This window comes from Ruminococcus sp. (genome assembly GCF_024684275.1).
Genome location: NZ_JAIKXF010000096.1, coordinates 1 through 57,671, shown reverse-complemented (window position 1 = coordinate 57,671; position 57,671 = coordinate 1). Strand labels below are relative to the sequence as shown.

General features: G+C 47.9%; 55 protein-coding genes (1 of these 55 running past the window's edge). 49 read left to right on the top strand and 6 right to left on the bottom strand.

The window, feature by feature from the left end; translation table 11 throughout:
* The 12 genes from K5677_RS11100 to K5677_RS11045 form a co-directional block, all read left to right on the top strand.
* A protein-coding gene (locus K5677_RS11100) for a hypothetical protein (protein WP_296727971.1) crosses the window boundary here: on the top strand, window positions 1–1,174 show its 3' portion. 161 nt of this gene lie to the left of the window's left edge; the window shows 1,174 of its 1,335 coding nt (coding positions 162–1,335); the start codon falls outside the window, past its left edge; it ends in the stop codon at window positions 1,172–1,174.
* A gap of 22 nt (window positions 1,175–1,196) precedes the next feature.
* Complete coding sequence (locus K5677_RS11095) at window positions 1,197–1,898, top strand: response regulator transcription factor (protein WP_296727969.1); 702 nt, start codon at window positions 1,197–1,199, stop codon at window positions 1,896–1,898.
* Complete coding sequence (locus K5677_RS11090; RefSeq protein ID WP_296727968.1) at window positions 1,898–3,301, top strand: HAMP domain-containing sensor histidine kinase; 1,404 nt, start codon at window positions 1,898–1,900, stop codon at window positions 3,299–3,301. The genes K5677_RS11095 and K5677_RS11090 overlap by 1 nt, the downstream gene beginning before the upstream one ends.
* Window positions 3,302–3,323: 22 nt before the next feature.
* Window positions 3,324–4,352: a DUF1385 domain-containing protein gene (locus tag K5677_RS11085; RefSeq protein WP_296727965.1), complete on the top strand. Its 1,029-nt coding sequence runs from the start codon at window positions 3,324–3,326 to the stop codon at window positions 4,350–4,352.
* Window positions 4,346–5,212, top strand: a complete 867-nt coding sequence (gene prmC / locus K5677_RS11080) for a peptide chain release factor N(5)-glutamine methyltransferase (protein WP_296727963.1) — start codon at window positions 4,346–4,348, stop codon at window positions 5,210–5,212. The genes K5677_RS11085 and prmC overlap by 7 nt, the downstream gene beginning before the upstream one ends.
* 175 nt (window positions 5,213–5,387) lie before the next feature.
* Complete coding sequence (locus tag K5677_RS11075) at window positions 5,388–5,516, top strand: metallophosphoesterase (RefSeq protein ID WP_296727962.1); 129 nt, start codon at window positions 5,388–5,390, stop codon at window positions 5,514–5,516.
* 156 nt (window positions 5,517–5,672) lie between these two features.
* Window positions 5,673–5,996, top strand: coding sequence for a hypothetical protein (locus tag K5677_RS11070; RefSeq protein WP_296727959.1), 324 nt, complete (start codon window positions 5,673–5,675; stop codon window positions 5,994–5,996).
* 132 nt (window positions 5,997–6,128) lie between these two features.
* Window positions 6,129–7,313 (top strand): recombinase RecA, encoded by a 1,185-nt coding sequence (gene recA, locus K5677_RS11065; RefSeq protein WP_296727955.1) that lies wholly within the window; start codon window positions 6,129–6,131, stop codon window positions 7,311–7,313.
* Window positions 7,313–7,954 carry a RecX family transcriptional regulator gene (locus tag K5677_RS11060; RefSeq protein ID WP_296727951.1) on the top strand — a complete coding sequence of 214 codons (642 nt, stop codon included), beginning with the start codon at window positions 7,313–7,315 and terminating at the stop codon, window positions 7,952–7,954. The genes recA and K5677_RS11060 overlap by 1 nt, the downstream gene beginning before the upstream one ends.
* A gap of 1 nt (window position 7,955) precedes the next feature.
* A complete protein-coding gene (gene rimO, locus K5677_RS11055) occupies window positions 7,956–9,287 on the top strand; it encodes a 30S ribosomal protein S12 methylthiotransferase RimO (protein WP_296727950.1) in 1,332 nt (443 codons plus the stop codon).
* Window positions 9,284–9,868, top strand: a complete 585-nt coding sequence (pgsA, locus tag K5677_RS11050; protein ID WP_296727947.1) for a CDP-diacylglycerol--glycerol-3-phosphate 3-phosphatidyltransferase — start codon at window positions 9,284–9,286, stop codon at window positions 9,866–9,868. The genes rimO and pgsA overlap by 4 nt, the downstream gene beginning before the upstream one ends.
* A 19-nt stretch (window positions 9,869–9,887) precedes the next feature.
* Window positions 9,888–10,274 carry a metal-dependent transcriptional regulator gene (locus K5677_RS11045; RefSeq protein ID WP_296727945.1) on the top strand — a complete coding sequence of 129 codons (387 nt, stop codon included), beginning with the start codon at window positions 9,888–9,890 and terminating at the stop codon, window positions 10,272–10,274.
* 161 nt (window positions 10,275–10,435) lie between these two features.
* On the opposite strand, the gene htpG is transcribed toward K5677_RS11045, so the two are convergent.
* Window positions 10,436–12,337, bottom strand: coding sequence for a molecular chaperone HtpG (gene htpG, locus K5677_RS11040; protein ID WP_296727942.1), 1,902 nt, complete (start codon window positions 12,335–12,337; stop codon window positions 10,436–10,438).
* Window positions 12,338–12,814: 477 nt separating this feature from the next.
* On the opposite strand from htpG, the gene K5677_RS11035 reads away from it, so the two are divergent.
* The 16 genes from K5677_RS11035 to K5677_RS10960 all read left to right on the top strand — a co-directional run bounded on the left by K5677_RS11035 (window position 12,815) and on the right by K5677_RS10960 (window position 29,086).
* On the top strand, window positions 12,815–13,192 hold the full coding sequence (locus K5677_RS11035) for a hypothetical protein (RefSeq protein WP_072299921.1): 378 nt from the start codon (window positions 12,815–12,817) through the stop codon (window positions 13,190–13,192).
* A gap of 66 nt (window positions 13,193–13,258) precedes the next feature.
* Complete coding sequence (locus K5677_RS11030; protein ID WP_296727939.1) at window positions 13,259–13,630, top strand: four helix bundle protein; 372 nt, start codon at window positions 13,259–13,261, stop codon at window positions 13,628–13,630.
* Between the two features lie 54 nt (window positions 13,631–13,684).
* Window positions 13,685–15,106 (top strand): cysteine--tRNA ligase, encoded by a 1,422-nt coding sequence (cysS, locus tag K5677_RS11025; RefSeq protein WP_296727936.1) that lies wholly within the window; start codon window positions 13,685–13,687, stop codon window positions 15,104–15,106.
* A 185-nt stretch (window positions 15,107–15,291) separates the two neighbouring features.
* Window positions 15,292–16,077 carry an MBL fold metallo-hydrolase gene (locus tag K5677_RS11020; RefSeq protein WP_296727935.1) on the top strand — a complete coding sequence of 262 codons (786 nt, stop codon included), beginning with the start codon at window positions 15,292–15,294 and terminating at the stop codon, window positions 16,075–16,077.
* Window positions 16,074–16,550 carry a 23S rRNA (pseudouridine(1915)-N(3))-methyltransferase RlmH gene (gene rlmH, locus K5677_RS11015; protein ID WP_366849351.1) on the top strand — a complete coding sequence of 159 codons (477 nt, stop codon included), beginning with the start codon at window positions 16,074–16,076 and terminating at the stop codon, window positions 16,548–16,550. The genes K5677_RS11020 and rlmH overlap by 4 nt, the downstream gene beginning before the upstream one ends.
* 221 nt (window positions 16,551–16,771) lie before the next feature.
* On the top strand, window positions 16,772–17,548 hold the full coding sequence (locus K5677_RS11010) for an ABC transporter permease (RefSeq protein WP_296727931.1): 777 nt from the start codon (window positions 16,772–16,774) through the stop codon (window positions 17,546–17,548).
* A complete protein-coding gene (locus K5677_RS11005) occupies window positions 17,548–18,774 on the top strand; it encodes an ABC transporter ATP-binding protein (RefSeq protein ID WP_296727929.1) in 1,227 nt (408 codons plus the stop codon). Before K5677_RS11010 ends, K5677_RS11005 begins: the two co-directional genes overlap by 1 nt.
* Before the next feature lie 3 nt (window positions 18,775–18,777).
* A complete protein-coding gene (locus K5677_RS11000; protein WP_296727926.1) occupies window positions 18,778–19,794 on the top strand; it encodes a class I SAM-dependent methyltransferase in 1,017 nt (338 codons plus the stop codon).
* Between the two features lie 3 nt (window positions 19,795–19,797).
* Window positions 19,798–20,253, top strand: a complete 456-nt coding sequence (locus tag K5677_RS10995; protein WP_296727925.1) for a hypothetical protein — start codon at window positions 19,798–19,800, stop codon at window positions 20,251–20,253.
* A complete protein-coding gene (locus tag K5677_RS10990; protein WP_296727922.1) occupies window positions 20,253–21,335 on the top strand; it encodes a glycosyltransferase in 1,083 nt (360 codons plus the stop codon). Before K5677_RS10995 ends, K5677_RS10990 begins: the two co-directional genes overlap by 1 nt.
* Before the next feature lie 13 nt (window positions 21,336–21,348).
* Window positions 21,349–22,554 (top strand): glycosyltransferase family 4 protein, encoded by a 1,206-nt coding sequence (locus tag K5677_RS10985; protein WP_296727919.1) that lies wholly within the window; start codon window positions 21,349–21,351, stop codon window positions 22,552–22,554.
* Window positions 22,551–23,735 (top strand): glycosyltransferase family 4 protein, encoded by a 1,185-nt coding sequence (locus K5677_RS10980; protein WP_296727917.1) that lies wholly within the window; start codon window positions 22,551–22,553, stop codon window positions 23,733–23,735. The genes K5677_RS10985 and K5677_RS10980 overlap by 4 nt, the downstream gene beginning before the upstream one ends.
* Before the next feature lie 9 nt (window positions 23,736–23,744).
* Window positions 23,745–26,213, top strand: coding sequence for a hypothetical protein (locus K5677_RS10975; RefSeq protein ID WP_296727915.1), 2,469 nt, complete (start codon window positions 23,745–23,747; stop codon window positions 26,211–26,213).
* Window positions 26,214–26,230: 17 nt separating this feature from the next.
* A complete protein-coding gene (locus tag K5677_RS10970) occupies window positions 26,231–27,205 on the top strand; it encodes a glycosyltransferase family 2 protein (RefSeq protein ID WP_296727912.1) in 975 nt (324 codons plus the stop codon).
* Window positions 27,189–28,166, top strand: a complete 978-nt coding sequence (locus tag K5677_RS10965; protein ID WP_296727910.1) for a glycosyltransferase — start codon at window positions 27,189–27,191, stop codon at window positions 28,164–28,166. The genes K5677_RS10970 and K5677_RS10965 overlap by 17 nt, the downstream gene beginning before the upstream one ends.
* Entirely contained in the window at window positions 28,163–29,086 is a 924-nt protein-coding gene (locus K5677_RS10960; RefSeq protein WP_296727906.1) for a lysylphosphatidylglycerol synthase domain-containing protein, read from the top strand. Before K5677_RS10965 ends, K5677_RS10960 begins: the two co-directional genes overlap by 4 nt.
* Before the next feature lie 85 nt (window positions 29,087–29,171).
* Here K5677_RS10960 and K5677_RS10955 read toward each other — a convergent pair whose 3' ends face one another.
* From K5677_RS10955 to K5677_RS10945, 3 genes are all read right to left on the bottom strand, one after another.
* Window positions 29,172–29,402 carry a hypothetical protein gene (locus K5677_RS10955; protein ID WP_296727903.1) on the bottom strand — a complete coding sequence of 77 codons (231 nt, stop codon included), beginning with the start codon at window positions 29,400–29,402 and terminating at the stop codon, window positions 29,172–29,174.
* A 62-nt stretch (window positions 29,403–29,464) separates the two neighbouring features.
* Window positions 29,465–31,840, bottom strand: a complete 2,376-nt coding sequence (locus K5677_RS10950; protein WP_296727900.1) for a homocysteine S-methyltransferase family protein — start codon at window positions 31,838–31,840, stop codon at window positions 29,465–29,467.
* A 13-nt stretch (window positions 31,841–31,853) separates the two neighbouring features.
* Complete coding sequence (locus tag K5677_RS10945; protein ID WP_296727898.1) at window positions 31,854–32,969, bottom strand: bifunctional chorismate mutase/prephenate dehydratase; 1,116 nt, start codon at window positions 32,967–32,969, stop codon at window positions 31,854–31,856.
* Window positions 32,970–33,191: 222 nt separating this feature from the next.
* On the opposite strand from K5677_RS10945, the gene ruvC reads away from it, so the two are divergent.
* The 19 genes from ruvC to K5677_RS10850 all read left to right on the top strand — a co-directional run bounded on the left by ruvC (window position 33,192) and on the right by K5677_RS10850 (window position 52,946).
* Window positions 33,192–33,677 (top strand): crossover junction endodeoxyribonuclease RuvC, encoded by a 486-nt coding sequence (ruvC, locus tag K5677_RS10940; protein ID WP_296727895.1) that lies wholly within the window; start codon window positions 33,192–33,194, stop codon window positions 33,675–33,677.
* Window positions 33,678–33,713: 36 nt separating this feature from the next.
* Window positions 33,714–34,337 (top strand): Holliday junction branch migration protein RuvA, encoded by a 624-nt coding sequence (gene ruvA, locus K5677_RS10935; RefSeq protein ID WP_296727892.1) that lies wholly within the window; start codon window positions 33,714–33,716, stop codon window positions 34,335–34,337.
* Between the two features lie 27 nt (window positions 34,338–34,364).
* A complete protein-coding gene (locus K5677_RS10930; protein WP_296727889.1) occupies window positions 34,365–35,099 on the top strand; it encodes an enhanced serine sensitivity protein SseB C-terminal domain-containing protein in 735 nt (244 codons plus the stop codon).
* Window positions 35,100–35,114: 15 nt separating this feature from the next.
* Entirely contained in the window at window positions 35,115–36,173 is a 1,059-nt protein-coding gene (gene ruvB, locus K5677_RS10925; RefSeq protein ID WP_296727886.1) for a Holliday junction branch migration DNA helicase RuvB, read from the top strand.
* 31 nt (window positions 36,174–36,204) lie between these two features.
* Complete coding sequence (locus tag K5677_RS10920; protein WP_296727883.1) at window positions 36,205–36,732, top strand: hypothetical protein; 528 nt, start codon at window positions 36,205–36,207, stop codon at window positions 36,730–36,732.
* A 65-nt stretch (window positions 36,733–36,797) separates the two neighbouring features.
* Window positions 36,798–38,156: a phosphoglucosamine mutase gene (gene glmM, locus K5677_RS10915; protein WP_296727880.1), complete on the top strand. Its 1,359-nt coding sequence runs from the start codon at window positions 36,798–36,800 to the stop codon at window positions 38,154–38,156.
* 28 nt (window positions 38,157–38,184) lie between these two features.
* Window positions 38,185–39,048, top strand: coding sequence for a class I SAM-dependent methyltransferase (locus tag K5677_RS10910; RefSeq protein WP_296727878.1), 864 nt, complete (start codon window positions 38,185–38,187; stop codon window positions 39,046–39,048).
* A gap of 145 nt (window positions 39,049–39,193) precedes the next feature.
* Entirely contained in the window at window positions 39,194–39,397 is a 204-nt protein-coding gene (locus K5677_RS10905; protein WP_296727876.1) for a DUF6440 family protein, read from the top strand.
* Window positions 39,398–39,406: 9 nt separating this feature from the next.
* The gene (locus K5677_RS10900) at window positions 39,407–40,249 is read left to right on the top strand and encodes a hypothetical protein (RefSeq protein WP_296727873.1); all 843 of its coding nucleotides are present in this window, start codon (window positions 39,407–39,409) and stop codon (window positions 40,247–40,249) included.
* Window positions 40,250–40,264: 15 nt separating this feature from the next.
* Window positions 40,265–41,116, top strand: coding sequence for an energy-coupling factor transporter ATPase (locus K5677_RS10895; protein ID WP_296727868.1), 852 nt, complete (start codon window positions 40,265–40,267; stop codon window positions 41,114–41,116).
* 39 nt (window positions 41,117–41,155) lie between these two features.
* Window positions 41,156–42,019, top strand: coding sequence for an energy-coupling factor transporter ATPase (locus tag K5677_RS10890; RefSeq protein ID WP_296727866.1), 864 nt, complete (start codon window positions 41,156–41,158; stop codon window positions 42,017–42,019).
* The gene (locus K5677_RS10885) at window positions 42,019–42,822 is read left to right on the top strand and encodes an energy-coupling factor transporter transmembrane component T (RefSeq protein WP_296727864.1); all 804 of its coding nucleotides are present in this window, start codon (window positions 42,019–42,021) and stop codon (window positions 42,820–42,822) included. Before K5677_RS10890 ends, K5677_RS10885 begins: the two co-directional genes overlap by 1 nt.
* 23 nt (window positions 42,823–42,845) lie before the next feature.
* The gene (locus K5677_RS10880) at window positions 42,846–45,752 is read left to right on the top strand and encodes a YfhO family protein (protein WP_296727861.1); all 2,907 of its coding nucleotides are present in this window, start codon (window positions 42,846–42,848) and stop codon (window positions 45,750–45,752) included.
* Window positions 45,712–46,473, top strand: a complete 762-nt coding sequence (gene truA, locus K5677_RS10875; protein ID WP_296727858.1) for a tRNA pseudouridine(38-40) synthase TruA — start codon at window positions 45,712–45,714, stop codon at window positions 46,471–46,473. The genes K5677_RS10880 and truA overlap by 41 nt, the downstream gene beginning before the upstream one ends.
* A gap of 39 nt (window positions 46,474–46,512) precedes the next feature.
* Entirely contained in the window at window positions 46,513–47,676 is a 1,164-nt protein-coding gene (locus K5677_RS10870) for a DUF5711 family protein (RefSeq protein WP_296728029.1), read from the top strand.
* A 65-nt stretch (window positions 47,677–47,741) separates the two neighbouring features.
* Window positions 47,742–48,638 (top strand): CvpA family protein, encoded by an 897-nt coding sequence (locus K5677_RS10865; RefSeq protein WP_296727855.1) that lies wholly within the window; start codon window positions 47,742–47,744, stop codon window positions 48,636–48,638.
* A gap of 65 nt (window positions 48,639–48,703) precedes the next feature.
* Entirely contained in the window at window positions 48,704–51,064 is a 2,361-nt protein-coding gene (locus tag K5677_RS10860) for an ATP-dependent Clp protease ATP-binding subunit (protein ID WP_296727852.1), read from the top strand.
* Window positions 51,054–51,758, top strand: coding sequence for a cohesin domain-containing protein (locus K5677_RS10855; RefSeq protein ID WP_296727850.1), 705 nt, complete (start codon window positions 51,054–51,056; stop codon window positions 51,756–51,758). Before K5677_RS10860 ends, K5677_RS10855 begins: the two co-directional genes overlap by 11 nt.
* 60 nt (window positions 51,759–51,818) lie before the next feature.
* Window positions 51,819–52,946 (top strand): DUF4317 domain-containing protein, encoded by a 1,128-nt coding sequence (locus tag K5677_RS10850; RefSeq protein ID WP_296727847.1) that lies wholly within the window; start codon window positions 51,819–51,821, stop codon window positions 52,944–52,946.
* 115 nt (window positions 52,947–53,061) lie between these two features.
* Here the strand turns inward: K5677_RS10850 and K5677_RS10845 are convergent, their stop codons facing one another.
* On the bottom strand, window positions 53,062–53,475 hold the full coding sequence (locus K5677_RS10845) for an NUDIX domain-containing protein (RefSeq protein WP_296727845.1): 414 nt from the start codon (window positions 53,473–53,475) through the stop codon (window positions 53,062–53,064).
* Window positions 53,476–53,911: 436 nt separating this feature from the next.
* Between K5677_RS10845 and K5677_RS10840 the strand changes: the two genes are divergently transcribed.
* Window positions 53,912–55,456: an SPOCS domain-containing protein gene (locus K5677_RS10840; RefSeq protein WP_296727842.1), complete on the top strand. Its 1,545-nt coding sequence runs from the start codon at window positions 53,912–53,914 to the stop codon at window positions 55,454–55,456.
* 123 nt (window positions 55,457–55,579) lie between these two features.
* Window positions 55,580–57,055, top strand: a complete 1,476-nt coding sequence (gene spoIVA / locus K5677_RS10835; protein WP_296727839.1) for a stage IV sporulation protein A — start codon at window positions 55,580–55,582, stop codon at window positions 57,053–57,055.
* A 237-nt stretch (window positions 57,056–57,292) separates the two neighbouring features.
* Here the strand turns inward: spoIVA and K5677_RS10830 are convergent, their stop codons facing one another.
* The gene (locus K5677_RS10830; protein WP_296727836.1) at window positions 57,293–57,544 is read right to left on the bottom strand and encodes a hypothetical protein; all 252 of its coding nucleotides are present in this window, start codon (window positions 57,542–57,544) and stop codon (window positions 57,293–57,295) included.
* Window positions 57,545–57,671: the final 127 nt, after the last annotated feature.

The following is a 57,671-nucleotide window of genomic DNA, read 5'->3' as shown; positions in this document are numbered from 1 at the left end:
TATAAGCCTTAAATACCCAAAGTCCGGCAAGTATCTATCGGCGTTCATAATCGAGGATATTGACGGCGACGGCGGCAACGAGGCTCTTGTGTTCTACGAGAGGAACAACCATGCAGCCGACGAGAATCCACTGCATATAAATGTCCTCGACAAAAAAGAGAACGGCGAATGGACCTCTGCCTATGATATCCCTGCCGCAGGCAGCGAGATAGAGGAGGTCAAAATATCAAAGCTTGGCTCAAATGACCGCGTGAATATCATCATCGGAACCAGTATGATAAACCGTACAGAAAAGAATGTTTCGATATATACCTATACCGACGGCAGATTACAGGAGCCGCCTACGTTCTCAAAGTCAAAGTCCTATGCCTTTTTCGACGTGGCAGACCTTGACCTTGACGGACAGTATGAGCTTTTCAGATTAATGGGAGCTACAGGCGAAAATGAGGCTATGGCTGAGGCTTTCAAGCTTGACGACGGCGGTACATACCACAGGTCCTTCCTTGAACTCAGCGATAATTTCAATGATTTTGACATCAGCTACGGCAAGGTGGGCAATTCCGAAATGGGCATATATATCGACGCTCAGGCAGGTGCAGGCTATGTTCAGACCGAGGTCCTTTACATGAAGGACGGCGCCCTGCACAAGGTATTCAGCACCCCCGAGAGTTCTGCGGAAACTATCCGCCCCTCAGGCTGCGGAAGCTTTGATGTTGACGGTGACGGCAGCATAGAGATACCCGTACAGGTAACAGCTCCGGGCTACGGGGATTCTCCCGAGAGCGAGCAGCTCAGACTGACTGAGTGGAAGCAGGTTAAAGGCGTCGATAAGCTGGAAACGCTCTATACCTCATATTACAGCGTAAATGACGGTTATATTTTCCTTTTTCCAGAAAAATGGGTGGGGAAGGTCACTGTAAAGCGCGATGTGGTCAATGACGAGATAGTTTTCTGCGCTTTCAAGGACGGAAACATGGGCAGAGAGCTGCTGCATATCTTCTGCGCAGAGGACGTACCCTCACGGGAGGACAGAATATCAGGCGGCTATATGCTCATGCATACAAAGGGCGATTCGGCTTACCTTGCCCGTATACCGCAGAATGCGGATACAGATGACGACGGACTTTCCATAACCTCGGGCGACGCGGCTGTGGGATTCAGATACAGAGACTGATACACCAAAGGAGTGAACACTGATGAAACGTATACTTATATGCGAGGACGAGGATACTATCCGCGAATTCGTTGTCATAAACCTCAAACGTGCAGGCTATGATGTGGTAGATGTAAACTGCGGAGAGGCTGCTCTGAAGACCTTTGAAGCTGAGCACGGCAATTTCGATATCGTCCTGCTTGACATTATGATGCCCGGAATAGACGGCTTTACGGTCTGCAAGAAGATACGTGAAAAGAGCTCGACTATCGGTATTATCATGCTTACTGCAAGAACTCAGGAAATGGACAAGGTAAGCGGTCTTATGATAGGCGCTGACGACTATATCACCAAGCCATTCTCACCGTCTGAGCTCACCGCACGTGTTGATGCTATATACCGCCGTGTATGTATGAGCTTCATCAAGACTGAGAAGCAGTCAGTCATCGAGAGCGGACCTTTCGTACTCAATTTAAAGAGCAGGACCGTTACTAAATACGGAGAGCCCATAGAGCTGACTCAGGTGGAGTATCAGATACTGGAATTCTTTATGAACAATAAGAACACCGCACTCGACCGTGCAAGCATACTCAATCATATATGGGGCGAGAGCTACTACGGCGACGATAAGATAGTCGATGTAAATATCAGACGTATCCGCATGAAGATAGAGGAGGAGCCCTCAAACCCGAAGTATATAATTACTATCTGGGGCTACGGATATAAGTGGAATGATGCACAGTAATGGCTAAAAAAAGTATCACAAAGCGCTGGATATTCAACAACTTAGGTGTTGTTGTGCTGTCGCTGCTTGTAATAGATATGGCGATAATCTATGCGATACAAAACTATTTCTACAGCTCTGCAAGGCAGTATCTTGTGTCAAAGCTCAACGCCGTAACGAGTGTGCTTAGTATGCATTCTCAGGACAGCTCTGCAAATTTCTCGGCAGAAATGAGAAAAATGCTTGAGACCTTCAATGAGAAGGACAAGATAGAGCTCATGGCTATAAACTCAAAGGGCAGAGTAGTTCTGACCTCATCGGGATTCTCTCCCGACGCCGACGATATTCTGCCTGACTATGAGGAGGCTCTTGAAAAGAACGAGGGCTATGACGTTTACAGGCTGGGCGGCGGCGAAAAGGTGCTTGCAGTATCCGTTCCCATAACCTCTATGAGCAACGAGTACAGCGCAGTCCGTATGGTAACGTCACTGACAGAGATAGACAACACCATAAAGAGCTATTCAGCTATGGTGACTATGGTCTGTGTGACTATCATACTGATAATCGTCATAACAGGTCTGTATTTCGCAGGCTCTATCGTCAGACCTATAAGACAGATAAGCGGTATCGCCCGTAAATTCGCAATGGGCGACTTTACCACACGTATAGAGAACGACAGCGACGACGAGATAGGCGAACTTTGTACCGCCATAAACAATATGGCTGACGAGCTTTCCGCTACTGAGGCTATGAAGAATGAGTTCATATCATCGGTATCCCATGAGCTGAGAACTCCTCTCACCGCTATAAAGGGCTGGGCGGAGACTCTTATGATAGACGGCGGCGGAAGTCCCGATACCATGAAAAAGGGCGTCGGCGTCATCGTCAATGAAACTGAGAGACTTTCGCAGATGGTAGAGGAGCTTCTTGACTTCTCACGTATGCAGAGCGGTCATTTTACACTGCAAAATGCGAATATGGACATACTCGCCGAGCTCGGTGACGCTGTGCTCATATACAGCGACAAGGCAAGACGCGATAATCAGGAGATAATCTACGACGAGCCCGATATGCTCCCCTTTGTATTCGGTGATAAAAACCGAATAAGACAGGTATTCATCAATGTTATCGACAATGCGCTGAAATATTCATCAGCAGGTGATACCGTAACTATAAGAGCATACGAAAAGGGCGGAAATATCATAGTTTCCGTAAAGGATACGGGCTGCGGCATCAAAAGCTCAGACCTTGCAAAGGTCAAGACAAAATTCTATAAGGCAAACCACACCCGCCGCGGTTCGGGTATCGGACTTGCCGTTGCAGACGAGATAATCAGTATGCACGGCGGCTCACTTGATATTGACAGTGAGGGCGAGGGAATGGGTACGACTGTTACCATAACTCTTCCTGCGGTAAAGCAGTGAAGACGATCTATAAGGTGAAAGTATGGGAAAGAACAATACAACACAGGAAAAATTCAAATCAAAAATAGGCGGACAGGCTCTTATTGAGGGCATAATGATGCTGGGACCGAATATGGGCGCAATGGCTTGCAGGCTCCCCGACGGCACTATAGACCTTGAAACATGGGACGAGAACAACGGCAAGAACGCCCCGTGGTATAAAAAGGTACCGCTGGTAAGAGGCTGTACAAGCTTTGTGACTTCTCTTGTCAAGGGATATAAGTATATGATGAAGTCTGCGGAAAAGCAGATACCCGAGGACGAGGAAGAGGACGGCAAGGAAAAGAAAAAGCCGGCAGAGGCAGAGAAAGCTGCTGAAACAGCCGGGGCAAAGGCAGAAAGCGCTGCCGAGGGCACAGCTGCAAAGGAAAAGTCTGAGAAAAAAGAGGATTCGGTATACGATATAGTAATGTATATCGGAATACTCATAGGTATCGTTATGGCTTTCGGACTCTTTATATTCCTCCCAAAATGGATAGTGGGACTTATCCCTGCAATCAAGGAGCACCGCTTCCTGCGCTCTCTCCTTGAGGGAATAGTGAAAATAGTCATCTTCGTTCTGTATATGTATATTATCAGCCTTATGAAGGATATAAAGCGTCAGTTCATGTATCACGGCGCAGAGCACAAGACCATTGCCTGCCATGAGGCGGAGCTTCCCCTCACAGTGGATAACATCCGCAAGCAGACACGCTTCCATAAGCGCTGCGGTACGAGCTTTATATTCATAGTTCTCATAGTCAGCATTTTCGTGATGTGCTTTGTGCCATTTACTGTAACATGGCAGAGAATCATTGCCTCACTGGTGCTGCTTCCGCTGGTTGTCGGTATATCCTATGAGTGCATACGCCTTGCAGGAAATAACGACAACGCATTTACACGCATACTTTCCGCTCCCGGACTTGCTATGCAGCGCATAACCACCAAAGAGCCTGATGACAGCATGATAGAGATAGCAATTGCTGCCCTTACTCCATGTATCCCAAAGGATAAGGAGGAGGACAGGTGGTAAGCCGAAAGGAGCTTTTTGCTCGGTGCAGGGCGCTTATTGCCATGCGTGACGATGATACTGCCGATTTCGATACAAACTGTATCTTTCAGGATATGCTGGGAGAAAAAAATCCCATGTTTGCTCCTCAGTTCCCCGTGCCCGATGACAAGGTGCAGGAGATACTCTCACTTGCGCAGAGGCGCTCGGAGGGCTATCCCTTGCAGTATCTTCTGGGACAGTGGGAATTCTGGGGCTGCAACTTCAAAATAGGCGAGGGAGTACTTATTCCGCGCCCCGATACGGAAACTCTTGTGGAGCAGGTGCTTGACATCTGCCGCAGAGAGAAAATGACAACACCAAAGATAGCCGATCTTTGCAGCGGCAGCGGCTGTATCGCAGCTGCCCTGAAAAAGGAGCTCCCCAATGCGGATATCTATGCTGTGGAGCTGTCAGATAAGGCTCTGACATATCTGCGGCAGAATATGGAGCTTAACGGCTGCGATGTTCATATAATACAGGGTGACGTGCTGGACAGCAGCACCGCGGAAAAGGTCACGGAGCTTGATATACTGGTCAGCAATCCGCCATATCTTACAGCTCGGGATATGAGCGAGCTGCAAATAGAGGTACAGCATGAGCCTGCGTCAGCCCTTTTCGGCGGCGAGGACGGTCTGGATTTCTACAGAGCCATGACGAAGCTGTGGAAAAGCTCCATAAAGCAGGGCGGCTTCATAGCCTATGAATTTGGCATGGGACAGCATGATGACGTAAAGGCTGTACTCGAAGAAAACGGTTTCACTGACGTTGAATTGCGCCGTGACGGCGGCGGAATAATCAGGACAGCAGCCGCTGTAAATCAAAATTTGCAATGCAAATTTTGATTAAGTTTAGAGTTGAGAGTGAAGAGTTGAGAGTTGATGTGTTCGCTCCGCTCACATAATTTAAATAATATCGCCGTAGGCGATACTATAACTTTCAACTCTCAATTCTCAACTCTCAACTAATGTATTTTAATAGACATACGGTGAATCTATAAAAATATAGAAAGGATAAGCCATGAAAATAGCGGTGTTTTCAGATGTTCACGGAAATCTCAAAGCCCTTGAAGCAGTTCTTGAACAGATAAAAGCAGCCAAACCTGATAAAACAGTGTTTTTAGGTGATATTTTTCAGCGCGGTAATTAGGAGTTTGAATGCCTTGAGCTGCTGAGAGCAAGTGATATAGTTTGTTTAAAGGGCAACTGCGAGCTTTATGCACAGCACGGAGTCGATGTTGATCCCGATGTTGAGCATCTCAGGGCTTATTACGACGGAGTGAGGGAAAAGCTTACCGCAGAGCAAATGGATCTTATCAGTAAAATGCCCCTGTTTTATGAAATAGAAAGCAGCGGACATAAGATCCATTTTTCACATTTCCTGTTTGCGGATATTGAAAAGCCGTATCCTTTTTTACCGCTGTCAAGCCTGAAGGACGGCTCCTTTGACAAGGCTTGCAAAAGCCGTGACGTAAAAAAATACGACCTTGCTGTTATCGGTCACTGTCATGAGAATTTTGTGAATGGAAATGTTGTTTCCGTTTCGGCTTCGGGACTTGATGGCGCTTCATGGCTCCTTATCGAAGTCAATGAGGATTCAGTCGACTTTGAGCACATAAGCCTTTGTTGAGTTGAGAGTTGAGAGTGAAGAGTTGAGAGTTGATATTTTCGCTCTGCTCACATTAAATAAAATTAGGAATTCCGAATTATATTCAGGAAATTTAAAGGTTAATATACTATAATATATACGGAGGAAATACCAATGGCAAAGAAGGAACTTGCTAAAAAGCCAACAGTTGTGAGAGTTACCACTAAGGAGGACAAAAAAACTGCCCTTGACGGTGCTCTCAAGCAGATAGAAAAGAAATACGGCGCAGGTGCTGTAATGCGCCTCGGACAGACAAAAACTCTCAATGTTGACGCTATCCCCACAGGCTCAATGACTCTGGATATGGCGCTGGGTATAGGCGGTGTGCCGAGAGGACGTATCGTTGAGATATACGGTCCCGAGAGCTCAGGTAAGACTACTGTTGCGCTTTCAATAGTCGCACAGGCTCAGAAGGCAGGCGGCGAGGCTGCATTCATCGACGTTGAACACGCTCTCGATCCTGTTTATGCACAGGCTTTAGGCGTAAATATCAATGACCTTCTGGTATCGCAGCCTGACAGCGGTGAGCAGGCTCTGGAGATCGCAGAGGCTCTTATCCGCTCGGGGGCTATCGATGTAATAGTCCTCGACTCTATCGCAGCTATGACTACCCGTGCCGAGATAGACGGCGAAATGGGTGATCTTCACGTTGGTCAGCTGGCAAGGCTCATGTCACAGGCTATGAGAAAGCTGACTGCTGCTATATCAAAATCCAACTGCGTGGCTATCTTCATCAACCAGATACGTGAGAAGATAGGCGTTATGTACGGAAACCCCGAGACTACTCCGGGCGGACGTGCTCTCAAGTTCTATTCCTCTGTCCGTATCGAGGTAAGAAAGGGCGAGGTCATCAAGTCGGGAACTGACATCATAGGTGCAAATACAAGGTGCAAGATAGTTAAGAACAAGGTAGCTCCGCCATTCAAGGAGTGTCAGTTTGACCTGATGTACGGTACGGGTATCTCCCGTACAGGCGAGGTGCTTGACCTTGCGGTAGACCTTGATATCATCAAAAAGGGCGGCTCGTGGTTCAGCTACAAGGATCAGAAGCTGGGACAGGGACGCGATAACGTCAAGGAGCTTCTCCAGAATGACGAAGCCCTCATGAAGGAGATAGAGGAGCAGATACTGGCTCATAAGGACGAGCTGAATGCCGCTCCTGCAAAGAAGAGCAAGCCTGCCGAAAAAGCAGCCGCTTCCGAAGACAGCTCAGCCGAGGGAGGCGCTCCCGAGACCGACGAAGATGTTCTTGCAAGCTTCGACGAGGATTTTGAGGAATTTACTCCTGCTGAGGAATAATGAAAATAACCTCATTAAGCAAATACAAGGGCTCGACCTATGAGGCTGAGCTTGATGACGGGCGAAAGCTCTATCTCCATGCGGATATAATCACCGATTTCGGCATACACGCAGGCATGGAGACAGACCGCGATACCCTGAAAAAAATCGTCTATGCCTCAAACTTCCGCAGAGCCTATCAGCGGGCGCTTTACCTGCTGGACTACAGGGATTACACATATTCGGAAATGTTCAAAAAGCTGGTGGAGAACTACAAGAGCGAGGCTCTCTGCACCGCGGTGATGAAAAGGCTCACTGAGCACGGCTTCATCGACGATGAGCGCTATGCCGAGCGTATGGCGCGAAAGCTGGTGGAGATAAAGCATTTCGGCTTCCGGCGCTGCAAGCGTGAGATAATGCTGAAGGGCGTTGACCAATTTATCGCTGAGGACGCCCTTGCGCCCTACAGCGAGGTGTTCGGCGAGAATCTTATGGAGCTTCTCCGCACAAAGCATTCCCGATATTTAACAGATATTGAGGACAGAAAATCAATAGAAAAGGTCAAGAACGCTCTGGTGCGGTACGGCTACGATTTTTCGGAGATAAACCGCGCTGTCAAGGAGTATTTCGAGAGTTCGGCTGACCTTGAGGAGGAAAACTGACATGGCTATCAAGGTGGGCATGGTATCACTTGGCTGTTCAAAAAATCTTGTGGACTCTGAGCGTATGCTCAGCAAGCTTAAAAATCACGGCTATCAGCTGGTAACAGAGCCCGGACTTGCCGATGTGGCGGTAGTAAATACCTGCGGCTTTATAAAGGCTGCAAAGGAGGAGGCTATCGACACTATCCTTGAGCTTGGAAAGCTCAAGGAGGAGGGCACACTAAAGAAAATAATCATTACAGGCTGTCTCGTTGAGAGATACAAGGAGGAGACTGCGGAGCAGTTTCCCGAGGCTGACGCTGTTATCGGAATAGGCGATACAAAGGATATTGTGGATATTCTCGACCACGTTCTCGCAGATGAGCGCGTGGTGCGCTTTGCTCCGAAGCTTGACGCCGAGCTTTGCGGCGAGAGGATAATTTCCACTCTTCCGTTTTTCACATATCTCAAGGTCGCAGAGGGCTGCTCAAACTGCTGTACCTACTGCGCTATACCAATGATAAGAGGAAAATTCCGCAGCGTTCCTATGGAAAAGCTTCTTGAAGAAGCCCGTTTCCTCGCAGACAACGGCGTTACCGAGCTGGTGGTCATCGCGCAGGATACCGCACTTTACGGCAAGGACCTCTACGGTGAGCCAAAGCTGGCGGAGCTTCTCACAGAGCTCTGCAAAATAGACGGTCTCCGCTGGATACGTACCCTCTACTGCTACCCCGAGCGCATAACCGACGAGCTTCTTGACGTTATCGCCCGTGAGGACAAGATAGTGAAGTATCTGGAGATACCAATACAGCACTGTAACGGCGATATACTGAAGCGAATGAACCGCTGGGGCGATACAGAAAAGCTGGAGGCACTTTTCGCTCATATCCGCGAAAGAGTACCGAATGTGATACTGCGCACTACTCTTATCACAGGCTTCCCGGGAGAGACCGAGGAGCAGTTCGAGGAGCTGGCTGAGTTCGTCAAGAGAGTACGCTTCGACAGACTGGGCTGCTTTGCTTATTCCCGTGAGGAGGGCACAAAGGCTTATGACTTCCCCGACCAGATAGACGAGGAAACTGCTGCTCACCGTGCTGATATAATCATGGAGCAGCAAATGCTCATAAGCAGCGAGAACAACGAAAGTCTCATGGGTGCAGAGCTTACCGCAGTAGTCGAGGGCTTTGACAAGTTCGGAGAGTGCTGGTTCGGAAGAACGCCCCTTGACGCCCCCGATATTGACGGAAAGGTTTTCTTTACGTCGGATAAGCCCCTTGCCATCGGCGATTATGTTAAGATAAGGATCACCGATACACTTGATTACGATCTGATAGGAGAGGTGATAAGTCAATGAACCTGCCAAATAAGCTGACTCTGCTGAGAGTCGTTCTTATTCCGTTTTTTCTGCTGTTTATGTATATAAATGTGCCATTCCACTACGGGATCGCGCTGGTGATATTTGCGGCAGCCTCAATTACCGATGCTCTTGACGGAAAAATAGCAAGATCACGCAATCTTGTTACGAATTTCGGAAAATTCCTCGATCCGCTGGCAGACAAGGTACTGGTAATAGCGGCTCTCACGGTATTTGTAGAGCTTTCCGAGGTGAATATGGGAGCTATCCCTCTAATAATAATCACCGCAAGAGAGTTCATGGTTTCGGGACTGAGACTTCTTGCTGCAAACAGCGGCGTTGTGGTCGCAGCAGGCATCTGGGGCAAGCTTAAAACAGCATTTACTATGGTGGCTATCATAGCTATACTGTTCTGGCTGTGTCTATGCTTTGATCTTGGCATAGATTTCCCCGAGGTATTCACAAATGCGGTGAATAATATTCTTGTGCCTGTACTTGTATGGATATCGACCTTACTCACTGTTATATCAGGCGGAGTATATCTCAAGGGCTACTGGCACCTCATAGACTCTGACAAATGATCCATGAAAGGAGTATAAAATGCAGCATTGTGCAGGTCAGATACGTTATCTGGCAGCAATAAAAGAGCTCACCGAGAGAGACGGGCAGGTGCGCTGTGTTAATATATCCCGTCATTTAGGCGTTTCACGTCCCAGTGTCAGCAAAATGCTGAGATGTCTGGCTAACTGTGGATACGTCTATGAAGACTTCTGCAACAGCGTGGTGCTCACTCCCGAGGGTGAAGCCGCAGTAAACGAGCTGTTTTCCTCTTTTGATGAAGTTTATACCTTTTTCCATAGATTTCTGAAGCTCCCTAAGGAGCAGGCTCATGAGCAGGCACTGACCTTTATCACGGATTTTCCGCAGGAGACCTGTGCGAGACTGAAAATGATCGTAAGGCGCACTATAAAAAAGCAGGATAAATAAAAAAACGGTACACGAGAGTGTACCGTTTTTTAGCCGTTAGCCATTAGCCCCTATACATGGCTGATCGCAATTGTTTCGCCGAAGGCGACTCAATAACTCTCAATTCTCAACTTTCAACTCTAAACTAAAAACCCGAAAGCATTGCTTTCGGGTTTTTGTATTTACATCAATTCACAAATGAGATTCGAGAACTCTACAGGATCCTCTATGCTCATGCCCTCGATAAGCAGTGCCTGATCGTAGAGAAGCTTTGCATACTTGCCAAGCTTGTCCTTGTCGCCGCTTGTGCTGAGTGACTGGAGCTTTCCGAATATCTCATGGTCGGGATTTATCTCAAGAACGCGCTGTGCCTTTATCTTCTGATCAGTCGGCATTGAGTTGAGTACCTTTTCCATTTCGAGAGATATTTCGCCTTCGCTGGTAAGGCATACAGGGTGGGATTTAAGTCTCTGAGAGAGAGCTACCTTTGTTACCTTGCCGCTGAGAGCCTCCTGCATATCCTTGAGCAGGTCTGCGCTCTCCTCCTCCTTAGCCTTGAGCTCCTCCTTCTTTTCGGGAGTTTCAAGACCGAGGTCGTCAGCGGATACTGACTTGAACTCCTTATCCTTGTATTTCATGAGAGCCTTTAATGCGAATTCGTCGATATTATCGGTGAGATAGAGTATCTCAAAGCCGTTGTCCTTTACAAGCTCTGTCTGTGGGAGCTGCTCGATACGGGCTGCGCTCTCGCCTGTAGCGTAGTAGATGTACTTCTGATCCTCACGCATACCTGTTACATATTCGTCGAGAGTTACAAGCTTATGCTCGTTTGATGAGGTGAACATGAGAAGGTCCTGTAATTTATCCTTGTTCATGCCAAAGTCGCTGTATACGCCGTATTTGAGCTGTAAGCCGAATGCCTTCCAGAATTCCTCGTACTTCTCACGTTCGTTCTTGAGCATTTTCTTGAGCTCGTTGCTGATTGTCTTTTCAATACTCTTTGCTATCGCTTTGAGCTGTCTGTCGTGCTGGAGCATCTCACGGGAGATATTCAGCGATAAGTCCTCGCTGTCAACAAGTCCCTTTACGAAGCTGAAATAGTCAGGGAGCAGGTCTGCGCACTTGTCCATGATGAGGACGCCGTTTGAGTAGAGCTGCAAGCCCTTTTCGTACTCCTTTGAGTAGTAGTCGAATGGAGCCTTTGACGGGATATAGAGAAGTGCGTTATAAGCAGGCATCTCGTTGCTGATGTGTGAGTATTTCAGAGGCTCGTTGTAATCAAAGAACTTCTCGGTGTAGAAGTGCTTGTAGTCCTCTTCTTTAAGCTCTGATTTGTTCTTTTTCCAGAGCGGAGTCATGCTGTTGAGAGTTTCGACTTCGAGGTAATCCTCATATTCAAGGGGCTTTTTAGCCTCTTTTTCTTCCTCGGTCTGCTCCTTTGGACGGCTGTGGGATACCTCCATTTTGATAGGAAAGCGGATATAGTCTGAGTACTTGCTTACCAGAGACTTTATCCTGTACTGGTCAAGGAATTCGCCGTAGTTTTCGTCTTCGGTATCATCAAGGAGCTCAAGTATTATCTCGGTACCTGCGCTCTTTTTGTCGGCTTCTGTAATAGTGTAGCCGTCAACGCCCTCTGACTCCCACTGGTAAGCCTTGTCGCTGCCGTAAGCCTTAGAGATAACAGTGACCTTCTTAGCTACCATGAATGCGGAATAGAAGCCTACACCGAACTGACCGATTATCTGATTGTCCTCCTCAAGCTTGTTCTCGTTCTTGAATTTGAAAGAGCCGCTGTTTGCGATAGTACCGAGGTTGTTTTCAAGCTCCTCCTCGGTCATACCTATACCGTTATCGGCAATTTTGAGGGTACGGCTGTCCTTATCGGCAGATATCCATATAGCGAAGTCATCTTTATTGAGACCGACCTTGTCGTCGGTAAGAGATTTGAAATACAGCTTATCTATAGCGTCGCTTGCGTTGGAGATAAGCTCGCGGAGGAATATCTCCTTATGAGTATAGATAGAGTGGATCATCATATCCAGCAGTCTTTTGGACTCTGCTTTGAACTGTTTTGTTTCCATTTAAAACATCTCCGTAGTAGTTTTTAGCACTCTATCTCTTAGAGTGCTAAATAAAGTATATATCTTTTGCAGGTGCAAAGTCAAGGGCAGAAGGAAATGTTTACAATTTGTTCATATTTGTTCGCGATTCATCTTGACAAAACCCTGCGAGATAGTATATAATAGTTTTTAGAGCTTAGAGTTAATAACTGAAAAAGGCGTAGCAGTCAGAGTAGCTTTTCTGCGGACTTTCAGAGAGTGTGCGGTCGGTGTGAGCACATGGTCGGGAGAAGTGAAGTGCGGCTGTCAGCTTCGGCAGGGAAGCGCATAGACGTGTGTATCTGTCGGCGTTTCGTCCGCGTTAAGGATAAGACGAGTTCAAGACGGAGTGGAAACGAGCATTTGCGCCTCCGAGGTATACCCTCGGGGGCATTATTTTTTGCCATGACAACGACTACATATTGTGATTTGATTCGATCAGTAAAAAGGAGGACAGATATGAATATAATAAAGTATCCCTCTGACGAGGCAGTAAACGAAGCCGTAAAAAACGACAGCCGATTTCTTGCGGCGGTAAGCCTTGACGGGGCAAAAGCCTATGTAGGTGCGGCAGATGACGCAGGTGACCACATAGCGCTTCTTGAAGCCTTTGACGAGTTCAGTCCCGCAGGCTTTTTCAGACTCAGCTTTGACAGTCTGACCGCCGAGTGGACATTCTCGTGTCCGCGCACTTACAAGGGCATAGCCGCAGACAGCGAGCGCATGGACGCATACTACCGTGACGGACTGCGCGTACTGCCTGAGTTTCTGGTGATGTTCGGCTATTTTTCAAAGCTGAAAATAAAGAACCCACCGCCTGAAATATGGGCGTTTTAGTCAGTTGAGAGTTTAGAGTTGAGAGTTGAAAGTCTTAAATTCTGAACTCGGAAAGATGTGAAAAATATGAGTAATAGCATTGCAGGAGAAAAAAGCTTTAAATTTGCTGTGAGAATAGTAAATCTATATAAGTTCCTTCAAGAAAAGAGAGAATTTGTTTTGTCACAGCAAGTATTAAGAAGCGGAACAAGCATAGGTGCAAATATTTGTGAAGCATTAGAGGCGCAAAGTGATAAGGATTTTATCTCAAAAATGGGGATATCATTAAAAGAATCCGCAGAAACGATATATTGGCTAAGACTTTTGCGCGAGACTGATTATATCAAAGATTCTCAGTTTGAATCAACGAAGAAAGACGCTTATGAGTTAAAATTGATTATTTCATCAATAATAAAGACTAAAAAAGAGAATATGAAGAAATTGAGTAACGGCAAATAACTTTCAACTCTCAATTCTCAACTCTCAACTTAAAATGTTTTTGGAGGAAATACAATGCAGTTATACAATTCATTATCACATAAAAAAGAGGAATTCGTCCCTCACGCTGAAGGCAGGGTAAATATGTACACCTGCGGACCTACTGTGTACCACTACGCTCACATCGGCAACCTGAGAAGCTACATCATGGAGGATATTCTCGAAAAGTATCTACGCTTCACAGGCTATGACGTGAACCGTGTTATGAACATCACCGATGTTGGTCATCTGACCAGCGACGGCGACACAGGCGACGATAAAATGCTCAAGGGCGCTAAGCGTGAGCACAAGACAGTTATGGAGATAGCAAAGTTCTATACTGACGCTTTCTTCGGCGACTGTGAAAAGCTCAACATCAAAAAGCCCGATGTTGTAGTGCCTGCTACTACTTATATCGATGAGTTTATCCGCGTTATCAGCGTGCTTATGGACAAGGGCTATGCATACGAAGCCGGCGGAAACATCTACTTCGATACCTCAAAGCTCGACAAGTACTACGTTTTCAACGATTTCAACGAGGAAGACCTTGCAGTAGGTGTCCGTGAGGGCGTTGAGGCTGACGAGAACAAGAGAAACAAGGCTGACTTTGTACTCTGGTTCACCAAGTCCAAGTTTGACGATCAGGAGCTGAAATGGGATTCTCCGTGGGGTATCGGCTACCCAGGCTGGCATATCGAGTGCTCATGCATAAGCATGAAGAATAACGGCGAGTACCTTGATATACACTGCGGCGGTATCGACAACGCTTTCCCTCATCACACCAACGAGATAGCTCAGTCTGAGGCTTATCTGGGACATAAGTGGTGCAATTACTGGTTCCATGTGCTCCACCTCAATACCAACAGCGGCAAGATGAGCAAGAGCAAGGGCGAGTTCCTGACGGTATCACTTCTTGAGGAAAAGGGATACAAGCCTGTGGTGTACCGTTTCTTCTGCCTGCTTTCGCACTACAGAAAGTCCCTTGTATTCTCATGGGAGAACCTTGACAACGCTGTAGCGGCTTACAACAAGCTCATAGAGAAGATAGCTCCCCTTACAAAGGAGAGCGGCGGCGACATCGACAAGGCTGAGTACGACCGCCTTATGAAAGATTTCACAGACGCCCTTGATAACGACATAAACACTGCTATGGGCATCACTGTTATATATGATGTACTGAAATCAAAGGCAAATGCAGCAACAAAGCTTGCGCTTATTTCAAAATTTGACGAGGTTCTCGGACTTGACCTCATTGCCAATGCAAAGGAGATCGCAGACAATGCCGGTGCGGATTCTGCTGATATACCTGCTGAGGTCATGGAGCTTGTCGAACAGCGCAAGGCTGCACGTAAGGACAAGAATTTCGCTCTGGCAGATGAGCTCCGCGACAAAATAGCGGCTCTGGGCTATGAGGTCAAAGAAACAAGACAGGGCACGGAGATAAACAAGCTTAATTAAGTTTAGAGTTGAAAGTGAAGAGTTGAGAGTTAATGTATTCGCTTCGCTCATATTATTTAAATAATATCGACGAAGGCGATACCGCAACTTTCAACTCTCAATTCTCAACTCTCAACTTTGGCGTGAATTATGATTTAGAACTTCTTTAATTAGAGATAATAATCAAGAAGAACGGAGAATATCCAATGGCAAGACTTTATCCCCTTTTCAGCTCCAGTAAAGGAAATTCCACCTTTATAGGAACAGAAAAGGGCGGCATACTCATAGACTGCGGCGTAAGCTTCAAGCGGCTCAGCGAGGCTCTTGAGGTCAACCACATTCCCCTGAGCGCTGTACAGGGAGTATTTATCACCCATGAGCATTCAGACCACGTTGCAGGACTTGCAATGCTCACAAAAAAAACAGGAATGCCTGTATACGGTCAGAAGCGCACATTGCAGAGGCTCTGTGACGCAAACAGGATAGCGCCGGGCTCCCATGTCATCGACATAACGGGCAAGAATATAAGCTGCGGCGGCAGTGAGGTAAGCTGCTTCAATACGCCTCACGACGCCATACAGAGCTGCGGCTACCGCATACATACCTCAGATGATAAGTACTGCGCCATTTGCACGGACTTGGGACACGTTACCCCTGAGGTTGACGAGGCGCTGAATGGCTGCCGAATGGTGCTTATCGAAGCCAATTACGACGACTATATGCTCCGTACGGGATCATATCCGCTGTATCTCAAGGAGCGAATACTCTCAATGAACGGACATCTTTCCAACGATGACTGCGCCGTGCAGGTTGGAAAGCTCATAGAGCGCGGAACTACGCATTTTCTTCTCGGTCATCTCAGTCAGGACAACAACCGTCCGAATATAGCGGACAGCACCGTACAGCGAAGCCTTGAACGCTTTGCAAGAGGCAGGGACTACCTTTTAGGCGTGGCTCCCGTAGAAACAAGGGGAGGAGCAGTTATTTTCTGATGAATATAAATCTTATAGTCATAGGCAGGCTTAAAGAGGAATATCTTCGCAGCGCCTGCGCAGAATATATCAAAAGGCTGGGAAGGTACTGCAATTTCGAGCTCCATGAGCTTGATGAATGCCGACTCAGTGATAATCCCTCGGATAAGGAGATAGTCTCGGCTCTCAGAAAGGAAGCGGAACAGATAAAGCGCTATGCAAAGGGCATGATAGTGCCTATGTGTATCGAGGGCAAGCAGCTCACAAGCCCCGAGCTCTCGGAGAAGATAGTCTCCGCAGGAGTCGGCGGTCAGAGCACAGTGACCTTTATTATCGGAAGCTCATTCGGGCTTGATCCCGAAATAAAGGCAATGGGAACGCTTAAACTCTCTATGTCGAAGATGACCTTTCCACACCAGCTTGCAAGGGTAATGCTCTTAGAGCAGATATACCGCGCATTCCAGATAGCAGAGGGCGGAAAATACCATAAATAGAAAGGACAGCTTCGGCTGTCCTTTTTTAGCCGTTAGTTTTGGAGTTATTTTAGATAAATTCAGCAATTGCGGGACGCCGAGGGCGGCGTCCCATACAAACTGAACACTGAATCCTGCGGACTTGACAGCCAAAAGGCGTTGTGATATAATTAAAAGATACTATGGAATTTTATGCGCTGTTGACGGTAAAGACCGTTTCTGCGCGTTTCAAGGAGCAATAAATGAGTACGATCAAAGAGCTTTATGCTTACAGACAGATGATATTCAGCCTTGTGAAAAAGGACCTGAGAGGACGCTACAAGGGCTCGGTGCTGGGCTTCCTGTGGACGTTTATCAACCCTCTTTTCCAGCTTATAGTCTACACGATAGTTTTCTCTAAGATACTTCACAACGACGTTGAAAGGTACTATCTTTACCTGTTCGTTGCACTGATACCGTGGATATTCTTCTCCTCGTCCATAACAGTGGGAGCAGCGTCCATAATATCACAAAAGGATCTTGTAAAGAAGATATACTTCCCACGAATGGTAATACCTATTTCCTATGTGACAAGCTGCTTTGTGAATATGCTGCTGTGCTTTATAGTCATATTTGCGGTAATAATAGTTACGGGGGCAGGTATAAACTTTCTTGCTATACTCACCTTGCCGATAATAATGATAGTTGAGTATATTTTCGCTCTCGGCATGGCGATGATAGCCTCTGCGGTAACGGTATACTTCAGGGATTTAGAGCATATCCTCGGCATTGTGGCTATGGCTTGGATGTACCTGACGCCAGTTGTGTACTCAAAGTCTATCGTGCCCGAAAGATACCTGCCGCTGTTCAATCTCAATCCCATGACTCACATAATCGACTGCTACAGAACAGTGCTCTATGAAAGGCAGATACCCGACCTGACAGCGCTTCTCTGGGCAGCAGGTCTGGGAGTATTCTTCCTTGTATTCGGTGCATTCGTATTCAACAAGCTTCAAAAGCATTTTGCGGAGGAACTCTGATGGCAGAAAATGATATAGCAATAGAGGTCAGAAATGTGACCAAGAGCTTCAAGGTGTACCTCGACAAGGGGGCACAGCTGAAAGAGCGCCTGTTATTCCGCAAGCGCAGCCGCTATGAGGAGCGCAAGGTGCTCCGCGGCATAAGCTTTGACGTAAAAAAGGGCGAAGCTATCGGACTTATCGGTCATAACGGCTGCGGCAAGAGTACCACGCTGAAGCTTCTCACAAGGATAATGTATCCCGATGAGGGAACAATAAAGCTGAAAGGCCGAGTTTCCAGCCTTATCGAGCTGGGAGCAGGCTTCCACCCCGATATGAGCGGCAGAGAGAACATCTACACCAATGCGGCTATATTCGGTCTTACCAAGAAAGAGATAGACGCCCGTATCAAGGATATAGTGGACTTTTCGGAGCTTGCCGAGTTTATCGACAACCCCGTCCGCACCTATTCCTCGGGTATGTATATGAGACTTGCGTTCTCAGTCGCTATAAATGTTGACGCGGACGTGCTTCTCATTGACGAGATACTTGCCGTTGGCGACGCCAATTTCCAGACCAAGTGCTTCAACAAGCTCAAGGAGATAAAGGCGCAGGGCACTACTATAGTAATAGTATCCCATGCTCTGGGACAGATAGAACAGATATGCGACCGCGCTATATGGATACACGAGGGACTTATCAAGGCTGAGGGACCGCCTAAGGAGATAGACCTTGAATACCTTGATTATATGAGCAGAAAAATGCAGGAAAAGAACAAGTCTGAAAGCGGTGCGGAGGAGGTCTCAGATGATGAGGCAGGAAAGCGCTGGGGCAGCGGTGAGGTGCGTATCAGAAAGGTACGTTCATTCAGTGCTGACGGCAGCGAGCAGAATACCTTCCGCACAGGCGAGGATATAAGGCTCAGTATTGACTATACCGTGAAAAAGCCCGTAAAGGACGCGGTATTCGGCTTCGGAGTCTTTGATATGAACGGCGTTCAGTGCTACGGCACCAACACCCGAATAGACAAGCAGCCCGACATAACTATCAGCGACAGCGGTACGGCGGAGATACTGCTGAAAAACGTTGAGCTCCTTGCAGGTGAGTACAATATCGACATTGCTATCGAGCAGGGAGAAGGCATACCAATTGACTATTTCCGTCAGGCATACAGGATTCAGATGATATCGGCAATGGGAGATGTGGGAGTTTCACGCATCGAACACACATGGAAGCTCAAGAGGTAAAAAATGAGTAATATATCGCAGTTTATAGACAGTATAAAAAATCAGAAGGGTATCAAGGGAGCGCTGAAAAGAAAGCTTTTCGGCTGGCTTTTTGCGGGCTTGGAGGCAGCAGACAGGGATATTGTCAACGTACAGGCAAATGATTCGTTAAGAAAAGATTTTGAGGCTGCCTGTGTCAATCTCAGGAATAACAATACTCTCATCGAAAGGCTCACCAGCGAGGAGGAATTCCTTAAAAGCAAGATAAACTCGGTGGAAAAGAAGCTGAAAGCAGCTCCTGTGCAGCAGACCGCAGAGGGCGCTGTACAGGCGGCTTTACCTGCTGCCGTGAGCAGCGGCTCGGATTACGACGATATAGACTATTTCGACTTTGAGAACCACTTCCGAGGCTCTATCGAGAGCATCAAGAAGTCTCAGGAGTTTTATTTAAAGTATTACCGCGATAAGAAAAAGGTATTGGATATCGGCTGCGGCAGAGGAGAATTCCTCTCACTCATGCAGGATAACGGCATACCTGCCGAGGGTGTGGATATCTATGAGCCATATACTGAATACTGCAATTCTAAGGGGCTTAAAGCCACCTGCGCCGACGGCTGCGATTTTCTCGAAAGAACCGAGGGCGTTGACGGCATTTTTGTGGGACAGGTAGTTGAGCACCTGAAGCCTCATCAGATAATCCGTCTGTGCAATACCGCATATGAGCGGTTAGAGGAGGGCGGCTGTATCATCATGGAGACTCCAAACCCCACATCGCTGTCAATATACACCAATGCATTCTACATTGACCCGTCACATATAAAGCCTGTTCACCCGCTGACGCTTCAATATTACCTTGAAAAGGCAGGCTTTAAGGACATCGGGATAATATATACCGAAAGCAGCAGACCGCCCTTTGAGATACCTCCGCTGAAATGTGCAGAGGCTGAGAATACGGCTGAGTTCAATGAGGCGATGAAGCGCGTATCCGACATGATATTCGGAAGTCAGGATTACGCTGTAATAGCCGTGAAGAAAGGATAAAACATGGAAAACGAAAGCATAAATATAGAAGAGATAATGGCTGAGATAAAGCAGAAAATAAAGGAGCAGGGGCTTACTGCGGATATGCTCAGCTTTGAGGACGTTCCCTACAAGAAGAACGCTCAGAGTGGCTCTGCATCGGAGGCTCTTGATTATATCAGCACACATTACTATATACAGCCCTATAAGGAGCTTCAGGGGAACGGCATAAAGGTGTTCTTCAAGAAGGTGCTCCGCAAGCTCATGAAGTTCTACGTTGAGCCCGTTGTGTTTGAGCAGAACGACTTCAACGCAAATGCGGTAACAGTTATGAAGTCGCTTTCTGACAGCAAGTCATCGGATATGAGCAGCAAGGTTGAGGCATTAGAGCTTTCACATAAGGAGCTCATGATACGCCTTGACAAGCTTGAGCGCGAAAATGCAGAGCTCCGCAGCAGACTCAGCAGGGAGAGCAAGTAATGAGAGTAGTTCAGTTACTGCCTACCCTTTCATTCGGCGACGGAGTAGGGAACGATGCTATCGCATTAAAGGAGATAATCGGCAAAATGGGCTATTCCACCGATATTTACGCCGAGAATATAGACAAGAGACTTCCCGAGGGCACTGCCATAAAGGCGGACAAGCTCCGCGACCTTAAAAAGGACGACGTGCTCATATATCACAAATCTACAGGCACTGACCTTTCTTTCAAGATAGACAGCTACAAGTGCCGCAGGGTGATGATATACCACAATATCACTCCCCCTGATTTCTTCCGCCCCTACAGCGCCTCTGCGACACAGCTTACTGAGTACGGCTACAAGGGCGTTGAGTATCTCCGCGACAAAATGGACTTTGTCCTTGCGGTTTCGGAGTACAACAAGTCAGAGCTCATAAGAATGGGCTATACCTGCAATATCGAGATAAGCCCCTCCCTTACCAAATTCGAGGACTATGAGCAGGCTCCCGACGAGGCTGTCATGAAGAAATACCGCGACGGCAAGAAGAATATCATATTCGTGGGAAGAATAGCTCCCAACAAGAGACAGGAAAATGTTATCCGCGCATATGCCTGCTACAGAAAGCTGAATCCCGATTCAAGGCTTATACTTGTGGGCTCGGCAAACGGCATGGAGAACTATAACGAACGCCTTGTGAAATATGTCAGCGCCCTCGGACTCAGCGATGATGTTATATTCACAGGACATATCAAGTTCAGCGAGATACTGGCGTATTACCATATCGCTGACGCTTTTCTATGCATGAGCGAGCATGAGGGACTGTGCGTACCGCTGGTCGAGTCAATGTTCTTCGGAGTCCCCATAATCGCCTATAATACCAGTGCTATCGGCGAGACTCTCGGCGGAAGCGGTATACTCCTTGATGATAATGATCCTGTATTTACGGCGGCAGTCATTGACAGACTGCTCACCGATGACAAGCTCCGTGAGAGTATCATCGAGGGACAGCGCAAGAGACTTGAGTACTTCTCCTACGAGCGTCTGAGCAATATATTCGAGACCAAGCTGAAAGCCTTTATTGACGGCAAGACAGCGACCTGATAAGGATACTGAAATGAAAAAGATTGGATTTGTTATCCCGTGGTACGGAGAGAATATCCCCGGCGGAGCAGAAATGGAGCTCCGTGAGGTGACCGACCACCTCCATGCGGCGGGAGTTGACCTTGAGATACTTTCCACCTGCATTAAGGACGCAGGCTCGGACTGGAGCGAGAATTACAACAAAGAGGGCGTGGATAAGACCTCAAAGGGCGTGACAGTAAGGCGATTCAAGGTGGAAAAGCGTGATACTGCGGCATTTGATGCAGTAAACGCAAAGCTTATGAAGGGACACCGCATAACTCCCGACGAGGAGGATATATTCCTGTCGGAAATGGTGAACTGCCCTCAGCTTTATGACTATATGAAAGAGCACAGCGACGAATACTCATTGTTCGTATTCATACCATATCTGCTGTGTACAGCCTATAATGGTGCTAAATTGTTCCCGGATAAGTCGGTGTTCATACCCTGCTTCCACGACGAGGCTTACGCCTATATGAGCCGCTATAAGGAGCTTTTCCCTAAGACCGCAGGCATGATATTCAATGCCCGTCCCGAGGCAGAGCTGGCAGAGAAGCTTTACGGCTTCTCACAGAGCGGCACAAAGACCATAGTCATGGGAATAGGCATGGATACGGGCATAGTTCCCGACGGAGAGGCTTTCCGCAAAAAATTCGGCATAGACAGCCCATTTATCATATACGCAGGACGCAAGGACGAGGGCAAGAACGTCCACACCCTTGTAAAGTATTTCTCGGAGTACATCAAGCGCCGTGATACCGACCTCAGGCTGGTACTCATAGGCGGCGGAAGCATAGAGCTCCCTGCTGACTTAGTAAAGCAAAAGAGGATAATCGACCTGGGCTTTGTGGACAAGCAGGACAAGTACAACGGACAGGGAGCGGCAGAATTCCTCTGTCAGCCGTCAAAAAACGAGAGCTTTTCCCTTGTTATCATGGAGAGCTGGCTCTGCGGACGTCCTGTGCTGGTACACAGCGGCTGTCCTGTAACGAGAAATTTCGTATCTGAGTCCAACGGCGGTCTTTATTTCGGGGATTACTTCGAGTTTGAGGGCTGTACCGACTGGTTCCTTGCAAACAGGGAGAAGGCTCGACAAATGGGAATAAACGGCGGAGAATACGTCCGCAGCAACTTTGCTTGGGACGTTATAGTTGAAAAGTACAGGAAGTTTTTCAGAGAGGTCGTCGGAGAAGAATGAAAAGGATAGCGCTTATAAATCAGAGATACGGACTTGAAGTAAACGGCGGCTCGGAGTACTATACCCGCCTTATCGCAGAGCGCCTTACAGCTGAATTCGAGGTCGATGTCATAACCACAAAGGCTCTGGAATACACCACATGGGACAACTACTACAAAGCCGACGAGGAGGACATAAACGGAGTCCATGTGCTTCGTTTTCCTGTTGAAAAGCCCCGTGCAAAGGATTTCAACGATTTCAACGGCAAATACCTCAATTCGGGCACAGCAAACTACAATACCGAGACTGAGGAAAAGTGGTTTGAGAAGCAGGGACCTTATGCCCCCGGAGCTATAGACTATATCCGCAAAAGCAAGGATAAGTACGATATTTTCATCTTCGTGACCTACCTTTACTACCTTACCGTAAAGGGACTTCCCGAGGTGGCTGAAAAGTCCATACTCATACCCACAGCCCACGAGGAGCCCTTTATACATTTCAAGACCTATGAGGATTTTTTCAAGCTCCCTAAGGCGTTTGTTTTCCTGACAGATGAGGAAAAAGCGCTGGTGCAGGGACTTTTTGACTGTAAGGACAAGCCCTGCCGCGTTATGGGCACAGGCGTTGAGGTGCCCTGCGAGCCCGATGAAGCAGGCTTTCGCAGCAAATACGGCATTGAGGGCGATTACATCATATATGTGGGACGTATCGACGAGGGCAAATGCTGCCCCGAGCTTTTCAGATACTTTCAGGAGTACAAAAAGCGCCGTCCCGACAGCGGTCTGAAGCTTGTCCTCATGGGCAAGCCAGTCTGCGAGATACCAAAGGATAAAGACATCATAAGTCTCGGCTTTGTCAGCGAGGAGGACAAATTCAGCGGCATATCGGGCGCAAAGTGCCTTGTGCTGCCCTCGGCTTTCGAGAGCCTTTCCATATCCGTTCTTGAAGCTATGACGCTTTCCGTGCCCGTTATCGTAAACGGCGTATGCGAGGTCCTGAAGGGGCACTGCATAAAGAGCAACGGCGGACTTTACTATACCGATTATTTTGAATTTGAGGGCGTACTGGACTATGTATTCAGTCATGACGAGGAATACGGCATAATGCGCCGAAATGCAAAGGCGTATATCGACAGCAACTATCGCTGGGAGGTAATAATGCGCAATTTCAGCGAGATGATAAACCATATCTGTGAGGAGTGAATATAATAAATGTTATTTTCAGCGGTCTGCCTGGTGGGAGCTGTACTTGCCGTACTGAGTGCTGTTATCTGGTTTAAGAAGAAAAACATCATAGAAGCTGTGACAATGGGCGTTATAATGTGGTTCTTTACACATATAATCGCAAGCATGGCGCTCTTTGTCATTGATAAGTATACCATTTTCCGCGCAGGCACAGGTACCGCCATACTGTGCGGAGCGGTTCTCGCAGCGGTGCTGTTTCTGGACAAGGGAAAATTTTTCCGCAGGAGACATACTCTCGGGCATGAGTTCTCAATAAAGGATATGCTCATACCCATGATCATAGCTGTTCTTGCGATACCCTTTGTGTCACAGAAGAATTACCTTTTTGGCATGGGGCAGGATCAGGGCGTTTATCAGACGCAGGCTATACTCTTCATGAACGGTGATACCAAGCGCCAGAAAACTATCACGGAATACGACGGACTTGAGACCGAGCGCGAGCAAGAGGTCTTTGAATACGCTGTAAAGAGCTACCTCCGCGGACTTGATATACCCGATGAGAGCTATCCCGACACCGTATACGACAGGAGTCAGGGACCAACATCGGGAATAATCCACGGAATACCTACATATTCCGCGCTTCTTGCAATGTGGGGAACAAACTTCGGCATGGAGAATATGCAGGACTTCGAGACCTTGCTTTATGTATGCCTCATATTCCTTGTGTACTTCATCTGCGGCAATTTAAAGCTGAAAAAGACCACCGCAGCCTGTGCCTGTATCTGTGCAGCGGCAGCTCCCATAGTGGTATGGGTAGCAAAGGCAGCTCTTACGGAAATGCTCCTTGCGCTGATACCGCTGACCTTCATGTATTTCATGACAGATGATGAAAATCCCGACAAGAAATGGCTGTCCATAATACCAATAGTAGTATTCGGCTGCTATCATGTTTCAATATACACTATGATTCCGCTGTTTGTGATGATATACGGCGGAATGTACGTATTCACAAGGGAAAAGCAGTACGCTGTGCTCATGCCCGCATCTGTGGCTGTTTACCTTGCAAGCTATTTTGCCATGAGGCACGTTCAGCCATTCTACACCATGAACAACTACAAGCCGGTATTCGTGGGCGGAGTAAGCGTTCACAACATCACTGCAGTTGTTACAGTTGTCTCTGCGGCAGCATTTGCAGCTGTGACAGTATTTGCGCTTATAGTGAAAAAACGCACGAAAAAGGGCTTCAACCAGCGCAGATTTATCCGCGATGCATCTGATTCAAAGTGGTTCATCCTTATGCTGAGGCTGCTGCTCATACTGCCATGTGTGTATATATTGGTAAGAGCGTTCTTCAAATACAGCAGCTGGGACGAGATGAGCCTTTTAGCGCTGATGGGCTTCTTTGCAAACGCAGGCATCGTGCTCGTGCCGCTTGGTATCCTTTTCGGTATCATATCGGTGAAGCGCTTTGCCGAAACAAGCTCAAAGCTTGTGGTATTCCTTATGTTTTTCTACTGTGTGCTGGTATATTCGGCGTTCCTGCGCTATGATATACAGTATTACTACTACTACGGACGCTATCTTGCTCCGTTTGTGCCTGTTGCGGTGATATTTGCCGCCGCAGCTCTCGACCATATCGGCGGAAAGCTCATTATCCCTGCCGCTGCGCTGGGACTTCTCTACGTTTCACGTTTCGACGGCTATCTCATGTACAATACCGATGATTCACGCATGGAGTGGAGCATTCTTACCGACCTTACCGACTACATAACAGACAGCGACTGTGTCGTTATATCGCCAAATTACACTCTCAGGCTGTGGCTGCCTGTCAGAAGCATGACTGGTGCGGCAGTATTTCCCGAGGATATTGATGACCCTCAGCAGTTCGAGAGACTTGCACAGAGATACGGCAGAGTCATCATCATCACTGAAAAGTCGCTTGACAAGGAGGACTACTCCGTGATGTACACAAACAAGCTCCACAGGATAGAGGACGACCTCAACCACACAGACAGAATAGTGCCTATGTCAACGTATTTCTGGTCGACCGAGGAGGATATCAGCATTTATTCCTACGACAAGTACAGATTCATGTACACTGCTGCAGGAGATTATACCAAAATGAGCGGTGTATCCGACCTTGAAAGCTTTTTCTGCTGGACAGACAGTGAGGAAGCACAGATAGAGTGCGGACTTTATCCTGATGATTACGACATAACTATGGAGCTTGGCTGCGGAATGCCTCTTGAAGCTCTTGGTGTTGACGAGGTAAAGGTGACTATGCTCCTCAATGGTAAGGAGATAGGCTCTGATTCCGTAACCAATGCAAATAACGGCGGTCAGCTTCATTTTACTGCTGATAAGGAGCTTGTAAAGGACGGCGAAAATATACTTACCATACGCTGTCCGCTTTGGAGCGCCTCGGTTTCAAATCCCGTTGATGACCGTGAGCTGGGATTACCAGTAAAGTCAGTCCGCTTTTCGTCGGCTGCATAAAGAAAGGATATGAAAATATGAAGCTTATCATTCAGATACCATGCTATAACGAGGAAAAAACTCTTGAGCTGGCGTATAACGACCTGCCCAGACATATAGACGGTATCGACACTATAGAGTATCTCATAATCAACGACGGCAGCAAGGACAATACCGTAGCCCGTGCAAGGGAGCTGGGATTTCACCATATAGTTTCCTTCAAGCGCAACAAGGGACTTGCAAAGGGCTTTATGGCAGGTATCGACGCCTGCCTGCACTTAGGCGCTGATATTATCGTAAATACTGACGCGGATAATCAGTACTGCGGTGCGGACATAGAGAAGATAGTACGTCCCATACTTGACCAGAAGGCTGATATTGTTATCGGCGAGCGCCCTATCGACCAGACTGAGCACTTCTCATGGAAGAAGAAAAAGTTCCAGCATCTGGGAAGCTGGGTAGTCCGCGTAGCTTCGGGCACTGATATTCCCGACGCTCCCAGCGGCTTCAGAGCCTATTCCCGTGACGCCGCACTGAGACTCAATGTTGTCAATGAGTATACATATACTCTCGAAACTATCATACAGGCAGGAAACAATAAAACTGCCATGACATCTGTTCCCATAAGAACAAATCCCGAGACCAGACCGTCGCGTCTGTTTTCAAGTATGTGGCGCTATATGAAGCGCTCATCAACGGTCATTACCCGTTCCTTTGTGATGTACAAGCCTCTGAAATTCTTCATGACTATCGGACTTGTACTGCTTCTCATAGGAGGCATACTGGGCGTCAGGTTCCTTATACTCATGGCTATGGGCGAGGGCGGCGGACACATACAGTCCCTTATCCTCACGGCTATCCTCATTATGATGGGCTTCCAGACCATAACCATAGGGCTTCTGGGGGATACTATATCCGCAAACAGGAAGCTTCTTGAGGACGTTCAGTACAGAGTGAGAAAAATGGAATGCGGCAAAAGTGACGAGGAAATAAAGAATGAAAAGGCTGAGTGACATAAAGGATAAGCGCATACTCTACGTCGCTACAAAAAACAGCGATTATCTCAGGCTTGTACAGGAAATAGAGCTGCTTCGCAGGGCAGGCAATACGGTCACTGTTATAAGCTCGGATAAAAAGAGCTACATAAAGCGGCTCATGTATGTTTACCGCAGACTTATCAGAGTTGATATGAAGGACTATGATATGAGCTTCATAGGCTTTGCCCCTCAGCTGGTAATACCGCTTTTCCGCAGAAAGCTCAGGAAAAAGCCGCTGATTGAGGACTTTTTCATATCAATGTATGATACCCTGTGCTTTGACAGGAAAATATTCGGAAAGAACAGCCTTATAGGGCAGCTTTTAAGGCTCATAGACAAGCGCACACTTTCAGCTGCCGACCTTGCAATATGTGATACAAAGGCTCACGGAAGCTATTTTTGCAGAGAATTCGGTTTCCCTGCCGATAAAATGAGCGTTCTGTATCTTGAGGCTGACAGCAGCATATACTATCCCCGTGAAGCTCCGAAAAACAAGGATTTCACCGTGCTCTACTTCGGCAGTGTGCTCCCTCTTCAGGGAGTATCGGTCATACTGAAAGCCATAGACCTTCTGAAGGACGAGGAGGGGCTTCGCTTTGTATTTATCGGACCTCTCGGCAAAAAGAACGTCCGCACAGGCGAGAATATCACAGAGTACATCAACTGGCTGCCTCAGGAGGAGCTTGCTGAGAAGATAGCAGGTGCAGACCTGTGTCTCGGCGGACATTTCGACGGCAGCATCATGAAGGCAAGGCGCACCATTGCAGGCAAGACCTATATCTACCGTGCTATGGGCAAGCCTGTTATTCTCGGTGACAATCCTGCCAATCACGAGCTTTACTCAGAGGGCGATGAGGGCGTGTATTTCTGCGAGATGGGCAGCCCCGAAAAGCTTGCGGAGCTCATAAAGGAAATAAAGGACAAGAGAAGCATATGAAAAAAGCGCTGAAAATAATCGGCAATATAGTTATGATAGCTGCCCTTGCCTTTGTGGTGAAGAAGCTTCTGGACATGGATATAAGCTTTTCGCAGCTCAGTGAGGGCAGGGTGGTATGTGCACTTTTGCTGTGTTTTGTGATACAGACCGTTATAATAATCTGCTCATGCTATCCGTGGCTGGTGTTCACAAGGTCGCTTTCTGGGCGGAAGATACCCTATTCTGCGGCAATGCCTGTGTATACTCAGTCTAATCTTTACAAGTACCTTCCGGGAAACGTATTCCAGTATGTGGGACGCAATCAGCTTGCGGCAGATATGGAGATAAGCCATGTTGACGTAGCCTGCGCAACGGTGCTGGACGTGCTTTTCTGCGTGTTCTGGACGGCTGTCATATCAGTGATAATGCTGGGCGGAAGAATAGCGGAGCTTTTGTCGAAATACGGACGGAATCTGCTTATCGTAGGCGCAGTGGGCATAGTTCTTGCGGTACTGCTGATACTGGCGGTAAGAATGAAGTTCAGAGAAAAGTTCAAAGCCTATATATCGCGCTATTCAAAGGCTTTTGCAAGGGAGAACCGTCCCATGCTCCTGCGCGGAGCATTTTATTATCTCCTCCAGAACGCAGTATCTGCGGCTATGTATATGGGCTGTCTTGCACTTATAGTGCCGCAGGCGGACACAGCTGAGCTGACAGCGCTTACAGGAGCTTTTCTCTTTGCGTGGATAATCGGCTTCGTTACTCCGGGAGCTCCCGGCGGAATCGGCATACGCGAGGGCGTGATGCTCTTTGTCTGCGGAGACAGCTTTGCTGACAGGATAGTGCTGTTCGTGCTGGTAATGCGGATAGGCTCGGTATTTGCAGACGTAGCGGCATTCGTTATCGGCAAGATATATGGTAAAGCTCATAAGAGCCTATAGTAGGGGACGACGCCTCGACGTCCCGATGGATAATCACCTGATATATACATGAAAAAGCAGTCCATTCGGACTGCTTTTAGTTTTATTATGGCATTGTTTTGTTGAGTTCATCGATAATATCCAGTGTCCTTATTATTTTGCCGCAGTGTCTGCACTGCCAGTCGCAGTCGCTTTTCTTTGCTTTTTTATGAAGCAATTCAAGAGCATTTTTGCAGACGGGGCATGGAGCATTTTCACCATTCCACAGCTTTTTCAGAAAGGTGAGGACTTCGCTTCGTGATCCCATTTTCAGATCGTTAAGTGTGAACTTATCCATGATATTTACCTCTTTTTCGAGCGGATAATATCCGCCCCTACAGCCTAATGGCTAACGGCTCATCACGCACCATAGACCTGTGAAGCTATATCCACGGTCTGCTTTGCGTCCTTTGCGTAGTAATCAGCGTGTATCTGCTCGGCGTATGAAGCGGTGAGAACAGCTCCGCCCACAACAGTCTTGCACTCTGGGTACTTTTCGTTGAGCTGTTTTATAGTTTCAGCCATAGCGCCGAGGGTAGTTGTCATCAGCGCGGACAGTCCCACAAGGCTTACCTTGTGCTCAATAGCCGCATTTACTATAGTTTCGGGAGGCACGTCCTTTCCTAAGTCTATGACCGTGAAGCCGTAGCTGTCAAGGAGGACCTTGACGATATTCTTGCCTATATCGTGTATATCGCCGTGGACCGTGGCAAGCACCACCTTGCCCTTGGATACGCTCTCGCTGTTTGCTGCAGAGAGCCGTGTTTTTATGACCTCGAAGCAAGCCTGAGCCGCTTCTGCGGTGAGTATGAGCTGAGGCAGGAATATCTTGCCCTTTTCAAACTTAGCGCCTGCGTTGTCAAGAGCAGGGATAAGATAGCCGTTGATTATCTCCATAGGAGGGACGGTATACATAAGCTCCTCGGCGGCTTTCACAGCCTGATTTTTCAGTCCGTTTTCCACCGCGTACATTATATCGGGAGCTCCCTTGTCCTGCGCAGGAGCAGGAGCCTTCGGCGCATTGTCGTCCTGAGCGTATATGCTTATGAATTCGGCGGAGTTGCGGTCTATTCCTGCAAGAAGCCTGTAGGCTCTTACAGCTCCGATTATTCCTTCGATATTGGGGTTTATGATAGGCAGGGTAAGTCCGCTGTGAAGCGCCATAGTGAGGAATGTACGGGTAATGAGCTCACGGTTCGGCAGACCGAAGGAGATATTGGATACACCAAGCACCGTATTCAGTCCCAGCTCTACCTTTACTCTGTGGAGAGCGTTGAGAGTTTCCATAACGCCGTCCTGCTCGGCAGAAGCCGTCAGTGTAAGGCAGTCGATGAATACGTCCTCTTTGGGTATGCCGTACTCCATAGCGCGGCGGAGTATCTTTTCCGCGATAGCAAAGCGCCCGTCGGCAGTTTTGGGTATGCCGCCCTTGTCAAGGGCAAGTCCCACCACGGAAGCGCCGTATTTTTTAACAAGCGGAAGTATAGCCTCTAAGGACTCGTCCTCTCCGTTTACCGAGTTTACGATAGGCTTGCCGTTGTAGACACGCAGACCTGCTTCGAGTACCTCGGGAATAGTGGAGTCAAGCTGCAATGGCGTATCACAGACGCTCTGTATAGCCTTTACAGCGGTTATCATCATTTCCTTTTCGTCGATACCCGGGAGTCCCACATTTACGTCGAGAATTTCCGCACCTGCGTGTATCTGCTCAACAGCCTGACTGAGGATATAGTCTACATCATGAGCGAGGAGAGCCTCCTTGAAGCGCTTTTTGCCCGTAGGGTTGATACGCTCGCCGATAACACGGGGCTGATTTATGGTAACGCAGTTCACCGCTGAGCAGGCTATGCTTGCGCGGACTATCTTTCTTGTCTGACGCTCCATGCCTGAAAGAGCCTCAGTCATAGCTGAAATATGGTCAGGAGTAGTTCCGCAGCAGCCTCCGAATACGGTAACGCCTGCCTTAGCCAGCTTTACGGCGCTTGCGGCGAAATCACCGGGATCAACGTTGTATTCGTTGGTGACAGGATCGGGAAGTCCTGCGTTTGGCTTGGCTATGACGGGAAGAGTTGTTAGAGCGCATATCCTGTCGAGAACAGGGAAGAGCTCCTCAGGACCGAGAGAGCAGTTTACGCCGATAGCATCAGCTCCCAGACCTTCCAGCACAGCCACCATACACTCAGGGGAAACGCCTGTAAAGGTTCGCATATTCTCTTCAAAGGTCATAGTGACGAGAACGGGCTTGTCCGAGTTCTCCTTTGCGGCGAGAACAGCGGCTTTTACCTCATAAAGGTCGGTCATAGTCTCGATAACTATCACATCGGCGTCCCTGCCTGCGAGGACAAGCTCCTGATAAACATCGTAGGCTTCCTCGAATTTAAGCGTACCCGCAGGCTCAAGGAGCTGTCCTATAGGACCAAGATCAAGAGCCACAAGAGCACGTCCTGCGGCGGCTTTTTTTGCGTTGGCAACGCCTGCCGAAACTACTTCATCAACGGTATGACCGCATTTTGCCAGCTTAAAGCGGTTTGCGCCGAAGGTGTTGGCGTAGATTATATCAGCGCCGCTTTCAACGTACAGGCGGTGTATCTTCATTATAGCCTCGGGATCGGTTATATTCAGCAGCTCGGGTACGTGCTCGGTCTTTATGCCGTGCGCCTGAAGCATAGTTCCCATACCTCCGTCAAGAAAGACGAAGCTGCTGCTTTCAAGCAGGGAATAGAAATCTTGGGACATATTTATCTCCTTTTTATTCGGATTTGAATGTGCCTATGCAGCGGAAATTGCTGAGATTTTCCTCAAGGTCGCGGAGAACTGCCTTTACGCTTGGATCAGAGAGCTTTCCGCTGAAATCGAGGAAGAACATTACGTCAAAGCTGCCGTCACGGATAGGACGGCTCTCGATCCTGAGCAGGTTCATGCCGTTTACATAGAATTTTGTCAGCAAACGGTAAAGACTACCCTCGGTATGGGGGATAGTGAGCATTACGGAAACAGCGTCCGAAGCCTCGTCTACCTGCAAGTCCCTTGAGATTATGATGAACTGAGTGCGGTTTATGGTACAGTCCGCAATATCACGGGCGATTATTTCGAGACCGAGCTTTTCTGCACAGGAAGTTGAGCAGATAGCTGCTATAGGCTCGCTGCTTCTGAGCACCTTTTCCGCAGCAGTTGCAGTATTGCTGTATTCTGACTTTTTCAGCCTTGTCTTGCTGAGGAACACCTCGCACTGTGAAAGAGCCTGCCTGTGCGAATAAACACAGGTTATATCCTCTAATTTAGTGCCTTTTTTAGCTGCAAGGCAGTGGTCTATCTCTAAAGTCACCATTTTCACGATGTAAAACGGATAATTCGCCATAAGGTCGTAGGTGCTGTCCACAGAGCCTGCGGTGGAGTTCTGAACGGGAAGAACGCCGTAGTCCACCTCTCCTGCCTGTACAGCCTTGAATACATCTTCAAATGAGGGGTAGAATGTGAATTCTCTGCTTCCGAATACCTTTTCGGCAGCCGCCTCGGAATTTGCGCCTGATGTGCCCTGACAGCCTATTTTCTTTGCGCCTGCAAAGTCAGGAGCAGTATATGTGTAATCATGGGAATCCGTAAGGATAGAGCGGTTCTGTAGTATCTTGCTTATATCCATGATATTGGTAAAGAGTGCAGATGTGCCGTTTTCGAGCTTTGGGTTATTGGTGAGAGACTTGATACGGTCGATTATCTCCTGCTCGCGTCCACCCTGAAATACGGGCATTTTGTGCTCCTTTTTATAGTCAGCAACGCCCTTGCAGAGCTCCATGCGCTTCATAAAGAGTGAGAGAATCTCGCTGTCTATAGCGTCTATGCCGTCCCGAAGCTGTTTAAGATCCATATAAAAAATACCTCCGTTTTTAGCCGTGAGCCCTCAGCTGTCTGTGACCAAGCCTGAAGGCTCATTGATATACCTCACATATTATAGCATTTATTTTTGTAGAAATCAATAAAAAACGGATAAATATATTGCATTGGCTACTTGTTTTATGTTATAATAATACAGTATATAGTGAGTAACTATGACTATACGAAACTTTTAACATAATAAAAGGTAAAAACATTGAAAAAAGTCAGAATACTGGGGATAGATCCGGGTTATGCCATAGTCGGATTCGGAGTTCTGGATTATGACGGCGTAAGGTTCACCCCCATAGAATACGGAGCAGTGCTCACCGAGGCAGGAACGCCTTTTCCCGAGCGGCTCAGAGCCATTCATGAGGATATTGAGTTCATATTCAACAAATTTGCCCCCGATTGTATGGCGATAGAGCGGCTTTACTTCACAACCAACCAGAAAACTGCAATAGACGTGGCACAGGCTCGCGGCATCACCGTTCTTTCGGCGGCAACAAGGAATATCCCTGTTTCGGAATATACCCCATTGCAGGTAAAGCAGTCTGTGGTCGGCTACGGAAAGGCGGAAAAGAAGCAGGTCATGGAGATGACCAAGCAGCTTCTCGGACTTGCACAGATACCCAAGCCCGACGATGCGGCGGACGCTCTTGCAATAGCTATATGCCACGGGCATTCCGTCAGGTGGAGCTGACGGAGATCGAGATCAGGAATGGAGAATTGAAGATAAATGATATACAGTGTAAAGGGTAAGCTCATAGTTAAGGAGCTGGGCTTTGCGGTAATAGAATGCGGCGGCGTGGGTTATGGCTGCAAGACCTCCTACAATACGGTCTCACAGTTAGGAGAGATAGGCAGCGAGGCTATGCTGTACACATATCTTTACGTCAGGGAGGACGTGGTCGAGCTGTTCGGCTTCGCCACATTACAGGAGCTGAGCTGCTTCAAGCTGCTCATATCCGTTTCCGGTGTGGGACCAAAGGCGGCAACGGCTATACTCTCAGACGTTACCCCCGAGAGATTCGCCCTTCTTGTAGCATCGGGCGACAGCAAGGCTTTCACCAAGACAAAGGGCATAGGAGCTAAGACTGCTCAGCGCCTTGTGCTGGAGCTCAAGGACAAGATATCCTCGGAATCCATAAGCGGCAGTATCAGCAGCGATGCTGCTGAGCTATCACATATCGCCTCCGGAGCAGCCTCGTCATCGGTATCGGAGGCTCTCGAAGCACTTATGGTGCTTGGCTATTCTCAGGGTGAGGCAGCACCTATACTCAGCAAGCTCGACCAGTCACTGAGCACACAGGACCTCATAAAGGAAACACTAAGACTAATGGCGGCAAAAAATATGCGCTAAAAATATGAAGCAAGGAAGGTTATTGTTATGATGAATCTTGACGAATTGCTGAAAGCGGCAATAAAGGATCCCTCACAGCGCTCGCTGTTCTTACAGACGCTGATAAAAAGCGATGTCTATGTCATCTGCAAGAATCCCGTAAAGCAGGAGCGCGACAGAGCTGAGGGCGGTATACAGCTTGAACTGATAACCACACAGAATCCTGACGGAGAAGTGTTCATACCGTTTTTTACAAGCTATCGTGCGCTCCAGCAGTTTGCAAAGCGCTACGTTGACTGCTACAAGATAAACTGCCTCAGACTTTTTGACCTTATACAGTCCGTATCGGCAGTATTGAACCCGAATTCCTACGGCAAGGAGTTCTCATCACAGGAGATAAAGAGCATACTGATGATAGCCCGCAACCTGAAGATAAAAGCTATCTCATATAACGAGGCGGATATAATCAGCTATCGTCCCGTAGAGCATTCCGTGAGCCATATCACAAGGGCTGCGAGCAAGTTCCTCTCAAAGCAGCCTAATGTTGACCGCGCATTCATCATGGAGATGATAAAGGGCTGTGAAAAGCCGCAGATACTTCTTGTCCTTGACATGATGGGCAGCACAAGAAAGCTTTTCGTGCCGCTGTCAAAGTACCTTTCCAAGACAGTAAAGGCTAACGAGCATCTGTGCTTCATCAGCTATGAGCAGGAAATGGGCAAGAAGGCTGCGGAGACAGTAGAGCCTTTCTATGTCCGCAAAAAGAGATTTTTCGAGAAATAATACAGAGGTGTTTTTTTGATACAGACAGAGGATATGGAGTTCGCTCCGAGGATAATAACCCCCGAGAATACCACGGAGGACAGCGACGTTGAGATAAGTCTCAGACCGCAGACTCTCCACGAGTATATCGGTCAGGACAAGGTCAAGGAAAACCTCGCCATATATATTGAGGCTGCAAAGCGCAGGAGCGAGCCTCTTGACCATGTGCTGCTGTACGGACCTCCGGGACTAGGAAAGACCACTCTTTCCTCAATAATCGCACATGAGCTGGGAGTTAATCTCCGCGTTACCACAGGTCCTGCCATAGAAAAGCCGGGAGACCTTGTATCGCTCCTCACCAGCCTTTCCGACAACGACGTACTTTTCATAGACGAGATACACCGCCTGTCCCGTGCAGTAGAGGAGATACTCTACCCTGCGCTTGAGGACAGGGTAATAGATATTATCATCGGCAAAGGACCGTCCGCGCGTTCAATACGCATGGACCTGAAACCATTTACCCTTATCGGTGCTACCACAAGAGCAGGTCAGCTCTCTGCGCCTCTCCGTGACCGATTCGGCGTTATACAGCGCCTTGAGCTGTATACTAAGGAGCAGCTCACGGACATCGTGAGAAGGAGCTCAATGATACTGGGTATACCCTGTACCGCCGACGGTGCGGCAGAAATAGCAGGCAGGGCAAGAGGTACGCCGCGTATAGCGAACAGACTTCTCAAAAGAGTAAGGGACTTTGCAGATGTAATGGGCAACGGACAAATTACACAGGAGATAGCTTCTATAGCTCTCAGCCGACTTGATATCGACGAATTAGGCCTTGACGGTCTCGACAGGCGTATGCTTGAAATGATAATCAAGGGCTACGGCGGAGGACCTGTAGGACTGGAAACTCTCGCTTCGGCAATAAACGAGGAAAGCGTCACGCTTGAGGATATATGCGAGCCTTTCCTTATGCAGCTGGGATTCTTAGGGAGGACTCCCCGCGGCAGAGTTGCTACCCGTCTTGCTTATGAGCATCTTGGCATAGCTGCTCCCGAGCAGACATCATCAGGCGAGGACGGTCAGATGAGCTTCTGAGGCTTCTTTTACTCAAAGGGGATGAGTATTTATGTTTAGCTTGGCTTCATGGAGATTCAATCTCAGACATAACACAGAACGGGTGGAGCAGCCCGAATTCGGAAAAATGATAAACGGACAGGGTATGGGGCTGGTTTCAAAGCTTCGCTATGGGATATGTCATATGAGCTTCAACGGCTGTGAGGTCATAGCTGTGCATAATGCTCTTGTTTATCTGAATATGCCACAAAAGCTTACCGAAATAGCCTTCTATATGGAGCGTTTCCGACTGCTTCTGGGCTTTTTCGGCTGCAACGTGTATATGCTGGGCAGGGCTTTGAAGCATTTCGAGGCACTGTGTCCGCGTATAAAAAGCGTTGACGGCACTGAGGCGTTCATAGTCACATTCTGGACGAAGCACCCCTTCCTGTCATCTATCCATACGGTGTTCTGCGTAAAGACCGCAGGGGGAATAAAGGTCTATAACCGCTACAACAACGTGGATACAACGTATTTATGCGCTGATCTGGAGGAAATAGCCGGAAAGCGTCAGCCAATAGCGATATATAAGATAAAATGAATAGAGGATCGGAGATACTGATGCATTGTCCGATTTTCAGTAAAATGTAAGGAGATTATTATTAAATGGCGAAACTGTTCGGGACCGACGGTCCGAGAGGTATTGCGGTGACCGACCTCACCTGCGAGCTTGCCATGCAGACGGGAAGAGCTGCTGCAATGGTACTTGCGAAAAAGGACGGCGGAAGATCTAAAATACTCATCGGCAAGGATACGAGACTATCCTCAGACGCTCTTGAAGCGGCTGTCTGTGCAGGGATATGCTCTGTCGGTGCTGATGCCGAGCTTTTAGGCGTAGTTCCTACCCCTGCGGTTGCTCACCTCATAGGCACCCACGAGGCGGACGGCGGCATAATGATCTCGGGAAGCCATAACAGTGCCGAATTCAACGGCATAAAGATATTTTCCTCAAAGGGACATAAGATCATGGAGGACGCCGAGGATGAAATAGAGCGCCTTGTGCTTTATGCCCCCGATGAGATAAGGCTCTGCTCCCATGAGGCTGTGGGCAGAGTGATACACTGTGAAAACGCCATAGGCGAGTACATTGACCATATCAGAGAGGTGATCTCAGATGACCTCAGCGAATTCAGGATAGCTCTGGACTGTGCAAACGGCTGCGCGGCATATACCGCCGGGAAGCTGTTTACTGCTCTGGGAGCTGAGGTGCTGGTCATAGCCGACAAGCCTGACGGCCACAATATCAACAAGGACTGCGGCAGCACCCATGTACATCATCTTATGGAGTATGTTGTGGAAAAGGGCTGCGACTGCGGACTTGCCTTTGACGGTGACGCAGACCGCTGTATAGCCGTTGACGAGCTGGGACAGCTCATAGACGGCGACAGGCTTATCGCCATATTCGCCCGAAGCATGAAAGCACAGGGTACTCTTGATAATAATGCGGCGGTGGTTACGCCCATGAGCTGCCTCGGACTGCGGAAATATGCCGCAGCCAACGATATAAGGCTGGTAAGCTCGGGAGCAGGTATCCGCTATGTGCTTGAGCGTATGCTTGAGGGCGGCTATAAGCTGGGCGGTGAGCCAAACGGTCATATCATCTTCCTTGACGACGCAGGCACAGGCGACGGACAGCTTGCAGGAGCAAGACTGCTGAGCATAATGAAGCAAAGCGGAAAAAAGCTCAGCGAGCTTGCAGGGGATATGCCTGCTTATCCGCAGGTAAAGCTCAATGTCAAGATACCTGCTAACTACAAGGAGCTCTGGAAAAACGAAAAGACCGTTACCGACCTGATTGATGAGTATGAAAATGAGCTCGGCAGCGAGGGCAGGATACTGGTGCGTGAAAGTGGAAAAGAGCCTATAGTTCGCATAATGACTGAGGGCAGAGATTTCGGGCGCATAAACGATATGGCAGTTGAGATAGCTCAGCGTATAAAGGAAAGCTGCGCGTTCAGAGCATGAGCGCGATGAAATATAAGGAGCATTTATTTTGAGAACAGCAAATAACTGGAAGGACTATAAGATATTAGATACATCAGACGGCGAAAAGCTGGAAATATGGGGAGGAGTCAGCCTTGTGCGCCCCGATCCCCAGATAATCTGGAAAACCGAGCGCACCGATCCGCTGTGGAAAACAGCCGACGGACACTATCACCGTTCAAATCAGGGCGGCGGCAAGTGGGAGTTCCGCAAAAGGCTGTCTGAAAGCTGGAATATAAGCTACGGCGACCTGACATTCAATATCCGTCCCACAGGCTTCAAGCATACGGGACTTTTCCCCGAGCAGGCTGTGAACTGGGACTTTATGGCGGATAAGATAAGGAACGCAGGACGCGAGATAAACGTGCTGAACCTGTTCGCTTATACAGGCGGAGCTACCCTTGCCTGTGCTGCGGCAGGAGCTTCCGTGTGCCATGTTGACGCCTCAAAGGGCATGGTGCAGTGGGCAAGAGACAATGCGGCGGCGTCGGGACTTACCGAAAAGCCTATCCGCTGGATAGTTGACGACTGCGAGAAGTTCATCGCCCGTGAGATACGCCGCGGACGCAAATATGACGCGGTGGTCATGGATCCCCCAAGCTACGGAAGAGGTCCCGGGGGCGAGGTCTGGAAGCTTGAAAACTGCGTTTACGATCTTGTTAAGCTCTGTTCGGGAGTTCTCTCCGACGATCCGCTGTTCTTCCTTATAAACAGCTATACTACAGGACTTTCTCCCTCGGTAATGGGATATATACTGGGAACTGTCCTCACTGATAAATTCGGCGGAAATGTCAGCTTTGACGAGATAGGGCTTCCCGTAAAGTCAACGGGAATGACGCTTCCCTGCGGCTCCACGGCAATATGGCAGAAATAAGCCTTCAGCCTTTAGCCTGCAGGGGCGAACAGTGTTAGCCCGTTAATGACTGACAGACTAAAAACAGCATACTGTAGGGGCTGCCTTTGGCAGTCCGCAAATAACGCTAAAACACTTGCTGGAAATATGATATAGGAGAATAATTATGGCAGCAGAAGAAAGATTTGTAAAGATATACAGCAAAGGTACAATGACAAAGAATGAGATATGGCTCGACACAGTGACAGGCGTAAACTACTTTTACCATGCAGCAAGCGGAGGCTACAACGGCGGACTGACACCGCTGCTTGACAAGGACGGCAAGCCCGTGGTATCGTCGACTTCCGAGATAGAAGCAATGAAGAAATAAAGGATAGATATGAAAAAAACACTGTTTGTATTTATAGCGGCTGCAATGCTGCTTGCTGCAGTTTCCTGCGGTAAAGATGGGAAAAAGACTTCCTCTGATGAGGCTTCTCCAAATGTCACGGCAGAGACAACAACAAGAAGTGTCGAAGATATACTTGCAGAGTATACGACCACTGCCGAGGAGCTTGAGAAGCAGATAGCAGAGATGAAAGAAACTGCTATGGAGCGCGTGGACCTTACAGCCCAGAAGCTCCAGAATTATGAAATACCTGACGATTGGAAGGAAATAAGTGACGGAAGGATAAAACTCCTCGTTCCGCCTGATGTTGAGGACAAGAAAACTTCGACAAGCGAGCTTATAAGGGGCAAGTTCCAGAATGAGGATAAATCCGTGGCTGTTACCATAATGAATGGCAACGACTGGAACGAACATTACGAGGCAGAAGATGAAGATAACTATTTTCCTGAAATAAGCGAGGAAAAAATCGTAAAAGCTTTCAAGGAGCTTGGGATAGATTACGACGGCACACGTACCTCGTTCTATAAGGCTGTGCTCTCTTTTACAAGCGCTGACCGCACCGATGAAAACGCCGAGGCTTTCGATACCGCCGCACTGGCAAAGGGACTTTGCTTTATGACCTTCCCCGAGGTGTTCTACGGAGACCACGACGGACACGATGTATACGCTCATGGCTATCCTCCGATAAATCCGCTTGGCAAAAAAAGCAAGAACAGCGATTGCAAATTATGGGTGGGAGCATTTGCCGACAGCAATACAGAATATACGCTCATGGTCACTGCAAGATCGAGAGAGGAAGCTCTCATGATATGCTCGACTATAACTTTTTGTTGAAGAACAGGGATAAATATGGAAAATATAATCGAAATAAAAGGTCTCCATTTTGCCTATGATGCCGACGACGGGGATAAGAAGCCCGTGGAGGTGCTCAAGGGCATAGACCTTGACATAAAAAAGGGTGAGTTCGTAGCAGTGCTGGGGCATAATGGCTGCGGAAAATCCACCCTTGCCAAGCATCTGAACGCTATACTGCTCCCCACAGAGGGCACGGTAATAGTGGACGGCATTGACACGAAGGACGAGAATAAGCTTTTTGAACTCCGTCAGAGAGCAGGAATGGTCTTTCAGAATCCCGATAATCAGATAGTTTCGTCTGTAGTCGAGGAGGACGTTGCCTTCGCTCTTGAAAACCTCGGCGTACCCTATGAGGAGATGCGCAGACGAGTGGACGACAGTCTCAAAGCTGTGGGTATGTACGATTACAGGCTCCACTCACCGAGCCAGCTCTCGGGCGGACAGAAGCAGCGTGTGGCTATTGCAGGCATTATCGCCATGCAGCCCAAGTGCATAATCCTTGACGAGCCCACTGCCATGCTTGACCCTCAGGGACGCAGGGAGGTCCTTGCGACTATACACCGCATGAACCGCGAGCAGGGCATAACAATAGTCCTTATCACGCATTATATGGACGAGGCTGCGGACTGTGACCGTGTCGTTGTAATGGACAAGGGAGAGGTAGTTCTTGACAACGTCCCCGAGAAGGTATTCTCACAGGTGGAAAAGCTGAAAGCTATCGGACTTGACGTGCCGCAGGTAACTGAACTGGTATGGGAGCTCCGCAGGGCAGGCTGTGATATTTCGCCTGAGATAATCACGGAAAAGGACTGCGTTGCGGCAATAGAAAAGCTGTTTGGCAACTGAGTACAGGGTACTCGCACAGGAAAGAAAAGGAGAATAGAATTGGCAATCCTTGAAACACAGGAGCTTACATACACCTACAGCGTGGGTACACCCTTTGAAAAGACCGCTGTAGACCATGTGAGCCTTAAAATAGAAGAGGGCGAAATGGTAGGCGTAATGGGACATACAGGCTCAGGAAAGTCCACCCTCATACAGCATTTCAACGGACTTCTCAAGCCTACGTCGGGCAAGGTGCTCCTTGAAGGCAAGGACATCTGGGCTGACAAGGAAAAGATACGTGATGTCCGCTTCAAGGTGGGGCTTGTTTTCCAGTATCCCGAATATCAGATATTCGAGGAGACCGTCTACAAGGACATCGCCTTCGGTCCTAAGAATATGGGGCTTGACGAAGCCGAGATAAAGCGCCGTGTATATGAGACAGCCCATGATATCGGGCTTAAAGAAGAACTGTTGGAGCGCTCGCCATTCGAGCTCTCAGGCGGTCAGAAGCGCCGTGTGGCTATCGCAGGCGTAATGGCTATGGAGCCAAAGGTGCTCATACTGGACGAGCCCACCGCAGGTCTTGATCCTGCGGGACGAGACAAGATACTCGATCACATCAGGCGCTATCACGAGCGCACAAAGAATACAATACTCATAGTTTCTCACAGCATGGAGGACATAGCCACATTTGCGGACAAGATACTTGTCATGAGCAAGGCTAAGCTCTTCTGCTACGACGAAACGGTAAAGGTCTTTGCAAGAGCCGATGAGATCTCAAATATCGGTCTCGACGTACCGCAGATAACAAAGGTGTTCGGAGAGCTGAGGCGCAGAGGTCTGGATTTCGGCAAAGAGGTCTATACCGTGGGATATGCCCGTGACCTGCTTCTCAGGCACCTGAAAGACAGGGAGGTACGCTGATGCTGAGAGATATTACCATCGGACAGTACTTTCCGGGAGACAGTATTATCCACAGGCTTGATCCCCGATTCAAGATAATAATAACCCTGCTATACATCATCATGCTCTTTTCGGGAGGACATTATGTCTGCCTCCTCGTAGGAGCTGTGTATACCTTCGGAGCTATCTTTCTCTCAAGGATACCCATGAAGATGTTCTGGAAGAGCGTAAAGCCCCTGCTGCCGTTCCTGCTCATAACAGCGGTGCTGAACCTGCTGCTCATGGGTACGGGAGAGGTGCTTTGGCAGTGGAAATTCCTTAAAATCACTGAAAACGGTCTGAATACCAGTATATTCATGGTCATCAGGATAGTGCTCCTTATTATGGGAAGCTCCCTGCTGACCTATACGACCTCTCCTATAACCCTGACTGACGCTATCGAGCGGCTGCTCTCGCCGCTGAGAAAGATAAAATTCCCCGTACATGAGCTGGCTATGATGATGTCTATCGCGCTCAGATTCATACCCACACTCATCGAGGAAACTGACAAGATAATGTCGGCTCAGAAAGCCCGCGGAGCTGAGATAGATACAGGCAGCTTCACTACGAGAGCAAAGAATCTCATTTCCATACTTGTGCCCCTGTTCATATCCGCATTCAGACGTGCGGATGAGCTTGCCACAGCTATGGAGTGCCGCTGTTATCACGGCGGTGAGGGCAGAACAAGACTGAGACAGCTTAAATCTGCTCCGAGAGACTATATCGCACTTGCCGTAACCATTATTTTCCTTGCAGGAGTAATAGTTCTTGGCAGGATATTATAGATAAAAAGCAAGAAAGGATAGAGATGAACAAAGAAGAAAGACGAGCCGCAGCCCGAATGCGCCGGGAGCGGTTCAGGAAGGGAAAATTCTACGGGATATTATACGAAAAAGGTGTACTCTATTTTGTTCTGTCCTTCCTCATCCCTTTTGTCATACTATGGTATGCATTCGGGAGCTATGGGATACACCCCTTCGGAGAAAGACAGATACTGGTAGTTGACCTGTGGCATCAGTATTACCCATTTTTCCGTGTAGTGCGCGAAAAGCTGCTGAACGGCGGTTCGTTCCTGTACTCGTGGGAAAACGGACTTGGTACGAATTTCCTTTCTCTTATATCGTATTATGCAGCAAGTCCGCTGAACTGGCTGTCGGTATTCTTTGATGACGACCATGTACGCGACGCAATGACATTTATTCTCTCCGCCAAGATAGGCTTCGCAGGAGCATTTTTCAGCTCGTTCCTGAGATACACCTACAAGCGCAGGGATTTCTCAATATGTATGTTCTCGGTGATGTATGCCCTTTGCAGCTATACAATGGGCTATTACTGGAACGTAATGTGGTTCGACACAGTGGCGCTTTTTCCGCTGGTAATGCTTGGTATAGTAGCACTGTGCCGCGAGGGAAAGTGGAAGCTCTTTACCATAGCTCTTATGCTTTCACTGGTGGCTAACTACTATATCGGATATTTCACCTGTATTTTCTCTGTATTTATGTTTGCTTCGGCGAGCATAATAGAGTGCAGAGGCATAAAGGACTGGTTCAGAAAGCTGTTCCTGATGATACGCTCGTCGGTCATCGGAGTCGGTCTTGGCGGCTTTATGCTGCTGCCTGCATATTATGGCTTGAAGCTCACCTACAGCGCCAATAACACTATGCCGAGAGATATATCCTTTTATGAGGACTGGAGAAAGATATTCGCACATCTTCTCTCATATGACGCTCCCACAAAGGTGGACGGACTTCCGAACTTTGCCTGCGGTATGCTGGCAGTGCTCCTGTTTGGAGTATTCCTGTTCTCCTTCGGCATAAAGATAAGGGAAAAGGTTTCTTCACTGCTTATGCTGGCGCTTATTGCCGTGAGCTGCAATATGAATATCCTCAACTTTATCTGGCACGGCTTCCATTTCACCAATCAGATACCCTACCGATTCGCCTTTATATTCAGCTTTGTACTGGCGGCGGCGGCTTTCAGAGCCTACGACATCATACTTTCGAGGGGCATAAAGATATATCAGCTCGTGCTGATGGTCATAGCTCCTGCGGCGGTAGTGGTGCTCAATTACTATGCGGCAGGCAAGAAATTCGAGTTTGAGGGTGCACTGAGAAGCTCTGTTATCATAACGGGAGCATTCTGGCTCATATTTATAGCAGCGAAGATATTCCCGTTCAAGACGCTGAAAATGCGCAATGCCACGATGACTCTGGCACTTGCGGCGGCATTGTTCAGCGAATTTGTAAGCAATGCGCAGATAGGCGTAAAAACTGTCGATAATACAGGATATTTCGATTACCCCACAAGATATGAGGAGGTCGAGGAGCTTCTTGACTGTACGAGGAAAACGGACAAGTCACTGTTTTACCGTACCGAGATGTCACAGACCTATACCCTCAATGACAGCGCACTCTACGGATACCGCGGTCTGTCACAGTTCTCGTCGTCGGCTAATGTTTCTGTTACTACCATGTGCAAGCGCTTCGGGCTATATGCCTCAGAGGCAGGCAACAGGTACTACTACAGAACGTCAACTCCTGTGGTAAATTCTCTTTTGGGAATAAAATACATCATCAAAAAGGACGGCGAGCTCAATTCCGAGGATTGGGTGCTGGAGAAGATACAGACTGCGGATACCACCAATCTCTATGAGAACCGCTATCCGCTGTCACTGGGATTCATGGTTGACGAGAAGATACTTCTTATGGAGGATAACGGCTGCGCCAATCCCTTTGAATATCAGAATGAGCTTATCCGACGTGCCTCAGGTGTTGATGAAAAGCTTTTCGTAGCACAGCCCGTTGCTCTTGCAGAGTACGACGGACTTGATGTCACCAAAAACGGCTATGGCAATTATACCTTCCAGAATGAGACAGACCAGCCTACAGGCAGCGCTACCTATACCTATGACTGCATCGACGGAAGCTATCTTTACGGCTATGCAAACGGTACGGGAGGCACCTGCGACTCACTTGAGATAAAGTGCGGCAGCGCACTCATAGACTCAGGAAAGCTCATTGAAAGCTACCCAATAGTCTTCCCCATGGGAAACGGACAGGGCGGCGAAAGCTCAACAGTTAAGATAATCTCGAACGAGAAGCATAAGTCAGGCAATTTCAAGATAATGGTTTATGCCCTTAATAAGGATACCTTTGAAAAAGCCTACTGTGCTCTCGCAGATGAACAGCTCCGCATAAAGCGCTTCAGAGATACCGATATACTGGGCTCTGTTGAGGCAAAGCGCGACGGGATAATGTTCCTGTCGATACCCTATGAAAAGGGCTGGAGCGTATATATCGACGGCAAAAAGGCAGAGACCTTCAAGCTTTTGCAGGCTGTGCTGGGAGTTAAAGTCCCCGCAGGCAGGCACGATATCGAATTGAAGTATACTCCCGAGGGCTTCCCTCTGGGTGTTACTATATCTTTCCTCAGCCTTGTGCTGTTCGTATTCTGTATCATCTGTGAACGCAGACGCAGGATACGCCGACAGGCGCTGGCAGCAGAGGCTGCGGCGGCTAAGGCAGCAGCTCAGAAGGAGGAAAATCCCTACAGGCAGGGAGCTGCTATCTATGACCAGCTTGGTATCCCCGATCCTATGGACTATATCGGACGGGTGGAGGATTCCGAGGTCGTGCTCTATGACGGCAGCAAAACGGCTGAAAAGGAGGCGGATAATGCGCAATCTGAAAGTGATGATAGCCTACAGAGGCACTAAGTACCACGGATTTCAGCGGCAGAGCAATGCCGTGACCGTGCAGGAAACTCTCGAAGCCAAGCTTTCAAAGGTGCTGAATGAGCCTGTGACCATAACAGGCTGCTCGCGGACGGATACGGGAGTCCACGCCAATATGTTCTGCTTTAATGTAAAAACCACCAGCAGGATAAGCTGTCTCGGCTTTTGCAGGGGCGTAAACGGCGAGCTTCCCGACGATATATCCATTCTCAGCTGTGAGGACGTACCTCTTGATTTTCATGCGCGGTTCGACTGTAAGGGAAAGGAGTATGTCTATAAGATACATTGCAGCGAGTCGAAAAATCCCTTTGCAGCAGACCTTATGCTGCACTACAGGAGAAAATTCGATATAGAGGCTGCACGGAGAGCTTCACAATACTTTGTGGGAACACATGATTTCTCCTCGTTTTGTGCCGACTGCACAAATGTTTCAACTACTGTAAGGACGATTTATTCCTTCAGAATAGAAAATAGTGGAGATTCTGTGATAATGCTTGTAAAAGGCAACGGTTTTTTGTATAATATGATTAGGATAATGGCAGGCACTCTTTTAGATGTCAGCGAGAAGCGTATAGCTCCCGATGATATACCTGCTATCCTTGAAGCAAGAGACCGCCTGAAAGCAGGCAGGACCGCAATGGCTCACGGGCTGTACCTGAACCGCGTGTTCTACAGCGAGGAGGAGCTTCTGAAAGACATATAAATACGGAACAAGGATAAGGAGGTGCCCAGCGTGCCTAAAATGTACGACGCCGACGACATCGTCGATCAGAAGAATCGGAAAAGGCGGCGGAAAAGGCTGAGACAGTTTTTTACGATACTGCTGGTTGCAGCGCTTGGAACGGGGCTTTATTTTACCCGCGACAAGTGGTATAATAAGTTAAGGGGAATAGGTGAACAGTACAGGACTATTGTAAACACAGGCCAGCTGGCAGAGGGAAATTTCCCTATAGAGGTCAGCGGCGGCGGTGATTATCAGCTTGTCTCATCAGGCAAGAAGATGATCGTGCTTAGCGATACATACACCTACTTTTATGATACTGACGGAAATCTATTGAAGCGGCGTCAGCATACTTACACCAACACGGTGCTTCGTGCAGCAGGCGGAAAGGCTCTGCTGTATGAACAGGGCGGAAATGAATTCAGCGTTGAGGACGAGGAACAGATCCTCTACACTAAGACATTCGCCGACAAGCAGATCCTGTTTGTGAGGATCAGCGACGAAGGCTTTACAGCGGTAGTGACCACTTCAGAGAACTACAGCTGTGAGCTGGAGGTATATGACAAAAGGGGAAATGGCATATACAAAAGACAGTGTATCGAAAAGGTCAGCGACCTTAGCTTCATAAACGGAAGCAAAGGCTGCGTGCTGAGCTATATCTCGGCTGAAAACGGTCAGCTCGTTACAAATGTTCAGGAAATTGGCTTCACCGAAAAAGGAGAGCATTGGACCTCTCCCGGTTTAAATACTGTTGGTCTTGATGTTTACGGCTTTGGCAGCGGAGCTTTCGTATTCGGCGCAGATGCCTGCGGATATGTTGACAAAAGCGGTCAGATAAGCTCGTTCTACTCATATGACGGCGAGCTTGTTGCAGGCTCAAGCGAAAACGGAAACTCAGCAGTTATCATAAACAACGAGGACAGAAGAAAGTATGTTATGGCATTATTCACGGGGTGTGATTCAGAACCTCTTATCGTAGAGCTCAGCGAGCCCTCGGTAGATGTTGCCATATACGAGGACCTTGCTTATGTAATGTGTCAGGGCAATATCAAAGCCTATGACTTTAACGGCGGACTCCGCTCTATTGCGGAGGTAAGCGATTCCTACACAGGTTTTGTACGTAATGAAGATCATATTTTCCTGAAGGGCTATAATAAAATAGACCGTATAGACTATGAAAGCTGACCTTTCACTGTGAATTTTAATTCTCGAAGGGAGGCAGCGCCGTCCTCTTGACAGGCGCAAATAGTATGGGTGTACAATTCTGGTGGTTTTACGATGTTATCGCAGTTGCTGTGATACTCGTCAGCATTTTCCTTTCAGTTCGTAAGGGACTTATCAAAACAATAGCTGCTCTGACAGGTTTTGTTCTGTCTGCGGTCATTGCCTTTTCAGCAGGCGCTCCTATTGCAGAACTTATGTATGAGCAGTCAGCAAAAAGCAGCAATATCAAAAAATTCGATCTGACTCTGGAAAGCCTTGATTTTGTCAGTGATCTCGGCAATTACCTTGAAACTCTCGGATATAATATCAGAATAGACAACAATGAGCTGAGACAGGCTTTTTATGATGAAGATGATCGCGAAAAGAAAATATATAAATACATCAATAATATAAACGGCAAGAAGGTCGATGAAGAAAGCATCTTTATCAATAAGCTCCACGAAGGCTATGCTGTTGTTATCAGCAATTACATCTCAAAGAGAATGAATGCATATTCTGCTGAATATGCCGCAGAGGAAGTCAGGGATCACCCTGAAATGGCGTATGAGTTTTCGGAACTTCTTGACGATCCTGATACAAAGCGTCCTGCGGCGAAGTATCTGACAGATAATTTCCTCAAAAAGCCGTATATTACACAGACTAAGCTTTTAGCAATGGTCATCATTTTTGCATTAGGAGCTATCATAACTATTGCCATAAGCGTTTATGCAGGGCGCAAGAACGGTCCTATGGGCGGATTTGTAGAGGGAGCTATAAGCGGTATTCTCGGTATCGCAATAAGCGTTACTATCATAGTATTCATAGCATTGATGATACGCTTGTATGTAGTGATGGGAAGCAACAAGATGTTGTTCTTCAATCACGAGGCTATAGAAAATACTTATGTTTTCAAGTATTTCTATGAGTTTATATCAGGGCTTTGATAAGCCCTGAACGATCTGCCTGGGGGGTGGATCATCATTGAATAATTTACAGGAGGAACTGCCTGATGATAATGTGCAGTAAATGCAAAAAAAGACCTGCGGTGGTGTTCATCACCTCTGTTCAGGGAAATGAGAAGAAAAACGAGGGACTCTGCCTCTCTTGCGCAAGAGAGCAGAATATCCCTCAGATAAAGGAATACATGGATAAGCTGGGTATAACCGATGAGGAGCTGGATCAGCTCTCAGACCAGATGATGGGTATGCTTGACGGTGACAGCTTTGAGATGGGCGGTTCGGGCGTACTTCCTGATTTTATCACGAATATGTTTGGGGGGAATGACGGAGACAGCTCAAATGACGAAATAAGCAAGGGCGGATTTGATCCGAGGAATTTATTCGGCAGTCCGCGCGGAAGCTCCAATGAGGAGAGACCATCTGACAGCAAGGATAAAAAGAGCGGTTTTTTCGGAAGAAATAAGGATAAAAAGCGCAAAGAGCTTAAATTTCTGGGAAGCTACTGTACCAATCTCTCACAGAAGGCGGCTGACGGAAAGCTTGACGCTATCATCGGCAGAGATGACGAGATAGCAAGAGTCATACAGATACTCTCAAGACGTACCAAAAACAATCCCTGCCTTATCGGTGAACCCGGTGTTGGTAAGACTGCTATCGCAGAGGGCATAGCTCTGCGCATAAACGAGGGCGATGTGCCCTTCAATCTTGCGGATAAGAAAATATACCTTCTCGACCTTACCGCTCTCGTTGCAGGAACTCAGTTCCGCGGACAGTTCGAGAGCCGTGTAAAGGGACTCGTTGATGAGGTAAAACGTGAGGGCAATATCATACTCTTTATCGACGAGGTGCATAATCTCGTTGGCGCAGGAGACTCAGAGGGCTCAATGAACGCCGCAAATATCCTCAAGCCTGCCCTTTCAAGAGGCGAGGTGCAGGTAATAGGCGCTACTACTTTCGGCGAGTACCGCAAGTATATCGAAAAGGATTCAGCTCTTGAGCGCCGTTTTCAGCCTGTTACCGTAAACGAGCCGACTATTGAGGATACAGTAAACGTCCTCATCGGCATAAAGAAGTACTATGAGGAATTCCACAGAGTCCATATCTCCGATTATCTTGTAAGGACCTGTGCGGTACTCTCAGAGAGATACATCACAGACCGATTCCTGCCCGATAAGGCTATCGACCTGCTGGACGAGAGCTGTGCATACGCTTCTATACGATCACCCGAAATAGGCGAGTATGAGAAGCTGAAAAAGGAGATATCGCTAATGGAGGATATGGAGAAGTCCATATCCGAGGAAGACGAAATAGATTATCAGGCTCTTGCTGAGGTAAAGAGCAAGCTTATTCACGCACGTGAGAAAGAGAATGAGCTGAAAGAAGCGGCTGACAGCGTAAACGTTGAGGAATCCGATGTTACTAAGGTCATTGAGCGCTGGACTGGTATCCCTGCAAGCAAGATAGCCGAGAACGAGTTCCTGAAAATAGCAAGACTTGAGGAATCGCTCAAAAAGCGCGTTATCGGTCAGGACGAGGCTGTAAATGTGCTCACTAAGGCTATAAAGCGTACAAGAGTACAGCTCAGCAAGCGCCGCAGACCTGCTTCGTTCATATTTGTAGGACCTACAGGCGTGGGAAAGACAGAGCTGGTAAAGGTGCTTTCGGAGGAGCTTTTTGATTCACCCGATCCGCTTATCAGACTTGATATGACCGAGTATATGGAGAAGCACTCCGTTGCGCGTATGATAGGCTCGCCTCCGGGCTATGTAGGCTATGAGGAGGCTGGACAGCTCACCGAAAAGGTGCGCCGCAAGCCTTACTCTGTAATACTTTTTGATGAAATAGAAAAGGCTCACCCCGATGTTATGAATATCCTTATGCAGATACTTGACGAGGGCAAGGTGGACGATGCTCACGGCAGAGCCGTAAACTTCGCAAATACCATAATCTGTATGACCTCAAATGCAGGTTCTACAGACAAGAGCATAGGTGTGGGCTTCAACCGCACTGCAAACGAGGTGACTAAGGATAAGGCTATGAAGGGACTGCGTGATTTCCTGCGTCCCGAGTTCATAAGCCGTATCGACGAGATAGTAGTATTCAAAGACCTCACTAAGGAGGATTACGCTAAGATAGCTGCCCTGAATCTTGACGAGATGAAGGAGCCTCTTGCAGAGAAGGATATTACCCTCAGCTATTCAGACGCAGCTCTGGAGCTGATTGCTGAGAAGTCCTTCGGAAAGCCCTACGGTGCAAGAGATATACGCCGTGTTATCCGTCAGGAGATAGAGGATAAGGTAGCTGACATCATCATCGAAAGAGCTTCCGAGATAGGAAAGATAGAGATATCTGCCAGAGACGGCGAGCTTGTCGTTAAGGGCAGAAAGGAGAAATCCAAAAATGAAGCATAAATTTGCTGCGGCTGTTATGGCGGCTGTTATGACTGCCGCAGGTCTTACAGGCTGTATGGAGAAAAAGCAGCCTGCCTCATCAAAAAAGAGCACAGAAACTGCTGTAACTAACTCGGCAGCAGAGAATGATACAATGCCAAAGGGCGAGTTCGTTTCAGAGAGTCTGGAACTGGTAAAGCTGAAATATGCGGACGTCCCGGACCTTGAAAGCGGTCCTGAGCTGAGTATAAGCGATACCGATGCTAAACCCGGCGAGATAGCTAAGGTAACTGTGTCGGTAAAGGGCGCCGCAGACAAGTGGAGTATGTGCGGTATCCATGTGACCTACCCCGAGGAGCTGGAATGTCAGATAACCGATGAGAAGCAGTATAACGCCAAGTATGAGCTTGGCAGCGCTGTTTACGGCAATTCAGGCTTTGTGGCTATGGACTGGCGCGAGAACCTCATGGAGGAGCTTGTGAGAGAGCACCAGCGCGCATTCTTCTTCACGACCATGTTCATGGATTCTCACGGAAAAGACGGCGATATAGCTACGTTCTTCCTGAAGATACCCGAGGACGCTCAGGTAGGTACGGTGTACAATTTAGGCTTTTTCTATACGGATTCGGATATGTTCCGTGATCTTGAGGGCAACCTTGCATTTGAGAAATACGCTTTTACTCATATGAAAGGCGGTACTATTACAGTAAGATGACGATATAAGGAGCTGCGGAGCTTGCCGCAGCTCCATTTTACACAGGAAAGGGAAAACACGATGAATAAAAAAGAAACAGCAGAAATAAAAAAGAATTTTTCGGATAAAAGCGGATTTTTCATAATGGAGCGCGTTCTCACAGCTTTTATCGACGCGGATAAGAACCTTCGCTGCCACAATGTGAGCTCATGCCTCACCATGCCTGTCGAGGAGCACGATGTATACGACGAGACACTGAAAAAGGTCCTCAATACCAATGTGGGCAAGGCTTTTGTGGAGTATGAGTTCCCAAACGAGGCTTATGACGAGGGACAGCCCCAGAATATCCTCTATACTCTGCTTACCTCTGAGCTGAAGGACGACGCTGCCTGCGAGGACTTTCTCAACCATATCGCTAATAATATCGCGTATACAGGTCCTTTTGCAGTTATCACAGCTTATTGTACATATACTATCCGCAAAAAGGATAAGAATGACGAGTTTGCAGAGGATGACGACGAGATATACCGCTATATCCTTACAGCTATCTGTCCTGTTAATACAAGCAAGGACGGTTTTGTATTCGACAGTGTGGACAATGAGATAACAAAGAAGGTCAATACCGAGCTCATTATCAGCAAGGCACCCTCAGACGGCTTCCTGTATCCTGTTTTCAGCAACAGGAGCTCTGATGTAAATCACGTTATGTACTACACCAAGAATATAAAATCGCCTAATGTATCCGTTGTAGAGAACGTTCTCGGCTGTACCTTTGTTATGTCGGCAGAGAGCGAAAAGAACAGCTTCCAGAGCATACTCAAAAACGTTGTGGGCGATGACCTTGACTATATGCTCATCAAGACCGTAAACGAAAAGATACAGGAGGTCGTGGAGGACAACAAGGAGGACACCGACAGAGTCGTTATCGACAACGCAAGGCTGAAGGATATTCTCGTTGACGTAGGACTTCCCGAGGAGCGTGTGAGCATGGTAGAGCCTGTATACGAAAAGGTCTGCGGCAATGCACCTCTTACGGCGGCTAATCTTGTCGAGACAAAGACCGTCCTCACGTCGCCGGGTATAACCGTGAATATCAAGCCCTCGGCGGCTGATAAGGTTCGCACCAGTGTTGTTGAGGGCAGAAGATGCCTGCTTATCGACATTGACGATCCCACTATCGAGATAAACGGACTGCCTGTTACGCTTTAATGCGCAAACACATAGGCGGTCAATGACCGCCTTTTCTGCTTACTAACGGGCGCACATTGTGCGCCCCTACAGCTAACGGCTAAAAAAACTCCCTCACATACGTGAGGGAGTTTTTTCAGTGATTCTCCTTGATAGCGGTCTTTGCCTTGGCTACGATAGTCCTGTCGTTTTCATATGACAGGATATTGACTGCATAGGATATATCAACCCAGCGTATTTCGGCTATCTCGCCTGCCTGTGGGGTAAAATCCACGTTTTTCGCCTTTGCAAGAAAATATACGACAACCTTTACGGTGTCTTTTTTCGGTGAATAGGTCACAGTTTCTCTGAATGTCGGATCAATTATAACGTCAATAGACGTTTCTTCCATTATCTCACGACGAGCAGTTTCAACCTCGGTCTCGCCCTTTTCAACGTGTCCCTTAGGGAAGGACCAGTGACCGCTGTTGATATGCTTTATCAGCAGAATTTCCGTATTGCCGTGGTATTTCCTGTAGACAATCGCGCCGCATGATTTCTCGTGAAGCATATATTATCCTTTCTTGCCCCATATTTTGGGCAGAATAAAAGCAAGCGAAGCGCTGCTTTTTGTATTGTTGTTACTATTATATCATATTTTTTATAATAAAGCAACTCTACAGAAGGATTTTTTGCAATTTTTATTAATTATGCACAATAGGACTGCTTTTTGCAAAAGTGGCGTTTCGGAGATGCCCTCAGGTATCAGATTCAAGTTCGGTGATAAATAATGTATCCTCAATAACCGCCGTAAGGCGGTCATTGCCCTTAACTTTGTTCAGAGGGCGCAAATCCTTTTATATCAAGCTAATTTTGCCCTGTCGGGCAATACGAAGTGCAAGAAAAGTTTTCAGTTGTTGAGCAGACATTAAATAAAAATGCAGGAATACCTGTACTTGCCTGTGAATATATATTACACAAAGCAAAACTTCAAGGAGGTCGACCTTATGGAATTAAAACTCAACAGAGAGACCGTTCCTGCTGCGGAAACTATATACGACGGCGTACAGGAGCAGGCTCTCGAACTGGATTACATTCTTCCCGATTACTGCCCCGATATATTCCGTCTTATACGCTGTGACACAACTCCCGTTATCACCGACTGGTCAATAAGCGGCGACAGGCTCACCTATGAGCTCATGTGCGATATACATATACTCTACTGCGGCGAGGATGGCTCGGCGGTGCAGTCCATTGACCAGCGCAGAAGCTTCACCCGGACAGCGGAGCTTGGCAGGGCGGCAGATTCTGCTGAGGTAAGACTAATACCCAAGACCGGTCATGTGAACTGCCGAGCTGTGAATAAGCGCAGACTTGACCTGCGTGGAGCAGTTTCCGTGAAGATAAGCGTGACGGGACAGCAGGAGCAGGAGGTCATATCCGACGCTTTCGGCATGAATATCCAGCTGAAAAAGACTCCCGTAAAGTTTGCTGCTCAGAGGATAAATGCCGTGAAAAATGTCCGTATCGAGGAGGAAATGGAGCTTTCGCCTGCACAGCCTGATATATCAAGCGTTCTGAGCTGCCGCTGTCAGGCAGGAGACTGTGATATAAAGCTGATCTCAGGTAAGCTCTTTGCAAAGGGCGAGGTACAGGCTGAGCTGCTTTATTCGGGGAGCGAGGGGACTGTGGAAAACATGAGCTTTTCTCTCGGTTACAGCCAGATAATCGATGCCGAGGGCATAGATGACAGCTTTGAGTGTTCGGTTATGCCCGAGGTGATTAGCTGTAATGTGACCGCGGCTTCGGACAGCGGCGGAAACAACAGGATACTGCGCTGCGAGACTGAGATACGTCTCGGCTGTCGGGCTGTGAAAACAGCAACGGCAATGATAGCTGAGGACGCTTTTTCAACAGTGTACCCCTGCAATGTTGAAATGTCAGAGATAAAAGCCGAGCAGATACCCTCGGTATACGATGAGAGCTTTCGGCACAGTGCAAAGCTTGCTGAGGGAGAAGCTGTACCGCAGACTATCTATGCTATGTGGAGCGAGCCAAAGAACATCAATACCCGTATCGGCGATGACGGGCGGTCAGTGGTCATCAGCGGTATGCTGTCCTATTCTATGGCGGCTAAGGACGGCGCAGGAATGATAGTAATGCCAGACCGTGACGAGGCATTTGAGGAGACCATTGCCCTTCCCGAGGATATAAGCGGAGCTCATGTGGCTGCTGAGGTCAGCGTAAAGGAGACTGCCTATGACATCTCTGCGGAGGGCGTTCTCAGCGCAATAGCAGACATTTCAGCGAAGCTGTCGGTGTACAGCTCGGACTCTATAAGAGCTGTGACAAATATCGTTATCGACGACTCTGCCAAAAAGGAGCGTGACGGCGATTACGCAATAAAGCTGTATTTCGGTATTGAAAACGAGAATGTCTGGGATATTGCGAAGCGCTACAGCACCAGTGTTGAGGCTGTCATGGAGGAAAACGAACTAAGCGGCGAGCGCCTTGAAAACGGCGGAATGCTGCTTATCCCTATAGTATCTTAAAGATTAGAGCTAAGAATTAAGAACTAAGAGCTAAGAATTATAGAATTAGAACTAAGAAATATCAGTTTACATATCTTAGTTCTTAGATCTTAGGTCTTAGTTCTGATAAAAAAGGAGTAATTTATGACTAAAGATATATACAGTAATATTGCCGAACGCACAGGCGGCGATATATACATAGGCGTGGTGGGACCTGTGCGCACGGGTAAATCCACCTTTATCAAGCGGTTTATGGAGTCACTTGTGATACCAAATATCGCCAGCGAGTTCAAGCGTGAGAGGGCTCTTGATGAGCTGCCCCAGTCAGCCGCAGGCAAGACTATTATGACTACAGAGCCAAAATTTATCCCCGAGGAGGCAGTCAGCATAGACTTAGGCGACGGAGCAGGCTTCAATGTGCGGCTCATAGACTGCGTGGGGTATATCGTCCCAAGCTCTCTGGGCTATATCGAAAACGAGCAGCCCCGAATGGTGATGACCTCGTGGTTTGACGAGGAGATTCCCTTCAATATGGCGGCTGAGATAGGTACGCAGAAGGTCATCACGGAGCACTCCACCATAGGGCTGGTAATTACTACAGACGGCACAGTTACTGACATTCCCCGTGAGGAGTATGCCGAATGTGAGGAACGTGTTATCCGTGAGCTTAGGGAGCTGGGCAAGCCCTTTGTGGTCATACTCAACACAGTTTATCCTGATTCTCCCGAGGCAAAGGCGCTGGCAGAGCAGCTCACGGAGCGCTATGATGCAAAGGTGATACCTGTGAACTGCCTTGACCTTAATGAGGAGGATATACGCAGTATAATGCGCGAGATACTCTTTTCTTTCCCTATAAAGGAGATAAATATCCGCACGGCGCGGTGGATAAATACCCTCGACAAGGGGCACTGGCTGAAAAGCGAGATACTGGACTGTATACGCAGTGCCGCAAAGGATATACGCCTTGTACGCGAGGCTGAAGATGCTGCGGTGGCAATGGGGGAGTGTCCCAACGTGGTCAAGGCGGAAATAACCTCCATAGACCTCGGCAAAGGCTCGGTAACTATTACTGCCGAGCTGGACAACAGCCTGTTTTACAAGATACTGGGTGAGACTACGGGCATTGAGATAGAGAGCGAAAGTGATCTTATGCCCCTGCTGTCGGAGCTCAACGACATTCGCCGCAAGTATAAGCGCATAGAGCCTGCCCTTGCAGAAGTTGAGGCGACGGGCTATGGTATCGTAATGCCCGAGCTTGAGGAAATGTCCCTTGAGGAGCCGAAAATTATCCGTCAGGGCGGCAAATACGGAGTAAAGCTCAAAGCCTCTGCGCCGTCTATACACCTGATGAAAGCCAATATCAATACCACTATCAGTCCCATTGTGGGTACAGAGCGGCAGTCCGAGGAGCTTGTGATGTATCTGCTGGACGGCTTTGACGATGATCCCAAGAAGATATGGGAGAGTAATATCTTCGGGAAATCTCTCCACGAGCTGGTCAACGAGGGGCTTCACAGCAAGCTGTTCAAGATGCCTGTGGACGCGCGTATGAAGCTTCAGGAGACGCTGGAGCGTGTCATAAACGAGGGTTGTTCGGGACTTATCTGCTTTATACTATGAAAAAAGGAGACCTTTGGTCTCCTTTTTTCAGCCGTTAGCTTGTAGGGGAGCCCGCCCACGGGCTCCCGAGAGTTATGATGAAATTACGTTGTCCCATTGTAGGGGACGGCATCCTCGACGTCCCGTTGGTGCAAATGAAACATTGTAGGGGCACCCTTTGGGCGTCCGCGAGTGTTGCTAATACTATGCATTATAAACGAAAATCGGCTGAACCATAAGGCTCAGCCGACTTTCCCTTTAGGAATTTTCGATTTTTATCATGACTTCATCTTCAATTTTTGCAGGCATTAACGCATAGATAAGATTTCCAATGCCGCAAGTCCACCATACAGTCAAAAGAGCAACTTTAGCATGATCTTTCTTCTTTTCTTTTACGACTAAAGCATTATTTTCGCCCTGCGACTGTATCTTGTACCCCTGTGTTACGTAGTCGTCGACTAACTGCTCTAATTCTTTTTTAGTTGAGCATCTTCTTATTCTGTTTGCCATATTCATATCCTCCTTAATGGTGGTTTTACATATTTTGCACCTATTTAGGTGCAATTTTATTATAACATATGGATATAATAAAATCAACAGTTTTGCACTTATTTTAGTGCAGAAATTTAACTGGAGG

Coding starts and splice junctions, on each gene's coding strand:
- K5677_RS10950 (WP_296727900.1), bottom strand. CDS start 31,840: ATGTCCCAAGATTTCTATTCCCTGCTTGAAAGCAGCAGCTTCGTCTTT.
- K5677_RS11020 (WP_296727935.1), top strand. CDS start 15,292: ATGGCAAGACTTTATCCCCTTTTCAGCTCCAGTAAAGGAAATTCCACC.
- K5677_RS10990 (WP_296727922.1), top strand. CDS start 20,253: ATGAGAGTAGTTCAGTTACTGCCTACCCTTTCATTCGGCGACGGAGTA.
- K5677_RS10865 (WP_296727855.1), top strand. CDS start 47,742: ATGGGTGTACAATTCTGGTGGTTTTACGATGTTATCGCAGTTGCTGTG.
- K5677_RS11090 (WP_296727968.1), top strand. CDS start 1,898: ATGGCTAAAAAAAGTATCACAAAGCGCTGGATATTCAACAACTTAGGT.
- glmM (WP_296727880.1), top strand. CDS start 36,798: ATGGCGAAACTGTTCGGGACCGACGGTCCGAGAGGTATTGCGGTGACC.
- K5677_RS10965 (WP_296727910.1), top strand. CDS start 27,189: ATGAAAAGGCTGAGTGACATAAAGGATAAGCGCATACTCTACGTCGCT.
- K5677_RS11070 (WP_296727959.1), top strand. CDS start 5,673: ATGGATCTTATCAGTAAAATGCCCCTGTTTTATGAAATAGAAAGCAGC.
- K5677_RS10970 (WP_296727912.1), top strand. CDS start 26,231: ATGAAGCTTATCATTCAGATACCATGCTATAACGAGGAAAAAACTCTT.
- K5677_RS10900 (WP_296727873.1), top strand. CDS start 39,407: ATGAAAAAAACACTGTTTGTATTTATAGCGGCTGCAATGCTGCTTGCT.
- K5677_RS11030 (WP_296727939.1), top strand. CDS start 13,259: ATGAGTAATAGCATTGCAGGAGAAAAAAGCTTTAAATTTGCTGTGAGA.
- K5677_RS10870 (WP_296728029.1), top strand. CDS start 46,513: ATGTACGACGCCGACGACATCGTCGATCAGAAGAATCGGAAAAGGCGG.
- truA (WP_296727858.1), top strand. CDS start 45,712: ATGCGCAATCTGAAAGTGATGATAGCCTACAGAGGCACTAAGTACCAC.
- K5677_RS11060 (WP_296727951.1), top strand. CDS start 7,313: ATGAAAATAACCTCATTAAGCAAATACAAGGGCTCGACCTATGAGGCT.
- htpG (WP_296727942.1), bottom strand. CDS start 12,337: ATGGAAACAAAACAGTTCAAAGCAGAGTCCAAAAGACTGCTGGATATG.
- K5677_RS10985 (WP_296727919.1), top strand. CDS start 21,349: ATGAAAAAGATTGGATTTGTTATCCCGTGGTACGGAGAGAATATCCCC.
- K5677_RS10980 (WP_296727917.1), top strand. CDS start 22,551: ATGAAAAGGATAGCGCTTATAAATCAGAGATACGGACTTGAAGTAAAC.
- cysS (WP_296727936.1), top strand. CDS start 13,685: ATGCAGTTATACAATTCATTATCACATAAAAAAGAGGAATTCGTCCCT.
- K5677_RS11035 (WP_072299921.1), top strand. CDS start 12,815: ATGAATATAATAAAGTATCCCTCTGACGAGGCAGTAAACGAAGCCGTA.
- K5677_RS11000 (WP_296727926.1), top strand. CDS start 18,778: ATGAGTAATATATCGCAGTTTATAGACAGTATAAAAAATCAGAAGGGT.
- K5677_RS10855 (WP_296727850.1), top strand. CDS start 51,054: ATGAAGCATAAATTTGCTGCGGCTGTTATGGCGGCTGTTATGACTGCC.
- K5677_RS10920 (WP_296727883.1), top strand. CDS start 36,205: ATGTTTAGCTTGGCTTCATGGAGATTCAATCTCAGACATAACACAGAA.
- ruvA (WP_296727892.1), top strand. CDS start 33,714: ATGATATACAGTGTAAAGGGTAAGCTCATAGTTAAGGAGCTGGGCTTT.
- K5677_RS10850 (WP_296727847.1), top strand. CDS start 51,819: ATGAATAAAAAAGAAACAGCAGAAATAAAAAAGAATTTTTCGGATAAA.
- K5677_RS10880 (WP_296727861.1), top strand. CDS start 42,846: ATGAACAAAGAAGAAAGACGAGCCGCAGCCCGAATGCGCCGGGAGCGG.
- K5677_RS10845 (WP_296727845.1), bottom strand. CDS start 53,475: ATGCTTCACGAGAAATCATGCGGCGCGATTGTCTACAGGAAATACCAC.
- K5677_RS10840 (WP_296727842.1), top strand. CDS start 53,912: ATGGAATTAAAACTCAACAGAGAGACCGTTCCTGCTGCGGAAACTATA.
- K5677_RS10960 (WP_296727906.1), top strand. CDS start 28,163: ATGAAAAAAGCGCTGAAAATAATCGGCAATATAGTTATGATAGCTGCC.
- K5677_RS11095 (WP_296727969.1), top strand. CDS start 1,197: ATGAAACGTATACTTATATGCGAGGACGAGGATACTATCCGCGAATTC.
- K5677_RS11005 (WP_296727929.1), top strand. CDS start 17,548: ATGGCAGAAAATGATATAGCAATAGAGGTCAGAAATGTGACCAAGAGC.
- K5677_RS11045 (WP_296727945.1), top strand. CDS start 9,888: ATGCAGCATTGTGCAGGTCAGATACGTTATCTGGCAGCAATAAAAGAG.
- spoIVA (WP_296727839.1), top strand. CDS start 55,580: ATGACTAAAGATATATACAGTAATATTGCCGAACGCACAGGCGGCGAT.
- K5677_RS10930 (WP_296727889.1), top strand. CDS start 34,365: ATGATGAATCTTGACGAATTGCTGAAAGCGGCAATAAAGGATCCCTCA.
- K5677_RS10885 (WP_296727864.1), top strand. CDS start 42,019: ATGCTGAGAGATATTACCATCGGACAGTACTTTCCGGGAGACAGTATT.
- K5677_RS10955 (WP_296727903.1), bottom strand. CDS start 29,402: ATGGATAAGTTCACACTTAACGATCTGAAAATGGGATCACGAAGCGAA.
- K5677_RS11010 (WP_296727931.1), top strand. CDS start 16,772: ATGAGTACGATCAAAGAGCTTTATGCTTACAGACAGATGATATTCAGC.
- K5677_RS10995 (WP_296727925.1), top strand. CDS start 19,798: ATGGAAAACGAAAGCATAAATATAGAAGAGATAATGGCTGAGATAAAG.
- K5677_RS10945 (WP_296727898.1), bottom strand. CDS start 32,969: ATGGATCTTAAACAGCTTCGGGACGGCATAGACGCTATAGACAGCGAG.
- recA (WP_296727955.1), top strand. CDS start 6,129: ATGGCAAAGAAGGAACTTGCTAAAAAGCCAACAGTTGTGAGAGTTACC.
- K5677_RS10830 (WP_296727836.1), bottom strand. CDS start 57,544: ATGGCAAACAGAATAAGAAGATGCTCAACTAAAAAAGAATTAGAGCAG.
- K5677_RS10975 (WP_296727915.1), top strand. CDS start 23,745: ATGTTATTTTCAGCGGTCTGCCTGGTGGGAGCTGTACTTGCCGTACTG.
- K5677_RS10895 (WP_296727868.1), top strand. CDS start 40,265: ATGGAAAATATAATCGAAATAAAAGGTCTCCATTTTGCCTATGATGCC.
- rimO (WP_296727950.1), top strand. CDS start 7,956: ATGGCTATCAAGGTGGGCATGGTATCACTTGGCTGTTCAAAAAATCTT.
- pgsA (WP_296727947.1), top strand. CDS start 9,284: ATGAACCTGCCAAATAAGCTGACTCTGCTGAGAGTCGTTCTTATTCCG.
- K5677_RS10860 (WP_296727852.1), top strand. CDS start 48,704: ATGATAATGTGCAGTAAATGCAAAAAAAGACCTGCGGTGGTGTTCATC.
- K5677_RS11075 (WP_296727962.1), top strand. CDS start 5,388: ATGAAAATAGCGGTGTTTTCAGATGTTCACGGAAATCTCAAAGCCCTT.
- K5677_RS11085 (WP_296727965.1), top strand. CDS start 3,324: ATGGGAAAGAACAATACAACACAGGAAAAATTCAAATCAAAAATAGGC.
- K5677_RS10905 (WP_296727876.1), top strand. CDS start 39,194: ATGGCAGCAGAAGAAAGATTTGTAAAGATATACAGCAAAGGTACAATG.